This is a genomic window from Cohnella sp. GCM10012308, from assembly GCF_042649185.1.
Taxonomy (GTDB): Bacteria; Bacillota; Bacilli; order Paenibacillales; family Paenibacillaceae; genus Cohnella.
In genome coordinates, this window is the sequence record NZ_JBHRYU010000012.1 from 57,672 (window position 1) to 115,342 (window position 57,671).

At 59.9% G+C, this 57,671-nt stretch carries 42 protein-coding genes (1 of these 42 only partly in view); 36 read left to right on the top strand and 6 right to left on the bottom strand.

Going from position 1 to position 57,671, the window contains the following annotated elements; all coding sequences use genetic code 11:
* Window positions 1–1,094, bottom strand: the 5' portion of a protein-coding gene (locus ACFOTD_RS15310; RefSeq protein WP_378120173.1) for an MFS transporter. It extends 355 nt beyond the left edge of the window; 1,094 of the gene's 1,449 nt are visible here — the first part of the coding sequence; the start codon lies at window positions 1,092–1,094; the stop codon falls past the left edge of the window.
* A gap of 149 nt (window positions 1,095–1,243) precedes the next feature.
* Here ACFOTD_RS15310 and ACFOTD_RS15315 point away from each other — a divergent pair, with 149 nt between their 5' ends.
* The 4 genes from ACFOTD_RS15315 to mnmH all read left to right on the top strand — a co-directional run bounded on the left by ACFOTD_RS15315 (window position 1,244) and on the right by mnmH (window position 4,862).
* Window positions 1,244–1,696, top strand: a complete 453-nt coding sequence (locus ACFOTD_RS15315) for a MarR family winged helix-turn-helix transcriptional regulator (protein WP_378120175.1) — start codon at window positions 1,244–1,246, stop codon at window positions 1,694–1,696.
* A gap of 92 nt (window positions 1,697–1,788) precedes the next feature.
* The gene (gene rnz / locus ACFOTD_RS15320; protein ID WP_378120177.1) at window positions 1,789–2,706 is read left to right on the top strand and encodes a ribonuclease Z; all 918 of its coding nucleotides are present in this window, start codon (window positions 1,789–1,791) and stop codon (window positions 2,704–2,706) included.
* Window positions 2,707–2,736: 30 nt separating this feature from the next.
* Window positions 2,737–3,786, top strand: a complete 1,050-nt coding sequence (gene selD / locus ACFOTD_RS15325; RefSeq protein WP_378120179.1) for a selenide, water dikinase SelD — start codon at window positions 2,737–2,739, stop codon at window positions 3,784–3,786.
* A 17-nt stretch (window positions 3,787–3,803) separates the two neighbouring features.
* On the top strand, window positions 3,804–4,862 hold the full coding sequence (gene mnmH, locus ACFOTD_RS15330) for a tRNA 2-selenouridine(34) synthase MnmH (protein ID WP_378120181.1): 1,059 nt from the start codon (window positions 3,804–3,806) through the stop codon (window positions 4,860–4,862).
* A 111-nt stretch (window positions 4,863–4,973) separates the two neighbouring features.
* Here the strand turns inward: mnmH and ACFOTD_RS15335 are convergent, their stop codons facing one another.
* A complete protein-coding gene (locus ACFOTD_RS15335) occupies window positions 4,974–5,735 on the bottom strand; it encodes a glucose 1-dehydrogenase (RefSeq protein WP_378120183.1) in 762 nt (253 codons plus the stop codon).
* Between the two features lie 169 nt (window positions 5,736–5,904).
* Here ACFOTD_RS15335 and ACFOTD_RS15340 point away from each other — a divergent pair, with 169 nt between their 5' ends.
* From ACFOTD_RS15340 to ACFOTD_RS15350, 3 genes are all read left to right on the top strand, one after another.
* The gene (locus ACFOTD_RS15340) at window positions 5,905–6,510 is read left to right on the top strand and encodes a TetR/AcrR family transcriptional regulator (RefSeq protein WP_378120185.1); all 606 of its coding nucleotides are present in this window, start codon (window positions 5,905–5,907) and stop codon (window positions 6,508–6,510) included.
* A 146-nt stretch (window positions 6,511–6,656) separates the two neighbouring features.
* Window positions 6,657–7,451, top strand: a complete 795-nt coding sequence (locus ACFOTD_RS15345; protein ID WP_378120187.1) for a Nif3-like dinuclear metal center hexameric protein — start codon at window positions 6,657–6,659, stop codon at window positions 7,449–7,451.
* A 47-nt stretch (window positions 7,452–7,498) separates the two neighbouring features.
* Complete coding sequence (locus tag ACFOTD_RS15350) at window positions 7,499–9,046, top strand: tetratricopeptide repeat protein (RefSeq protein ID WP_378120189.1); 1,548 nt, start codon at window positions 7,499–7,501, stop codon at window positions 9,044–9,046.
* An 87-nt stretch (window positions 9,047–9,133) separates the two neighbouring features.
* Here the strand turns inward: ACFOTD_RS15350 and ACFOTD_RS15355 are convergent, their stop codons facing one another.
* Window positions 9,134–10,036 (bottom strand): helix-turn-helix domain-containing protein, encoded by a 903-nt coding sequence (locus ACFOTD_RS15355; protein ID WP_378120191.1) that lies wholly within the window; start codon window positions 10,034–10,036, stop codon window positions 9,134–9,136.
* Window positions 10,037–10,193: 157 nt separating this feature from the next.
* On the opposite strand from ACFOTD_RS15355, the gene ACFOTD_RS15360 reads away from it, so the two are divergent.
* The 11 genes from ACFOTD_RS15360 to ACFOTD_RS15410 all read left to right on the top strand — a co-directional run bounded on the left by ACFOTD_RS15360 (window position 10,194) and on the right by ACFOTD_RS15410 (window position 30,888).
* Window positions 10,194–11,507 carry a family 4 glycosyl hydrolase gene (locus ACFOTD_RS15360; RefSeq protein ID WP_378120193.1) on the top strand — a complete coding sequence of 438 codons (1,314 nt, stop codon included), beginning with the start codon at window positions 10,194–10,196 and terminating at the stop codon, window positions 11,505–11,507.
* 262 nt (window positions 11,508–11,769) lie between these two features.
* Window positions 11,770–14,331: a glycoside hydrolase family 2 protein gene (locus ACFOTD_RS15365; protein ID WP_378120195.1), complete on the top strand. Its 2,562-nt coding sequence runs from the start codon at window positions 11,770–11,772 to the stop codon at window positions 14,329–14,331.
* A gap of 92 nt (window positions 14,332–14,423) precedes the next feature.
* Complete coding sequence (locus ACFOTD_RS15370; protein ID WP_378120197.1) at window positions 14,424–16,244, top strand: sensor histidine kinase; 1,821 nt, start codon at window positions 14,424–14,426, stop codon at window positions 16,242–16,244.
* Window positions 16,222–17,889 carry a response regulator transcription factor gene (locus ACFOTD_RS15375; RefSeq protein ID WP_378120198.1) on the top strand — a complete coding sequence of 556 codons (1,668 nt, stop codon included), beginning with the start codon at window positions 16,222–16,224 and terminating at the stop codon, window positions 17,887–17,889. The genes ACFOTD_RS15370 and ACFOTD_RS15375 overlap by 23 nt, the downstream gene beginning before the upstream one ends.
* A gap of 118 nt (window positions 17,890–18,007) precedes the next feature.
* The gene (locus ACFOTD_RS15380) at window positions 18,008–19,762 is read left to right on the top strand and encodes an extracellular solute-binding protein (RefSeq protein WP_378120200.1); all 1,755 of its coding nucleotides are present in this window, start codon (window positions 18,008–18,010) and stop codon (window positions 19,760–19,762) included.
* A gap of 82 nt (window positions 19,763–19,844) precedes the next feature.
* Window positions 19,845–20,741 (top strand): ABC transporter permease, encoded by an 897-nt coding sequence (locus ACFOTD_RS15385; RefSeq protein WP_378120202.1) that lies wholly within the window; start codon window positions 19,845–19,847, stop codon window positions 20,739–20,741.
* Window positions 20,742–20,755: 14 nt separating this feature from the next.
* Window positions 20,756–21,640, top strand: coding sequence for a carbohydrate ABC transporter permease (locus ACFOTD_RS15390; protein ID WP_378120204.1), 885 nt, complete (start codon window positions 20,756–20,758; stop codon window positions 21,638–21,640).
* Between the two features lie 55 nt (window positions 21,641–21,695).
* Window positions 21,696–24,182 carry a hypothetical protein gene (locus tag ACFOTD_RS15395; protein ID WP_378120206.1) on the top strand — a complete coding sequence of 829 codons (2,487 nt, stop codon included), beginning with the start codon at window positions 21,696–21,698 and terminating at the stop codon, window positions 24,180–24,182.
* 14 nt (window positions 24,183–24,196) lie between these two features.
* Entirely contained in the window at window positions 24,197–26,350 is a 2,154-nt protein-coding gene (locus ACFOTD_RS15400) for a beta-galactosidase (RefSeq protein ID WP_378120208.1), read from the top strand.
* Window positions 26,347–28,263, top strand: coding sequence for a DUF2961 domain-containing protein (locus ACFOTD_RS15405; RefSeq protein ID WP_378120210.1), 1,917 nt, complete (start codon window positions 26,347–26,349; stop codon window positions 28,261–28,263). Before ACFOTD_RS15400 ends, ACFOTD_RS15405 begins: the two co-directional genes overlap by 4 nt.
* A gap of 12 nt (window positions 28,264–28,275) precedes the next feature.
* On the top strand, window positions 28,276–30,888 hold the full coding sequence (locus tag ACFOTD_RS15410) for a glycoside hydrolase family 2 protein (protein WP_378120212.1): 2,613 nt from the start codon (window positions 28,276–28,278) through the stop codon (window positions 30,886–30,888).
* 131 nt (window positions 30,889–31,019) lie between these two features.
* Here ACFOTD_RS15410 and ACFOTD_RS15415 read toward each other — a convergent pair whose 3' ends face one another.
* On the bottom strand, window positions 31,020–31,925 hold the full coding sequence (locus ACFOTD_RS15415; protein WP_378120214.1) for a VanZ family protein: 906 nt from the start codon (window positions 31,923–31,925) through the stop codon (window positions 31,020–31,022).
* A 282-nt stretch (window positions 31,926–32,207) separates the two neighbouring features.
* On the opposite strand from ACFOTD_RS15415, the gene ACFOTD_RS15420 reads away from it, so the two are divergent.
* A complete protein-coding gene (locus ACFOTD_RS15420; protein WP_378120216.1) occupies window positions 32,208–36,422 on the top strand; it encodes a fibronectin type III domain-containing protein in 4,215 nt (1,404 codons plus the stop codon).
* Window positions 36,423–36,526: 104 nt separating this feature from the next.
* Here the strand turns inward: ACFOTD_RS15420 and ACFOTD_RS15425 are convergent, their stop codons facing one another.
* Window positions 36,527–36,712 carry a hypothetical protein gene (locus tag ACFOTD_RS15425; RefSeq protein ID WP_378120218.1) on the bottom strand — a complete coding sequence of 62 codons (186 nt, stop codon included), beginning with the start codon at window positions 36,710–36,712 and terminating at the stop codon, window positions 36,527–36,529.
* Between the two features lie 205 nt (window positions 36,713–36,917).
* On the opposite strand from ACFOTD_RS15425, the gene ACFOTD_RS15430 reads away from it, so the two are divergent.
* From ACFOTD_RS15430 to ACFOTD_RS15505, 16 genes are all read left to right on the top strand, one after another.
* Window positions 36,918–37,907, top strand: a complete 990-nt coding sequence (locus ACFOTD_RS15430; protein WP_378120220.1) for a diaminopimelate dehydrogenase — start codon at window positions 36,918–36,920, stop codon at window positions 37,905–37,907.
* Window positions 37,908–37,986: 79 nt separating this feature from the next.
* Window positions 37,987–38,190: a hypothetical protein gene (locus tag ACFOTD_RS15435; RefSeq protein WP_378120222.1), complete on the top strand. Its 204-nt coding sequence runs from the start codon at window positions 37,987–37,989 to the stop codon at window positions 38,188–38,190.
* 139 nt (window positions 38,191–38,329) lie between these two features.
* Window positions 38,330–39,532, top strand: coding sequence for a type III polyketide synthase (locus tag ACFOTD_RS15440; RefSeq protein WP_378120224.1), 1,203 nt, complete (start codon window positions 38,330–38,332; stop codon window positions 39,530–39,532).
* Window positions 39,525–40,277, top strand: a complete 753-nt coding sequence (locus tag ACFOTD_RS15445) for a methyltransferase domain-containing protein (RefSeq protein ID WP_378120226.1) — start codon at window positions 39,525–39,527, stop codon at window positions 40,275–40,277. Before ACFOTD_RS15440 ends, ACFOTD_RS15445 begins: the two co-directional genes overlap by 8 nt.
* 5 nt (window positions 40,278–40,282) lie before the next feature.
* The gene (locus tag ACFOTD_RS15450; protein WP_378120339.1) at window positions 40,283–41,458 is read left to right on the top strand and encodes an NAD(P)/FAD-dependent oxidoreductase; all 1,176 of its coding nucleotides are present in this window, start codon (window positions 40,283–40,285) and stop codon (window positions 41,456–41,458) included.
* A gap of 834 nt (window positions 41,459–42,292) precedes the next feature.
* Complete coding sequence (locus ACFOTD_RS15455; RefSeq protein WP_378120228.1) at window positions 42,293–42,859, top strand: glycerol-3-phosphate responsive antiterminator; 567 nt, start codon at window positions 42,293–42,295, stop codon at window positions 42,857–42,859.
* Between the two features lie 11 nt (window positions 42,860–42,870).
* Window positions 42,871–44,364, top strand: coding sequence for a glycerol kinase GlpK (glpK, locus tag ACFOTD_RS15460; protein WP_378120230.1), 1,494 nt, complete (start codon window positions 42,871–42,873; stop codon window positions 44,362–44,364).
* Between the two features lie 121 nt (window positions 44,365–44,485).
* On the top strand, window positions 44,486–46,147 hold the full coding sequence (locus tag ACFOTD_RS15465) for a glycerol-3-phosphate dehydrogenase/oxidase (RefSeq protein WP_378120232.1): 1,662 nt from the start codon (window positions 44,486–44,488) through the stop codon (window positions 46,145–46,147).
* Window positions 46,148–46,232: 85 nt separating this feature from the next.
* Window positions 46,233–46,745, top strand: a complete 513-nt coding sequence (locus tag ACFOTD_RS15470) for a metallophosphoesterase family protein (protein ID WP_378120234.1) — start codon at window positions 46,233–46,235, stop codon at window positions 46,743–46,745.
* Between the two features lie 60 nt (window positions 46,746–46,805).
* A complete protein-coding gene (locus ACFOTD_RS15475) occupies window positions 46,806–48,275 on the top strand; it encodes a protein adenylyltransferase SelO (protein ID WP_378120235.1) in 1,470 nt (489 codons plus the stop codon).
* Between the two features lie 144 nt (window positions 48,276–48,419).
* Window positions 48,420–48,638 carry a hypothetical protein gene (locus tag ACFOTD_RS15480; protein WP_378120237.1) on the top strand — a complete coding sequence of 73 codons (219 nt, stop codon included), beginning with the start codon at window positions 48,420–48,422 and terminating at the stop codon, window positions 48,636–48,638.
* Between the two features lie 27 nt (window positions 48,639–48,665).
* Window positions 48,666–49,427: a hypothetical protein gene (locus ACFOTD_RS15485; RefSeq protein ID WP_378120239.1), complete on the top strand. Its 762-nt coding sequence runs from the start codon at window positions 48,666–48,668 to the stop codon at window positions 49,425–49,427.
* Window positions 49,424–50,620: a glutathionylspermidine synthase family protein gene (locus tag ACFOTD_RS15490; protein WP_378120241.1), complete on the top strand. Its 1,197-nt coding sequence runs from the start codon at window positions 49,424–49,426 to the stop codon at window positions 50,618–50,620. The genes ACFOTD_RS15485 and ACFOTD_RS15490 overlap by 4 nt, the downstream gene beginning before the upstream one ends.
* Window positions 50,621–50,624: 4 nt before the next feature.
* A complete protein-coding gene (locus ACFOTD_RS15495; RefSeq protein ID WP_378120242.1) occupies window positions 50,625–51,305 on the top strand; it encodes a signal peptide protein in 681 nt (226 codons plus the stop codon).
* Window positions 51,305–51,697 carry a DUF350 domain-containing protein gene (locus tag ACFOTD_RS15500; RefSeq protein ID WP_378120243.1) on the top strand — a complete coding sequence of 131 codons (393 nt, stop codon included), beginning with the start codon at window positions 51,305–51,307 and terminating at the stop codon, window positions 51,695–51,697. The genes ACFOTD_RS15495 and ACFOTD_RS15500 overlap by 1 nt, the downstream gene beginning before the upstream one ends.
* Before the next feature lie 38 nt (window positions 51,698–51,735).
* Window positions 51,736–52,776: a potassium channel family protein gene (locus ACFOTD_RS15505; RefSeq protein WP_378120245.1), complete on the top strand. Its 1,041-nt coding sequence runs from the start codon at window positions 51,736–51,738 to the stop codon at window positions 52,774–52,776.
* Between the two features lie 119 nt (window positions 52,777–52,895).
* On the opposite strand, the gene ACFOTD_RS15510 is transcribed toward ACFOTD_RS15505, so the two are convergent.
* Window positions 52,896–53,606, bottom strand: coding sequence for an MBL fold metallo-hydrolase (locus ACFOTD_RS15510; RefSeq protein ID WP_378120247.1), 711 nt, complete (start codon window positions 53,604–53,606; stop codon window positions 52,896–52,898).
* Between the two features lie 438 nt (window positions 53,607–54,044).
* Here ACFOTD_RS15510 and ACFOTD_RS15515 point away from each other — a divergent pair, with 438 nt between their 5' ends.
* Window positions 54,045–57,527 (top strand): OmpL47-type beta-barrel domain-containing protein, encoded by a 3,483-nt coding sequence (locus tag ACFOTD_RS15515; protein ID WP_378120248.1) that lies wholly within the window; start codon window positions 54,045–54,047, stop codon window positions 57,525–57,527.
* Window positions 57,528–57,671: the final 144 nt, after the last annotated feature.

Below are 57,671 nucleotides of genomic sequence, written 5' to 3' on the forward strand. Positions count from 1 at the left end.
CAAGTGCCGGCAAGCGCCACGGAGCTGACCTCGTCGAGTCTGGCCATGCCAAGCTGAGCTACAATCAATACGATCAAGCCGATAAACGTCAGTAGTTCGGAACCGATCTTGTCGGAGAGGGCGCCGCTGAGCGGCGCGACGACGACCATGACGATCGGGAACAGCATCATGAGCAATCCCGCTTGGGACGGCGTCAAGCCCAAAATGTCCTGGACGTAAAAGGGAGCGATGATGTTAAAGCAGGCATTGGCGACGAATACGAGAAAGCCGCAAATAATGCTGAGAGAGAACAGCGGGTTGCGAAACATCGACAGCTGCAGTAGCGGTGAAACGGTTCTCTTCTCGAAGCGGATGAAATAAGCGAACACAAGCACCGACGTGGCAAGCGAACCCAAGATCCACGGTTGATCGTATCCATATTGCTGCCCGAGCAGAAGCCCCGCGAATAGCAGCAAAATAAAGAAGGTAAACAACGCGCTTCCGGTTCCGTCGATCTCGACCTTGAGCTTGGTCAAATCCGGCGGGAGCTTCCGCCACCCGATCGCCAGTGCGGCCAGGCCGACAGGGACATTGACCCAAAAAATATACTCCCAGCCGAGGCCGGACAAAATCAGACCGCCCAAACTCGGTCCGGCAATAATGCCGAGAGAGACAAAGGTGCCGGTCAGCCCGAGCGCTTTTCCGCGTTCGCTGCCGGGGAAAATGTCAGTGACGATGCCCTGACTGTTCGCCATCGTCATTGATGCGCCGAGGGCTTGAACGAGTCGCGAAGCGATGATGGCCGGCAAGCTGCCGCTGAGTCCGCACAAGAGGGAACCAACCGTAAATATCATCATGCCCAGCCGGAATATTTTAATTTTTCCGATGATGTCGCCGAGCTTTCCGAAAAAAAGAATGGCTGCGCAGATCGTCATCAGATAGGCGGTGACGATCCATTCGGTCTGCGCGACGGGAAGCTGAAGCTCCTTCGAGACGACAGGGAGGGCGATATTGACGATGCTGCCATCCAACGTAGCCATGAACGTGAACAAATTGAGAATGACGAGAATGAGCCAACGGTTTTTTTGAATAATCGGATCGTCCTGGTAAGTCATAGAATGCCAACCTTCCTTTACCGCTGTGCATTGTTTGGTTGCGAGTGCAACTAATTCAGCAAACCTAGTTTAACTCAATTTAGTTGCGACAGCAACTGATTTGCGCTAAGCTAGACCTATTCGATTGCGTCGCCTAAAGGAGGGCCGGCATGAGACCGTACACGGTAGGCAAGCTCATGTCATTCATCAACCGCATCGCGCAGCGGGAGCTCGCCGATAAACTGAAACCGCACGGGATCGGAAGCGGCGGGCAGCATAGCTACTTAAAAGCGATTTTGACGACGCCGGGCATGAATCAGGACAAGCTGACGAGCGTGGTGAAGTTCGACAAAGCGACGACGACGCGCTGCATTCGGCAACTTGAGGAAGCCGGTTATGTGCGTCGAACGGTGGACGAGGACGACCGCAGGTCATATAGGCTGTACCCAACCGAGCTTGCCATCGCTTTTGAGCCGACCCTGCAAGCGATATTGGACGATTATAACCGGTTGTTGACCGATCGTTTGACGGCTGGCGAGATTGAAACGCTGCATGGTCTGCTGCACAAAATGTATGTCGGACTGGACGAGTCTTTCGTCGATTCTTCAACGGGTGATCAGTAACAGTCACAGACCGGACTGGATTTATGCCCTGATCATTTGGCATCCTAAAGTCATCCCTGCCGACCGCGGCTAAACCAAGCGAGGTGCTGTGCATGAAACTGATATTTTTGGGCACGAGCGCGGGCCGGCCGACTGCGCATCGCAACGTAACGTCGATTGCGCTAGTCTTTCCCGAGGATCAAAACCGATTCTGGCTGTTCGACGCAGGCGAGGGGACGCAGCATCAGCTGTTGAAATCGAAGCTCAAGCTTGGCAAGCTGAATCGGATATTTATCACGCATATGCATGGTGATCATTTATACGGATTGCCTGGCATTTTAAGCAGCCGAACGTATTTTGAAGGCGCGGACAAGCTCGAACTGTATGGCCCGCCCGGACTTCGCGCGTACGTCGAGAACGTGCTTCTGTATAGCGAAGCGCATTTGAATTACGAGCTCGGCATTCACGAGCTCGGAGGAGACGGCGAAGCGTTCGACGACGGACGCTTCAGGATCGAAGCCGGCGAGCTGGTGCACCGCGTTCGCAGCTTCGGTTATCGGATCGAGGAGCACCCGCGTTCCGGGCAGCTTGACTTGGCGTACCTGGCCAGCCGAGGCGTTCCGCCAGGCCCGCAGTACGGCAAGCTTAAGCGCGGGGAAGATATCGTGCTGCCCGACGGCTCCGTCATACGGGCGGCCGAGGCTGTAGGTCCTCACGTGAATGGAAGAGTCGTCACTATTTTGGGCGATACGGTCAAATGCGAACGCGCAGCCCACTTGGCCGAGAAAGCCGATTTGCTCGTACACGAAGGGACATTCGGCATCGGGCTGGAGGAGAAGGCGGCGCTGTACGGACATTCGACGTTCCTGCAGGCGGCTGAGACGGCCTCGCTTGCCGGAGCCAAGCGACTGATCGTCAGTCATATCAGCGCGCGGTACGCCGATGAGGACGTCGAAGCGCTGATTGGTCAAGCCGGCGCGATATTCCCGAACATCGAAGCTGCATATGACTTCAAGGAAGTATGCATATAAGTTCGCTAAAAGCAGGAGGAGATGGGAACGATGAGCGCCAACGACAAAATTAAATTGACCTCGCTGTCGAGCAAGGGCGGCTGCGGCTGCAAAATCGGTCCGGGCGATCTGTCCGAGGTGATCCGCAGCTTACCCGCCGGGCCAGCGGACCCTAATCTGCTCGTCGGCATCGATACGAGCGACGACGCAGGCGTGTACAAGCTAAGCGACGAGCTGGCGATCGTGCAGACCGTCGACTTTTTTACGCCGATCGTGGACGACCCTTACGCATTCGGCCAGATCGCCGCGGCCAATGCCATTAGCGACATCTACGCGATGGGCGGCAAGCCTTTAACGGCGCTGAACATCGTTGCATTCCCGATCAACACGCTCGACAAACAAATTCTTGCCGATATATTGCGCGGCGCCGGTGACAAAGTCCGCGAAGCGGGAGCGACGCTAGTCGGCGGCCACTCCATCGACGACAAGGAGCCGAAGTTCGGTCTGGCCGTGACCGGCATCATTCACCCGAACCGCGTCAAAACAAACGCAGGCGCCAAGCCCGGCAACAAATTGATTCTGACCAAGCCGATCGGCGTCGGCATCCTTACGACATCGATTAAAAACGATCGGCTGAGCGAGAGCGAGATCGCACGCGTGACGCAGGTGATGGCCACGTTGAACAAAACAGCCGCCGAAACGATGGCAGGCTATACGGTGGACGCTTGCACCGACGTTACCGGCTTCGGGCTGCTTGGGCATGCGCTCGAGATGGCCAAAGGCAGCGGCGTCGGCATCCGGATCAGACAAGCCGACGTGCCCGTGCTGCCGCGCGCCAGGGAACTCGCGGACAGCGGACTCGTACCGGGCGGCACGAAAAAGAATTTCGAGCATGTATCGCCTCACGTTAAGTTCCCCGAGGCGATGGATCAAACCGATCGCTGGGTGCTCTGCGACGCAGTCACCTCCGGCGGTCTGCTTATCGCCGCAGCGGGCGACCAAGCGGACGCGCTGCTCGAGGCGCTTGTCGCAGCAGGCGTCGAAGCGAGCATCGTCGGCGAGACGGTCGCCGCGCATCCGGGACAAATCGTCGTCGTCTGACGGAGGAGCGTGGCTGCATGTTCACTGACATTTCATGGAACGAGCTTGCCGAAAAGCGGCTTCATAAGCCCGTCACGCTGATCGACGTACGATCGCCCGGCGAATTCGGCAAGGCTACGATTATAGGCAGCATCAATATCCCCTTGTTCAACGACGAGGAACGGGCGGAGGTCGGCACGATCTACACGCAGGTCGGCACGGACGCCGCCAAGGAACGGGGACTCGAGCTTGTATCGGCCAAGCTTCCTGCATTTATCAAACAATTTTCAGCGATTCCGGGCGATAAGGTTGTATTCTGCTGGCGGGGCGGCATGCGCAGCAAGACGACGGCAACCGTACTGTCGCTTATGGGAATCTACAGCCAGCGCCTCGCGGGCGGGTACCGCGCCTATCGTCAATGGGTGACCGGGCAGCTCGAGACGCTTGTTTTTCCGCCGACGCCGATCGTGCTGCAAGGCTCGACAGGATCGGGGAAAACGGAAATTTTAAAGCGTCTTAAGCAAGAGGGCCGGCCCGTTATCGATCTGGAGGGGATGGCGGGCCACCGCGGTTCGATCTTCGGCGGCATCGGCCTGCGGCCGAACAATCAAAAGACGTTCGAATCGCTGCTTCTCGACGCGCTGATCGCTTACCGCGACGAGCCCTTCGTTTTCTTCGAAGCCGAGAGCAAGCGCATCGGCAAAATCGTCGTGCCCGACGTATTGTACGGTTCTCGTTCGCGCGGCTACCAGATCACGCTTGAGCTTCCCGTTGAGGTCCGCGCCGCGCAAATTTTGCGCGACTATGAGCCTTGGAAGCATGAGCAGGCCTGTATCGTCGCGTTCTCCGGCATCCGCGAGCGCATCCATACGCCGATCGCGGCAGAGATCGACGGCTGCCTTAGAAGCGGGCGTTATGCGCCGGCGGTCGAGCTGCTGCTGACGTATTATTACGATCCGCTGTATGCGCATTCGTCGGCGTCCGCGCTCGAACCCGGCGTCCGCAATGTGACGGTCCAAGCCGATTCGGCCGAAGCGGCCTATGCGGCGACGAAACGGGCGATCGAGTCGATCATGAACGATACGTCAGGGAGCTAAGGAAGTTCTTTTACTGGAAACGTTTTAAAAAACGGAAAGACGCTTTCTTCCCGCTTCGGCGGAAAGAAAGCGTCTTTTTATGCAATGATCGATTCCAAACCGGTCAAGCTATTAGTAAGCCGACCAGCCGCCGTCCGCCGTCACGACGGTGCCGTTGACGAACGCCGAGTCGTCGGAGGCGAGGAACAGCGCGACCGAAGCGATCGCCGCCGGATCGCCGACGTCCGTGCGCTGCAGCGCCATGCCGGTCATCGCTTGCTCGAGACCGAACGGATCGGGCTGGGTGCCGCCGATGCCGATGTTGGTCGCTACCGCGCCGGGCGCGATCGCGTTGCAGCGGATACCGAGCTTGCCGTATTGAAAGCCGACGTTTTTGGTAAGGCCGATGACCGCATGCTTGGAAGCCGTGTATGCCGCGCCCGCGCGGGAGCCGAACAGTCCGCCGACGGATGCGGTATTGACGATAACGCCTTTTCCTTGCGCCTTCATGATCGGCAGCGCTTTGCGGATCGCCCGCATCGGTCCGGTCACGTTGATGTCCATGACGCGCGTCCACATCTCGTCGGTAACCGCTTCGGCGGACATCATGCCATCCATAATGCCCGCGTTGTTGACGAGGACGTCAAGGCTTCCGAAGCTCTCGACAGCCGTATCGATCATGCGGGAAACGTCTTCTTCCTTGGAAACGTTGGCTACGACGCCCTTGGCTTGTCCGCCTGCCGCAGCGATCTCTGCGACGACCGCGTCGACGGCTGCGCCGTTGATGTCGGCGACGATGACCTTTGCGCCTTCTTGCGCGAAAAGCAAGGCCATCGCTTTGCCCATGCCCGACGCGGCGCCTGTAATAACGACGGATTTGTCCTGCAGCTTCATTCGAATCATCCTCCGGAAAGTGTAATGTTGGCTGTGTTGTTTGGCGACATCGTGTCGCCTATAATAATAACGAACGGGAAGGGCTCCCGGCGTACACTTTGCCCGAATGTGTAGTCTAACCATAAAATAAGGGAACATCGCAATCGCGCGAAAGGGGAAATCGAAACGGATGCCGCGTGCGCACGAGTCCGATACGAGAGTCGTCCGGTCCCGCAAAGCGCTGAAGTCGGCGCTGCTGCAGCTGCTGTCGGAGAAGCCGTTCAGCCTTATCAAGACAAACGAAATCGCGAGGTCGGCGGGTATCAACCGGGTGACGTTTTACGATCACTTTTCCACAAAGGAAGAGCTGTTGGACGAGATCGTCGATGACGTGCTTTCCGAATACGGAGAAATTATAGAAGCTAGCCCGGGAGACGCGAAGGCGCTTGCTTCCTCCGACGAACTTTACCATACGATTCGCAGCTCGGTTCGGCATATCAAGAAGCACGCCGAATTTTACCGGATCATGCTGCTGACCAACGGCGTTCCCGACCTGTCCAACCGGCTTCACGACCAGATGAGCGCCTCGCTTCATAAAACGTTCCGCAAAGCCGGCGCGCTCTCGCCCGCCATCGAATACGACCTGTACATCGATTGGATTATCGGAGGGGCGATCGGCATTTACAAGCATTGGCTGCAAAACGGGCTTCGGCAAACCGAGGAAGAGATCGCGAAGCAGATGCTGATCATCACTGCAGCCTCGAGCCGCGGACTCGATCAGCCGCGCAGACGTTAGTCTCGACAAGCGCAAGCCGCATGTTTAAAGTTATTATTCGATCGTCGCAAGTTTCGGCTTGGTGACCGCGGCAAGCGTATGGTACGATGCCTAGTAGCATATGTAGATGCGGAATCGATATGGAAAGTTAAGGGAGGGGAGCACGCATGACGGTTACTGTGGGGCAAGTGCTGGACACACTGATATCGCCGGTCGGTAAGCTGACTGAGACGGTCGATACGCTGAAGAGCGGCAATCCGGATGAAGAGGTGCGCGGCATTGCAGTCGTATTCATGGCCACCTATGACGTTATCCGCCGTGCGGTCGCATCCGGGGCCAACCTGATTATTACGCATGAACCGACCTACTACAATCACCTGGATGAAACCGACTGGCTGCGCGGCGACCCGGTATACGAGCGCAAGCAATCCTTGATCGCGTCGTCCGGCGTTACGATTTTCCGGCTGCACGATTATATCCATAGATACAAGCCCGACGGAATCATTGACGGCATGCTGCACGCGCTAGGTTGGGGAGCTTACGCCGATCCCGACCAACCATGGCTGCTGACCCTGCCAAACGAAGCGGCGCACACCGTCCGGTCTATCGCGGAAGAGGTTAAAAGCAAGCTGGGCATCGATAGCGTGCAGGTCGCCGGCGATCCAGAGCTTCCCGTAACGCGCTTCGCCTTCGCGGTCGGGGCACCCGGCGGAAGTAGGCAGATGGCGCTTCTAAAGGAACCGGACGTCGAATTGTTGATTGCCGGCGAGACCAATGAATGGGAGACCAACGAATACGTAAGGGATGCTGCGGACATGGGCTTGAACAAGGCATTGATCATCCTGGGTCACCAAAAGAGCGAGGAGCTCGGCATGCGCACGGTCGTCAAGCTGTTGCGCGACGCCTTCCCGGCATTGCCGGTCGAACACTTGGAATTGCCTTTGGCATTGCAGAGAATCTAAACGCGGAAATTAGACATAAAAAATAGACGGAAGCAGGTTACTTCGGCATGGCAGCGACGGACAGTCAGAAATACCGGTTCAGCGAAGCTCCGCTTTGGGAGCTGCAGCGCGCTTATTACGAGCAGTTGGGCTTGAAGGCCTGGAACAACGACCAGGTCCCGCAATATATTACGAGCAATCCGATGATCGGAGCGGCTTACGCGGAAATGATCTTCGGCTTTTTGCAGGACAGGGCGGCGCAAGGAGAGACGGAGGAGACGGTAACGCTCGTCGAGCTGGGCGCAGGCGCAGGACGCCTGGCCTACCATGTGCTGCATGAGCTATCCCTTCTGCAGGCATACGCGGATATCGATTTGCCGCCATTCAGGTACGTCATGACCGATCTCGCGCTTAAAAACGTGGAAGGCTGGCGCGGGCATCCGGCGCTGGCGACTTTTATCGAGCAAGGGATACTCGATGTCGCGACCTTTGACGCCGAGCGCGATACGGAGCTCAAGCTGCTCGTCTCCGGCGAGACGATCGCGCCGGGACAGCTTCGCCAGCCTTTGCTTGTGGTCGCGAATTACTTTTTCGACGCGATTCCGCAGGAGCTTATCTATATCGGGGAAGGTCTCGTATACGATTGCGACGTCTCCGTCGGCCAGTCCGATCCCGAACCGGGACTGACGTTGTCGGAGCAGCTCAAGCGGACGACGCTGACGTACGAGTACCGGCGGGCGCCGCGGTACGAGGAAGACCAATACCCTTACCGCGACGTGATCGCGCTGTATCAGCGCGAGCTAGAAGATTCGCACGTGCTTTTTCCGGAGATCGGCTTGCGGTGTCTGGAGCGGCTGGGGCGCCTGTCGCGCGCCGGCTTCGCCATGATCACTGCGGATAAGGGCGACCATCGGCTCGACAACTGGCGCTTCGCGGAACCGCCGCAGCTCGTCCATCACGGGAGCATCTCGCTGACGGCGAATTATCACGCGATCCAGCATGTATTCGAGAGCCGGGGAGCGGAAGCGCTTTTCACGGACCATCATTACATTAACATCAACGTGGCGTGTATTCTCGTGCTGGAATCGCCCAAGCGTTACGTGAATACCAGGCTTGCGTATCGCAAAAGCGTCGCGCGTTTCGGGCCCGACGATTTCTTCAGCTTGAAGCTGTTGGCCGATCGCGAGATCGAGACGCTGCGGCTTCAGCAGATTCTCGCGTTCTGGCGCCTCGGCGGCTTCGATGCGGAATGGTTCATTCAGACCGCCAAGCGTATCTCCAGCCTGCTTGCGGACGCGAACGACGAAGAAAAGCTGGACTTGCGCGCGGGCATTTTCCGGATGTGGACGTCTTTCTACATCATGCCGCAGCGTTACGACCTTGCGCTCGACGCCGGCTTGATCCTTTTTGAGATGGACATGTACGAGGACGCCAAAACGCTGCTGGATGCTTCGGCGCAGTCCGACGAAGATCCGGTATCGACCGTATATTTTTGCCTTGCGATCTGCAGCCTGGAGCTGGGACAGGAGGACGAAGCGCGGACGTATCTGCAGCGGGCGCTGGCGCTTGAGCCCGATCACGAGGAAGCGCTCGAGCTGCTAGCGGCGCTGGGCTAAGGACTTAGCTTGGAGCGATTGAATATGCAAGCGCAGTTTAATGATGCAAAGACCTCTTCCCGTCGCATTCGGGGAGAGGTCTTTGTATTAGGCCAGCTCGATCGGCGTCAAGTAAGAGAGCTCTTCGCTCTTTTCTTTGCGGAAGCGGCCGGGCGTCATGCCCGTCCATTTGGAGAACTGGCGTATTAAACTTTGCGCGTTGTCGTAACCGATCCGGTGCGCGATCTCTTCGAGCGATAACCGGGTGTTCGCGAGAAGATGCATCGCCTCTTGCTGCCGCAGCACGAACAAGTACTCGCGGGGAGACATCCGGTAAGCTTCGCTGAACGCTCTGGTGCAATGCCTCCGGCTATAGCCAAGCCGGACCGCGATCGCTTCCATCCAGTTGTCCTGCAGTGCGGAATCTTCACCGAAGGCTTCCGCTTCGGGGCGCGAGGCGATGGATTCGATTTCTCTGGCGATGAGCAGCGGCAACACATCCGGCTCGCTTGCGTTAGCGCCGACGCGCGCTTTTGCCTCGTCTTCCAGCATTTCAAGCAATGCGTATACGAGACGGTAGGTACCGAGCTTAGAATCTCCGCGTTCGAGCCGCTTTCTTATATCGGAGAGGGTCTCAAAAAGCTTCGGCGTCAAAGCCCGATCTTGCCCAAGCAGCATCACGCCGGCTTCGCCGATCCGTCCCATGAATACGGGATCGTCGACCTGAACGTGGAATACGAAGTAGCGCATCGCCGTTTCCGCGCGAAACGCATGAAGCAGCTTGGGCGGCACGACCAGCAGCTCTCCTGCGGACTGCGCGATGCGGGAGCCTCCGACATCCCCGCCCTGCGTGCCTTCGAGCACGAAATTGATTTCCAGCATCCGATGATGCAAATGCCTGGCGCAATGCCAGTCCGCCGGCACGGAAGCGATATGCGCTCCGTATAAATACGCTTCGGCTTTGCTGTTCGGATACGATTTGAAAGGCACGTTGCCTCCGATGAGCGCCATGTCAAACCTCGTTCCCGGCACGATGTCCGATTTGGTGCATCGCTAGCCTCAATTACGGCCCATTTCAACCTAACATTCCTCGAATAAGCCATCTATACTACGGGTAACGATATCACGATTCGTTCGGGATACGCAATTCGAAGGGGGATGGAAACGCATGAAGCTCGTATTGATCGGAGGCGGCAGCTTTGTATTCGCGCCGACCGTGCTGCAGGACCTTATCGTCAAACATCGGCTCGAAGGCTCGCTGGTGTTGGTGGATCCGAATCTGGAGGCGGCGGAGGCGCTCGCATCCGCCGGGAGAAGGATCGCCGGCGAATTGAACGTGCCGCTTCGGATCGAGGCGGTATCGGATCGCCGGGAAGCGTTATCAGGCGCGGACTTCGTCATCGTGTCCGCTTCTCCGCAGGGTGCAAGACGCTGGCGGATGGACTACGATATCCTCTCGGCGGCAGGGATGGCCGATCAAGCCAGAGAATGCGGCGGCCTCGGAGGATTGCTGAATTCGCTGCGTTCGATCTCGCTCGTGCTCGACGTCTGCGCTGATATGGAGGAGATCTGTCCGACGGCGATGCTGCTGGACGTCACCAACCCGATGCCGCGCGTCGTCACAGCGATCGACCGTTTTACCCGTATCCGGTCAGCCGGGTTTTGCAATATAGCCTATCGTGGCAGCGAAGGGTACGAGCTATTGGCAAGGCTGCTGGACAGGGATCGCGAACGTCTGGACGTCGTAACCGGCGGGCTTAATCATTTTGCCTGGGTGCTGTCCATTAGAGACAAATCGACGGGCGAGGACTTAATGCCCCCATTGAAGCGGTTGATCGAGAGCGGCGACTGGAGCCGGTTCGACGATTGGCTTCAACGTGAGCTGGCCGTTATGCGCCGCTGGCTTGGCGAGTACGGCGGCATCGCTGCGGGAGCCGTTGATCACCACGGGGAATACCTGCCCAAGCAGGAAAACATCCATTATCCGGAAACGCCTCCCTATCATGGCACGGAGGCGGAGCGGACGGCGCGGCTGCGAGAAATTTGGGAGATCGCGGAGGGCAAGCGAGACTGGAGCGAGCTGTTCGGCGATCCGAGCTGGGAGCATCCCGTAGATCTGGCCGTACTGCTCCGCGGCGGGAGCGCCGAAGGCGTCGATATTTTGAACGTACGCAATGAAGGAGCGATCCCGCAGCTCCCGTCCGATCGAATCGTCGAGGCGCCCGTCGTTGTGTCGGAAGGACGTTTGAAGCCGGTCGTGCTGCCGCCGTTTCCCGACAAGCTGGCGGAGCTGATCAGAACCGTGTCCGACGTGCACGAACTGGTCGCCGAAGCCGCAGCGACCGGAAGCCGCGACGCGGCGAGGCGCGCGATCGAGATCGATCCTGCGATTGCGACCGCTGACAAAGACCAAGCGCTCGTCGCGCTCGATCGGATGCTTGAGGCGCATGCCGACCTGCTGCCGCGCTTTGCAGCGCAATGAACGATCTTTTCATCTTTCACCGCATAATACATTAAGCATGCCGGGCCCTTGCGCTGCAAGGGCTTTTTTCTGGCGATTTCCCCCTGACGGTTACTTAATGTCTCGCACCTCAACAAAGGGCAAACCATCGCAAAAATGTCTTCTATCGACGCTTCCGGGGGGCGACTATACTAAAAGCGATTTTTAATTATAAGACAGCCGCGTACAGCCGTAGGGCCGCCTTCGGCGGTCCGGCAGCCGCGCCGAAGGAGCAAGCATGCCAATGGAAGCCAAGTCCGCACAGTCAACGAAAATCAAAAGCATGGACCAGATTGACCGGGAACGATTCGCGCCTGCGAGCACGCCGCTCGAAGGCGAAGCGATCGTCGTCGAGCTGAGTCAAGGGGATAGGAAACATAGCGGCCGCGCCGAGAAGCTGTCTCTGGACGGCGCATGGGAGCTCGCCATGGAGGGAACGGAGGCGGAGCGACTTCATCGGGCATGGGCGGACGCCATCGCCGCCGAAGTGCCCGGGAGCGTGCATACGGCGCTGTTGGATGCCGGGGTCATCCCGGATCCTTATGTCGGCCAGAACGACAAGATCGCCAAAAGCTACAGCTTCAAGACATGGTGGCTAAGGAAGACCTTTGAATGGAACGAGGCGGGCGAGAGAGCGCGTCTCTCGTTCGGCGGCGTCTGCGACTCTTGCGCCGTATGGCTGAACGGGAAGCATTTAGGCGGTCATAAAGGGATGTTCGGCGGTCCCGACTTCGACGTGGGAGACTTGCTCCGGACGGGCGTCAACGAACTCGTCGTCCGCCTCGATCCGGCGCCCTATTTGGAACGCACGACGGAGATGAACGACTTCTTCAACGGCATGAACGTCGGCTGGTTGACGACGGCCGTCTTTAACAACGTCTACGGCTGGCATTACATCGACCTGCCCGCGCTGGGCATCTGGCGCTCGGTGACCGTCCGGCGGATCCCGGATATTGAAGTCGCGAATCCCTTTATCGGCACGCTTGACGCGAGCAGAGGACGCATGCGGCTAAAAATCGACCTCAAAAGCGAGAAGCTGCCGATTCAAGGCAAGCTGTCCGTGACGATCGCGCCAGACAATTTCGCAGGCGAGACATACAACTTTGCATATGCGGTCAGCGAATACGACACCGAAACCGCGCTGCTGTTCGAATTCGACATCCCGGCGCCCCGGCTCTGGTGGCCGAACGGGCTCGGCGAGCACCCGTTATACAGACTTGACGTGTCTTTCTCGCCTGCATCCGGCAGCGGCATCGAAGCGGGAACTTCAAGCAGCGTTTTCGGCATCCGCACGATCGAGATGCGCCCTACGGCCGAAGGCCCTCGCGAGGACTGGTACAACTGGGTCTTTGTCGTCAACGGCAAGCCGCTGTTCGTCAAAGGCGCCAACTGGTGCACCCTCGACGCGCTCATGCGGTTCGAACGGGAACGCTACGATCGTTTCCTGACGCTGGCCGAGGAGTCCCATATCCAGCTCCTGCGCGCGTGGGGGAGCGGCATGCCGGAGACGGACGACTTTTACGAGCTCGCCGATCGGAAAGGAATCATGGTCATCCAGGAATGGCCGACTGCGTGGGACAGCGATCGCGTGCAGCCTTACGATATTCTCGAAGAAACAGCCGTCCGCAATACGCTGCGCCTGCGCAATCATCCGTCGCTCGTCATGTGGGGCGGAGGCAACGAATCGGCGGATCCGACCGGCCCGGTCATCGACATGTTCGGCAGGCTGAGCTGGGAGTTGGACGGCACGCGGCCGTTCCATCGCGGCGAGGCTTGGGGGGGCAGCAGGCACAACTACGAGGTGTATTGGGGCAAAAAGCCGCTGGACCGAAACCTGTCGCTCGCCTGGCCGTTCATCGGCGAATTCGGACTGGCGTCCATGCCCAATATGGAGACGGTTATGCGATACTTGCCGGAAAACGAGCGGGACTTCTGGCCCGCGCCGGAGGACGGCACGCTCATCCATCGCACGCCCGTCTTTAACCTGAAGTGGTGCATGGACAAACTGCTGTTCTATTCCTCCGCGTTCACCGGAAACGAATCGATCGAAGCGTTCGTGACCGGCACGCAGCTGGCGCAGGCTACCGGCGTTCGGCATACGCTCGAGCTGGCGCGCTCCAGGTGGCCCGAGTCGACCGGCATCGCCTTCTACAAGCTGAACGACAACAATCCCGCCGCCTCTTGGTCGACGGTCGACTGGCACGGCATCCCGAAGCTGGCTTATTACTTTATCAAGGACGCTTACGAGCCGCTCCACGCCGCAGTTCTCTTCGAGACGTTCTCTCCTGGCGGAGACGGCTTGTCCGTGCCGGTCTATCTGTTCGACGATGCGGGCGCCTTGAGGGACGCGGCTTGGGAGGTCACGATCCGTGCATTTAATAATCAGCTTGCAGAGATTGCCAGATCGGTATACAAAGAGAGTAACGCGTCCGAAGCCGTCCAGCGCGTCGGAACATTCGAGCTGTCGGGCGAGCAGACGGATACTTGTCCGCTGCTGATCGTCACGGAGCTGCGGACGCCCGGTTCGCCTGCCAAGCGCTCGTTCAGCTGGCTGAACTTCGAGCAGGACAACGGCTGCCTGTTCAAGCTGCCGGAGGCGCGACTGACGTGGCGGGTCGACGGCGATCGCGTCGAGATCGTTAATGCCTCAGAAGTGCCGGCCGTAGCCGTAAGGCTGGCCTTCGGTGACGACGAGGAGAAATTCAGTCCCGCGGAGCAGTACTTCTGGCTGGACGGCGGCGAGAAGAAGTCGGTCTGGATCGGCGATGCGGCTTTTCAAGGCGCGACCGCTTGGAATACGCGTTAACGAAGGAGGCGGAGAGCCACGCAACAGTGCGGCTGCCGCCTCTCTTCAAGCGCTTCGGACCATACGCTTGACAAGAGAAGAGAGGAATCGGCATGGGCAGCGGCAAGAGGCAGGTATCCATACTGGTCAAGCTGATCGTTACGTTTTTGATCGTCATCGCGCCGATGTACGGCATTGGCGCGGCGATCAACAGTTGGGGCGGGGAGCGCGTGCGTTCGGAGGTGTATCACTCCCTGCAGTCCCAGGAATCTTTTTACCTCATGTCGTTCGAAAACGAAATTAAGCGCATGGAGAATCTGCTCCGGGAGTACGTGAACGACGAAGACCTGGTGTCGCTCGGCATCCTGCCGGACAGCCTGACGGAGTTCCAGAAGCTTGGCGCGTTCAAGCGGCTTCAGCAGCGGCTTATCTTTCTGAAGGAGTCGAGTATATACATTTCCCGGGTAAGCGTCTATATCCCGCCGATCGGCAAGACAGTCAGCAATGAATCGCTGGCGGAAGAGCTGACCCTGGACCGGCTTGGCGCGTTGAAGTCGGATCTGCTCCAGCAGCCGAAGCCGTTATTCTACCGAAATGAAGACCGCTATTTTTTGCGCGAGTATTACCCCAATTCCTTGCACGACGACAAACGGGATCCGATGTTCGTCCTCGAGCTCGAGCTCTCTCTGCCGGAGCTGCAGCGCTATCTGGCCAGCGTGTCCAACTACGCCGGCGCCGGCGGCGCCATCCTGCAAGGCGAGTCGGCGCTCGTTCATACGGGTGACGAAGAGGCCTATGCCGAGATCGGCGCGAGCGTTCGCCGCAGGCTTGCATCTGCTGTCCAGTCATCGCCGACCGCGGACTATTCCTTCACCGAGACGATGCGGTCCGGCGGAGAGCGCTATCTCACCGTTTCCTCATATTCGGCCGCGCTCAAGATGACGCTGCTGTCTTTCATTCCCGAGCGCGCCGTGCTCGGCACGCTGGACCGGTACCGTATCTATCTGTGGCTGATCTCAGCGGTGGCGCTCGTCGTCATCGTCGTGTTTTCCTATTACATGTACAGACTGATCCATAGACCGCTAAGCAAACTCGTCCGCGCCTTCGGAAAGGTCGAATCCGGCGATCTTCAGGTGGCGTTCGTATCCAACCGGAGCGACGAATTCCAATATTTGTTCGACAGGTTCAACGGGATGGTCGCACGTCTCAACACGCTCATCTACGAAGTGTACGAGCAGAAGATTTCCGCGCAGACATCCGAGCTGAAGCAGCTCCAGTCCCAGATCAATCCCCACTTTTTGTACAACAGCTTCTACTTGCTATACCGAATGACAAGAGCGCACGACTTCGATAATTCCACGCGCTTCACGAAGTACTTAGGCGATTATTTCCAATATATGACCCGGACCGGCAGCCAGGAGGTGACGCTCGCCAATGAGCTGAGCCATGCGCGCGTGTTCGCGGACATACAGTCGATCCGCTTTCGCGACCGCATTGTGTTTCACATGGAGGAGCTGCCGGCAGCGCTCGCCGACATCGTCGTGCCGCGGCTTATCTTGCAGCCGTTCGTGGAGAACGTCTACCAGCACGGCTTCTCCGAAGGGCATGAAGGCCGGTTTCTATCCATCCTTTTCGAGGAGAAGTCGACGGGGACCGGCAGGAGAGCGCTCGACATCGTGTTCGAAGACAACGGGAAAGGAATGGACGACGAGACGTTGGACAAGTGGCAAGCCTGGCTCGATGGAACGGAGAGTCCGGACGAGTCCACCGGCATGTACAATGTGCACCGGCGGCTGAACCTCCGGTTCGGAGCGGACGCCGGCGTCGCGATCTACAGACGAGAAGGCGGCGGCTTGCGCGTAGCCGTGCGGATACCTATCGACAGGGAGCCCGGGGAGGGAGAGCGAGAATATGACGACGTTGATGCTCGTTGACGACGAACCGATCGCCATCGATTATTTGGCGGACTTGATCGGCGAACAAACGGATGTGGAAGCTGAAGTCATGAAGGCGTACTCGGGTGCGGAAGCCTGCCGCCGGATGGAGGACGTCCGCATCGACGTGCTGGTGACCGATATTCGAATGCCCGGCATGAGCGGCATTGAGCTTGCGGAACGCGTGCGGGAACGGTGGCCGAGATGCCGCGTCGTTTTTCTGACGGGGCACGGCGACTTCGGATATGCACAAACGGCCATCCGCCAGGGAGGCACCGATTATGTGCTGAAAACGGAAGGCGACGAGACGATTTTCGCCGCGATCCGCAAGGCGCTGCGGGATCTGGCGCAGGAGATCGACCGCGAGGCGATTCTCTCCCGCGCGCGCGGCCAACTGCAGGAGGCGCTTCCGGTGCTGAGACGGGATTATTTGCTTCAGCTCGCCGAAGGATCCGCAGGATCCGCAGATGCGGAAGACGCGCGTACGCGCCGCTTTGAGGAGCTGGCGATCCCGTTGGATGCGGCCGGTTCCGTGACGCTTGCTTTCGGCCGGATCGACGATTGGGGACCGTTCGCTTCCGCTTCGGCCAAAGCGCTGCTGCCGTTCGCGATCCATAATATCGCCGAAGAGTATTTGTCGCCTTCGCTTCGCGTCGTGACGCTGTCGGTCTCACGCGACCGGTTCCTCTGGCTCGCGCAAGCGCGCAGCCAGACAGGACAACAGGCTGCGGACGAGCGGACGCCGCGCACGCTGGCGAGCGAGGCGGAGCATGTCCAGCAGTCCTGCGCCCGTCTGCTTAAGGCGTCGATCTCGCTGGCGGTCGCATCGCGTCCCGTGCCCTGGACCGAGCTGCCGGACAGGCTCGAACGGCTGAAGCTTCAGCTCGCGGGAAGAGTCGGCAACGCGGCGCAGATGCTGATGCTGGCACAGGACGAGGAGGAGCCCGTACATTCTCGCACGAGCCGCGATTACTCGGCCGAGAACGAGCTTCGCGCAGAGCTGCGCAAGCTGGACCTGCTGGAGTCGTATTTGGACAACGGGGAAAAGGAAGCCACCGTTAAACTGTTCAAGTCGCTGACGGACGCGGCCGCTTCATTGACGGGCGGCGCGAGGGGGGAGCGGATCCGCTGCGAGCTGTTCGCGCAGCTGTCCGCGTTTTTGCTCGGCTATGCGAACAAGCGGCAGCTGTCCGCCCCTGCGGGCGAACCTTTCCCGACGGACCTCGTCGCGAATCTCGGCGCGCATCCGGACACGGTTAGCGGCATCCGGTATTTGTCCAAGATCGGCGAATCGCTCGCCGAATACAACGGCAAAAAACAAATGGAGCGCGCTAGCGACCTGATCGGCATCCTGCACGGCTATATCCATGAATTTATCGGCGAGGAACTTTCCTTGACCCGGCTCTCCGGAATCGTGCATCTCAGTTCTTTCTATCTGTCCCGCGTGTACAAGCAAATGACGGGCCAGGGCTTGCTTGAATATATCACGGAGGTACGCATTCAGCGGGCCAAGCTTTTGCTTAAGACGACGGACCTGAAGGTTCACGAGATCGCCGCGCTGATCGGCCTCGAATCGCCTGCGTATTTCACCCGATTGTTCAAAAAGGAGACGTCGTCGACGCCCCAAGAGTATCGCGAATCTTAGAGAACGGAACAAGCAAAATCGGGCAACGGAGCGCAAAAACGTCCCGTATCGCCGCGAAAACGCCCGGATTTATAATGAAAACGTAAACAAGAACGAACTTGCCGAGAGGGGATAAGCAATGAACCAGCTTACCAAAAAGAGAATTCGGAAAAGCACGGCAACGGTCACGGTCCTCACGCTGACCGCACTTCTTGCAAGCGCTTGCGGAAACAACGATAACAACGGCAATGCTTCGCCGTCGGCTTCTGCAACGTCTTCGGGCAGTGCGTCGGCAACGTCATCGGCTGCAACGACGACATCGGCAGCGCCTAGCGCTTCTGACGAAGGCGGAGACGCATTCGCCAAGTACGATCCGCCGATCGAAGTCACGACCGTGCGCTCGACGGACGCGACGATCAAGTTTGCGGACGGCGACTCGCTGGATTCGAACATTTGGACCCAATTGTTCGAACAGGGTTATGGCATCAAGGTTAAAAATAATTGGGTCGTCGACGCTACGCAGTACCATCAGAAACTGAACGTAACGATCGCGTCCGGCGACCTGCCCGACTTCGTGGAAGTCAACCGGGAAGAGCTAAAAAGGCTCGTCGATGCGGACATGCTCGAAGATTTGACGGATGTCTATAACAAGTACGCTTCCGAACGGCTAAAAGATATGCTGTCCCAGGATGGCGGCGTGGGGATCAAAGCGGCGACATTCGGCGGCAAGCAATACGCCATTCCGCGGACGTTCGCAAACGGAGGCAGCAGCACGGCAGAGATGATCTACGTCCGCACGGATTGGCTTAAAAACCTGAATCTGCCCGAGCCGAAGACGATGGACGACCTGATCAAGACCGCCAAAGCGTTCGCCACGCAAGATCCGGACAAGAACGGCAAACAGGATACGTTCGGACTCGGCGTAGACAATGACTTCTTTAACTACGGTCAAGGCTCGCTTCGCGGCTTCATGAACGGCTTCCACGCCTACCCGGATATTTGGGTGAAGGACGCTTCCGGCAATCTCGCCTTCGGTTCGACGCAGCCTCAGATCAAGACGGCGCTCGCCGCGCTGCAGGACCTGTACAAGTCCGGCGCGATCGACAAGGAATTCGGCGTCAAGCCTTCCTCCAAGATCGCCGAAGAAATCGGTGCAGGGAAGATCGGCCTTGCTTACGGCTTCGTGGCGGATGTATACATTCACAATGTAAGCCACACCAACGATCCCAAAGCCCAGTGGAAAGTACTACCGATCGTTTCTTCCGACGACGAAAAAGCCGTTCCTCAGCTGTTCGATACGGCGAACTCCTTTTATGTCGTCAAGAAGGGGGCCAAAAATCCGGAAGTTGCAGTGAAACTGGCGAACATTTACGTGAAGGAACGCTACGAGACGGATTATACGGTCAAGAAAGATCCCTATTCGACCGACCCGGCGACTAAGATCATGGCTGCAAAATTCGCACCGATAATTACCGATCCGATGAATCAGAACTTGGACAACTATCGCTCCACGCAAGAACTGCTGAAGACCGGCGACGATAGCAAGGCGACTACGGCCGCCAAACTGACAGCGGAAAATCTGAAAAAGTTCAAGGATGGCGACGATACGCAATGGCAGCTTAATCTGATCGTCGGCGAGGGCGGCAGCTACAGCGTCGTCGACTACTACGATCAGAACGGCGGCGGGCAATACGACCAATTCCAGCTGTCGGCGACGCCTACGATGGCGGATAAGCTGCCGACGCTGAAGAAGAAAGAGATGGAGACATTCACCAAGATCATCATGGGCGATGCCTCCGTGGAAGAGTTCGACAAGTTTGTCGCGGACTTTAACAAGCTCGGCGGAGACACGATTACAAAAGAAATCAACGATGTCGTTAGTGCCGCTAAATAATGAAAAGGTGGGGGGCGGGGCTCTGGCTCCGTCCCTTTCCATTGCCTCTTACAGAGATTCGGCGGAGAAGGAGTTGGAAGAAATGATGCGAAACTGGCGGACGCAGTGGCCTTTTCATCTGATGGTCGTTCCCGGCCTCGTCGGCGTACTGATTTTTTGTTACTACCCGATGACCGGCATCGTCATCGCTTTTCAGAATTACATGCCGAACAGAGGTTTGTTTCATTCTCCCTGGATCGGCTGGGACAATTTTCGCTATGTGCTCGATACGCCCGACGTGTATCGCGTGCTCTGGAATACGGTCTATATCGCCGTCATGAAAATCATCGTCGGCCTGATCGTACCGATCACCGTCGCCTTGCTGCTTAACGAGATTCGCAAGGAGATATGGAAGCGCTGGATTCAGACGCTCATTTATTTGCCGCACTTTTTGTCATGGGTCATTTTAAGCGGCATTCTTATCGATATTTTGTCTCCGAGCGAAGGGCTCGTCAATGCGGCGATCAAAGGGCTGGGATTGCCTGCGGTCTTTTTCCTCGGGGACAACCATTGGTTCCCGTTCACGCTGGTATTATCGAACGAGTGGAAGGAGTTCGGCTTCAGCACGATCGTCTATCTGGCCGCCATCACGGGCATCAACCCTTCCTTGTACGAGGCTGCCACGGTGGACGGCGCGAACAGATGGCAGCAGACCCGCAACATCACGCTGCCCGGCATGGCGCCCATCATCGTCCTGATGGCAACCCTAAGCATCGGCAACGTTCTGAATGCCGGGTTCGACCAGGTATTCAATCTATATAGTCCGCTCGTATATGAGAGCGGCGACATCCTCGACACCTTCGTCTACCGGATCGGCATGATCGACGCGCAATATGGCGTAGCGACGGCCGTCGGCTTGTTCAAATCCGTCGTTTCCCTCGTACTGATATCCATATCCTATACGCTTGCCTACCGTTTCGCTAATTATAGAATCTTTTAACCGGAGGGATCGTTATGCCGGAATATGCAGCCTGGCCAAGAAAAGTATTTAATGCCGCGAATTATACGCTGCTGATCGTTCTGGCCGTGATGTGCATACTGCCGCTCATCCAACTGCTGGCCATGTCGCTTAGTTCCAACGCGGCCGTCTCGGCCGGCAATGTAACGCTATGGCCGGTCGGTTTCAACTGGGAATCGTATCATTTTATTTTGAGCAAGCCCGAGTTTCTCCGTTCGTTTGGCGTGTCCGTGAAGCGCATGGTGCTTGGCGTTGTCGTTAACATGGCGATCACGATTCTGGTCGCTTATCCGCTGTCCAAGGAAGCCTCGGCGTTCAAGGGAAGAGCCGTATATGTGTGGATATTCGTATTCACGATGCTGTTCGGCGGCGGCATCATCCCGCTGTATATGACCGTCCGGTCTCTCGGTTTGATCGATTCGATCTGGGCACTCGTACTCGTGCCGGCAGTCAATGTGTTCAACATTGTCATCCTGCTCAACTTTTTCAGAGGTCTGCCCAAGGAGCTCGAGGAAGCCGCCGTCGTGGACGGCGCCGGCCAATGGCTCATCCTGTGGCGGATCTATGTGCCGCTGTCGACGCCGTCGCTCGCGACGCTGACGCTCTTCTGCCTCGTCAATCACTGGAACTCCTGGTTCGACGGCATTCTGTTCATGAACTCGCCTATGCACTATCCGCTCCAGAGCTATCTGTATACGATCATCGTCGGACTCGATACGCTCGTGAAGTCCAACACGGATGTCGAGACACTCAAGCTCATATCCGACCGCACGGCCAGAGCCGCCCAGATTTTCCTCGGCGCGCTGCCGATCCTGTGCGTCTATCCGTTTCTGCAGCGTTACTTCACCAAGGGCATCGTGCTAGGCAGCGTCAAGGAATAAACGAAGCGGATGAATTAATTGCAACGCGCTTCAAGTACAAGGAGGCTATGGCTTCATGACCCAAGATAAAACCCCGGCGGGAGGGAAGCGTCTCCGTCGCGTCACGCTGGAGATGAGTCTCAAGCCGTTCAAGCGGTTGGACGAGGCGTCCGTCGAAGAGACCTGCGCGGAGGCACTGCGGCAATGGGCGCCGCTGCTGCAAATGGCAGACGCGGCGTCGGTGCTGTTGTGGGCGTCTGACGGCAGCGAGATATTGGAATGGAGAGGCGAGCTGTCGGATCGCTTCGAATGGGGCAAGTACGTCGGCTTCGCCAATCCGGAGCAGTTCACCCACGCGCAGGACAAGACCGCGCCGCATATCGCGAAGCCCTATATCGGAGAGCCGGCCGAACTGACGTATGCGGATCTGCGGCGGATCGTGGCTGCGTTCAAGCGCGTCTGCGCAGCGCGTTACGGCTTGCCGATGGAGGTCGGCGCGACGTTCGACGCGGGGCCGGAATTCGCCTACTCCGACTTTAAATACAGCCGGCATCCCGAGATCAATCTCGCCGAGCTGGGAGGCGAGACGCTCTCGCTGAATGCGCATTATACGGTCGTATGCGCCTGGTCGCGTCTGCTGGCGGATCGGCACGCCTACGCTGCCTATCCGGACGGCATTCCGGAAGGTACGCCGTTCGGCAGCTTCTTGGGCAAGCAGTGCGCGTCCTACCTGCCGACGATCGGCTTCGACTACATCTGGTTTTCCAACGGGTTCGGGATTTCCTACTTTCCCTGGACCTATCTTGGCGCTCATTACGACGGCACGACGTTCGGCAAAGCCGATCCTGCCGAGCTGTCGGGGAAGGCGCTGTCCTTCTGGGAGGCATTCAAGGCCGAGTGTCCGTTCGTACGCACTGAAGTCCGGGGCACGAATTATGGAACGGGAATGGATCTGGCAAAAGATTGTATCCCGCTGAAGCAGCTTTACGAGGAGGGTTACCTTGCTTATCCGCCGCCGAACTCGCCGTGGGGCGCGCTTAATTACGATTTCGGACTCGAGCTGACGGGCTTCCTGTCCCGCATCGCGGAGCTGCCGGGCGACACGTATCCGTTCCGCTTCTATGCGAACGATCCGTGGTTTTGGCAAAATCCGTGGCGGGATTACTACGATCGCCAGCCGCACGACATCTATATCCCGCTGTCCGCCGCGCGCATCGGACGAAGTGGAGAGATGGAGTCCGCGGGCATCGTCGAGATTCTGACGGTCGACACGGAGCGCGGCGAGCTTCGGGAGGAGGATCCTGCGGAGATCATCCCGCATATTCGCAGGGCTTATGAAGCGGCGCCGGACCGGCCGGGCCTGGCGACCTGGCTCTACCCGTTCAGCGAGCTGAACGCGCTTGCCGCGGACAGGGCGGAGGCGTCCCGCGTCTTTTTCCACGACTGGTTTATCCGCAATGCCATTAACCGGGGATTCCCGCTGAACGCCGTGCTTGGCACCGATACGCTGGCAGGGATGGACGGAGCCGCGCTCGACAAGCTCGCTGACACGGTGCTCGTGACGTCGACGGTTTGGCTGGACGAAGCGGGGACCGCGAGGGTGCGCGGCTTGCTGGAGCAAGGCGCGAAGCTGCTGCTTTACGGCGACGTCCGCGAGCCGAGCCTGTTGGCGCTGCTTAATCTGCAATTGGACCGGCCGCTTGAAGGCGACTTCGCGCTGACGCACGTATTCGCGGCGGACGAATGGCGCGGCATGGACGGAACTGCTGCGGAGCCTCCCGGACGGCTGCGGCACCGCGCCGAAGTCGGCGACGGCGGCCTGGCCCAGTCGCTGCTGGACGCATCGGATACGCATACGCAAGTGTGCGCGGAGACGAACGGCGAGGGCGGCCGGCGCATATTCGCGCTGCGCCGTACGCTGCCGGAGTGGGGCGGAGGCGCGGTCGCCTGGGTGCGCGGTTCGCTGCCGTTCGAGGCGGCAGGTGTGACGCATGTGCCCAAGCGGCAGGAGACCGAATGGGCGGACGCTTCGGTGCTGATGCGGTACATGCTGCAAACGTTCGGCTACATGCTGCTTCAGGAGAAGCAGGATCCGGCATCTCGCGAAGCGCTCCTGCTCGTGTCTCGCAAGGACGGCGGATATTGGTTCTCCGGCTGCAATCAGGACACGACCGTGCGACTCAAGCTTCGCTTCCCCGAAGGCGTGCCGATCCCGGTCGGACATACGGTCGTCGCGGGTCCGGGTCCCGGCGAATTCGCGGGCTATCGCGGCTTCCGTGACGAATGCCGCATCTTCGTCGCGCAGTCCGAGCGTTCGCGCGTCTGGTGCAGGGAAAACCAGCCGGCGCCCAGCCGGATGATGATCGCGAAGCGGACGCTTACCGTCGCGGGACTGAGGGATGCCAAGGTCGCCGTCTGCCCGCCGCCGGATGCGCTCGCGAGCGGTCGCATCGAGGTGAAGCTGAACGGCGAGTTGACGGAGATCGGAGAGGCGATTGCGTCGGCGCGCGGCGGCGTGCTGCGCCTTGGCGGGTTAAGCGGCACGCTCGACGTGTCATGGTAGAGAGGAGCGCTAGCATGGAATCGTTCAATCCTGCAGTAACGCGCGAGGCGGGGGGCGGCATTGACGGTCTGCCCGGCGGCGCTGTTGTCCTTGGCAGCCAGTTGTTCATCAACTCGTCGGATACGGCGGACGAGATTCGGGGCTGGGTCCGGCAGATGGCCGACCATGGGCTGAAGCTGATTCGACTATTCATGATCTGGGAGCAGTTGGAGCCCGCGAAGGATCAGTGGCGGTTCGACGTCTACGATGCCTGCTTCGACGAGGCTTCCGTGCGCGGTCTGGGCGTCGTTCCGACGCTGATGGCCGTGAGTCCGCCGGGCTGGCAGCGCGTTACCGACGGTCCGCAGGGCATCGCGAACCTGGACGAAGCAACGCTTCGAGAGCGAATCGGCGGATACATCGGTCAAGTCGCGCGGCGGTATGCGCACCATCCGGCGTTTCATTCCTGGATTCTGTGGAACGAGCCGTCGCGTAAAATCCGCAGAGGTCCGCACGGCATGAACGCGTACGCCGAATACGCGCAAAGAACGTACGGTACGATCGAGGCGTACAACCGGATCTCCTACTGGAAATTCGCCGGCTTCGAGCAATTGGCGGCGCAGGGCGCCGGACCCGAAGGGCAGGAGCTGCCGTTCGTCTCCTTCGCGGAGCGGACCGACTGGGCGCGCTTTTCCGTTGATAATCTGAATGAAAAACTGCGGTATATCCGGGATGAAGTCCGCAAATGGGACCCCGTTCATCCCGTACACGTCAATCCGCACAACCTGCAGGGGGAAATGCAGGCCGCCGGCCAGTCCTTATGGGCGGAGAGCGAGTCGGTCGATTTTCTCGGCTGCTCCGCGCATCCGGCCTGGCACTCGCTGCGGTTCCCGGAGCGGCGGTGGAGCCAGTCGATCGCTTTTTTCTCCGACTTGACGCGGTGCGCGACGGGGCGTCCGGACGGCCTGTTCTGGGTGACCGAGCTGCAGGGCGGGCCGACGCTTTACTCGGCGGGCACCGCCCATTGCCCGACCTATGAAGAGATCCGGCAGTGGATCTGGGAAGGTATAGGAGCCGGCGCGCGAGCGGTCGTCTTCTGGTGCTTCAACGCCCGCAAGGGCGGCTACGAGGCGGCGGAGTGGTCGCTGCTCAACCAGCTCGGCGAGCCTTCGCCGCGCCTGGAAGCCGTGCGCGACGCAGCCGCGGTCCTCGAGCGGGAAGCCGGTTTGCTCGCAGCCGTCAAAGCGGCGTCGCCGCGCGTCTGCGTGTTGTACTCGGAAGCGTCGTGCGCGCTCGGACAAGCCGAAGGCTCGGGCAACGATCCGGCCGATCCGCGCAACGGCAACATGTACCTTGACGCAATAGCGGGGGCGTACCTGATGCTGTCGGATTTGTCGGTGCAAGCCGGCTTCATCAATGAAAAGCGGTTGCGCGAGAACGGCGTTCCGGCCGGTACGCGGGCAGTTCTCGTGCCGAACGCAATCGTACTCGGCGCCGAGGAAGCCGCCGAGCTCGAAGCCTTTGTCCGCGGCGGCGGTCTCGTCGTAGGCGATGGGCTCATCGGCATGAAGGATGCGAACGGCAACGTAGACCGAGAGACGCAAAGCCAGGCCGATGCGCTGTTCGGCGCGAAGGTGCTGGAGCTGGAGACGGCGCAGAATCGCTTCGACATCCGGTTCGAGGCGGACGGAACCGGAGTCGAAGGCTGGTTTTACCGGCTCCCGCTCAAGGCAGAAAATGCCGAGATTATCGGCCGCTTCGATGACGGCGGCGCTGCGGCCGCGACCGTACGCCGGGTCGGCGCAGGCGCAGCCCTGCGGATCGGGACGCTGCTGTTTCAGCGCTATTTTGCCCGTCCGTCCGCGGACGTTCTTGCGCTGCTCGCCGCATGGCTTGGCGACCGAGTCGACGAGCCGGTACGGCTTGCGAACGGCGACCGCCGCCTGCGGCTGCGCCGGTTGACGCATTCGCAGGGAGAGCTGCTCGTCCTCCTGAACGAAGGGGATAAGGTTGAAGCGGAGCTCGTATTCGCCGAGCCGGGCAGGCTGCGTTCATTCATTTCGTCAGACCCGTCCGATTTGCATACGGACGAGAACGGCACAGCACGGGCACGCGTACGCGTAGCTGCCCGCGGAATCGAAGTGCTTGCCTACGAAAAATACGATCCGCATACGATTGGGAGGTCATGACATTGACGAGTATGGCGCAGCCGCCTATCGGGTTGGCCAATCTGGAGCGCTTCGATCTGCTGCCCCTGTTGAGGGACGGCGTTCAGGTGCATTATGAAGGCAGCATCGATAAAAAGGGCTTTAATTGGGATTGGGACTGGATGCTATATAAGGAGGGGGAGGAATACGTCATTTTCGACGTGGACGGTCCCGGATGCATCTACAACTTCGTTCAGCACCGGTATCCGGACAGCCCGGAGCCGACCTTCCGCTTTTACTTCGACGGAGAGCGCGAGCCTCGCTTTGCGATCAAGCACTCGGAGTTCGGACGCAAGCATCCGTTCATCGTGCCGCTTGCCGACGCTTATATGGGGCCGGAGGACGAAGGGCGGGGTCCGATCCGCGTCGTTCGCAGCTATGTGCCGATGCCTTATGCGCGTTCGTGCAGGATCACGTCCGACTTGCAGCTGAAGGGCTCCGCGAAAGGAGAGGGCGGCTGGGGACATGTCGTCTACCATTCGTACGCGACTGCGGAAGGCGTCAAGACCTATACGGGCAAAGAGTCGCTGGATCAGGTTCTCGAGATCTGGAACCGTGTCGGGGAGGACCCGAAGCCGCAGGTCGCTTCCGAGCGTGCGATCACGCAGGATTTGACGCTAGAACCCGGCCAGTCTTCGTTGCTGCTGGATGTCACGGGGCAAGGCAGCATCGTCTCTATTATGGCCGAGACGCCCGCGCCGACCGACGCCGATCGACCGGACTGGCTTCGCGACGTCTGGATCAAGGCAGTCTGGGACGGCCACGACACGCCCGACGTCGAGAGTCCGCTGGGCGCCTTTTTCGGCAACGAGCTTGGGTACAACGCGACAGGCGTGCTCTCGCACGGCACGCGGCCGGACGGGGAGATGTACAACTACTTTCCAATGCCCTATTGGCGCAGCGCGCGTCTCGAACTCGTCAACAAAGGAGACCGGACGGTCTCGTTCGCGCGTTGGGAGATTCGCCATACGGCGGCGAATAACGGCTTGTATGCCGAAGGGGGCACCGGCTACTTCCGCTCGTCGGGCTACCGCGCTTCCAAGGCGACCCATCTGGCGGACAGCGTCATCGGCCGCATCGAAGGCAAAGGCCATTTGGTAGCGGCGATCGTCACCGCGCACGCGTGGAGGCAGGGCATCATCAGCTGCGAGGGCGACGTGCGCGTCCATATCGACGGCATCAAGACACCACAGGTAGAGAGCGACGGCTCAGAGAGCTATGTTTGCTACGGCTGGGGCTTCCCGACGCCGCCTGAAGCCAATCCGTCGAGCGCTTACGACGGGCTGAAGGACAGTCCTTGGTCGATGGTCCGGCTTTGCGCCGGCGACTTTTATCCGTTCCGCAGCGAACTCGTCTTCGGCATCGAAGCCGGAGGCGCGAACAACCAGTATCTTAAACATTCCGGCATACTTTTTTATTATGGCGTGGACGCGCCGGGCATGGCGCTGACGGACGAGGTCGACGTCGGCAATCACGATTCGGAAACGTACCACGGTTACGGCATGAAAGGCGGCGCCGGCAGCTACGAGCTGGAGAGCGGCTACGAGGACGGCGCCCGAAGCGCGCTTCGGGACCGGGGCAACGAATTCAACGGATACTCCGAATTCAGGGTCGCCGTCGAGCCGGCCAACATCGGCGTCAGGCTGCGGAGAAGATCCGACCAGATCACGGGGCGGCAAAGGGCGAACGTATACGTCGACGGCGTCCGCGTCGAAGAGCGCAGCTGGTACTTCGCGGACCGGAACCCTTACAAGCGGTGGCTCGAAGACGAGTTCGAGATTCCGGCTAAATATACGGCAGGCAAGACCGACCTCGGCATTCGCATCGAATTCGTGCAGGAGGGCGAGTCGCGCGCCTGGAATGAATTTTATTACTGGGTTTATTCATTGGTATAAGGGCGGATGAGCATGCGTACGACATCGAACATGAACGGCATTATTGGCGAAGAGGCATCCGCCAGTCTGGATGTGGTCGAACGGCTGCGGTTCGCGGCGGGAGGTTCGCCGTTCGATAGAGCCGCCCGGCAGGTCGCCCTTCTAACGGCGGCACAGAGGCCGGCGATGCCCGCGCCGCCGCCCGCCATTCTGCTGGACGGCTTGTGGGAACTGGCGGAGGAAGGCGATTCGGCGATGCGACTGTCCGGCGCCTGGCCGGACGCGATTCCGGCGCGCGTCCCCGGCAGCATCCATGCCGCGCTCGTGGAAGCGGGGCTGCTGCCCGATCCTGCCTTCGGCGAAAATGCGGCTATCGCCAAAGCGTACAGCCACAAAACCTGGTGGTATAGGCGCAAGTTCGACGCGCCGGGATGGACGGGACTAAGCGCGTCGCCGGCGCTTACGTTCGACGGGGTGACGCCGGGCTGCGAGGCTTGGCTGAACGGCGTCCGGCTTGGCGACCACAACGGCGCCTTCGGCGGCCCGAGCTTTCAAGGCTTCGCGCTGAAGGAAGCGGGCAACGAGCTGATCGTCAAGGTGCTGCCCGCGCCGCTCGGCAATGAATGGACGGCCTGGCATTCCACCGTCGTTTTTAACTGCAACTACGGGTGGCATTACGTGGATTTGCCCGCGGTAGGCATCTGGCGTTCGGTTCGTATTGACGCCAAGCCGGAGGTGTCGATCGGCCGACCGTTCGTCGCGGTGACATCTGCGGAGCGCGCGTTTGCCGGACGCGTCGATATCGCGGTCGACTTCGCATGCGATCGGCCGGTCTGGTCTGGCACGCTGCGCGGCGAGATCGCGCCCGACAACTTCCCGGGAGAGCCGCTTGCTTTTGCGATTCGCGTCGACGCCGCTGAGGCTGCCGGCGGGCTGCGTCTGGAAGTCGAGGTGCCTCGGCCGCGGCTGTGGTGGCCAGTCGACATGGGCGAGCAGCCCTTATACAAGCTGGCGCTTTCGTTTTCGCCTCAAGGAGACGGCCTGCCGGACCGCAAAGAGACGACGTTCGGCATCCGCTCGCTCGAGATGGGCCCGCTGCCTGGCGGAGAGCGGCGTGACGTTTACAATTGGACGTTTATCGTCAACGGCAAACCGATGTTCGCCAAAGGCACCGGCTGGTGCACGATGGATGCGCTCATGGATTTCTCGCGGGAGCGGTATGCGCACTTCCTGTCGCTGGCCGCGGCGCAGCACGTTCAATTGCTCCGCGCCTGGGGCGGCGGGATGCCGGAGACCGACGACTTTTACGACCTGTGCGATCGGAAGGGCTTGATGGTCATGCAGGAGTGGCCGACCTGTTGGGGCAGCCACGACCAACAGCCTGCGGACGTGCTGGAAGCGACGGTCCGGACCAACACCGTAAGGCTGCGCAATCATCCGTCGCTCGTCATGTGGGCTGGCGGCAACGAGATCGGCAAGGGACTGGACAGCCCGGTTATGGATATGATGGGCAGGCTTGCAGCCGAACTGGACGGAACCCGTCCGTTTCATCTGACCGATCCCTGGGGCGGGAGCATGCACAGCCATATCGTTTGGAAAGGATGGAGCCCGGCTTACGGCTTCGATTATTACGCGAATCTGGACAGCGTAATAATCGGAGAATTCGGGCTCGCCTCCGCGCCCAATATGACTTCGATGCGGCGTTTCATGCCGGAAGACGAGCTGAAGCAGTGGCCGCAGCCTCCCGGCAGGAGCTTTTATCGGCATCTGCCCGCATTCGACACGCGGGACGATTGCCGCATCCTGACCGAATACGCAGACGCGTTCGTCGCCTGCGACGGTGTCGAAGCGTTCGTCTTCGGAACGCAGCTCGCGCAGGTAACGTCGCTTAGGCACAAGATCGAGCATGCGCGCAGCCGCTGGCCGCACGAGATCGGCGTCATTACCTACAAGCTGAACGACGTCTATATCGGCATGTCCTGGGCGACGGTCGACTGGTACGGCGCACCGAAGATGTCGCATTATTTCACCCAGGATGCGTTTGCGCCGACGATGGCGAGCGTCCTGTTTTCAAAGCTGAACAGCCCCTCGGAACCGCAGAAGCTGCCCGTTTTCGTCTTCGACGATAGCGGCAGGCTGGACGGGGAATGGCAGGCGAACGTTCGCGTATACGGGCCGTCGCTTGAGCCGATGTCTACCGATGCCTTCGCAGGCGAAGGTCCGGTCGATCGCGTGAAGCAGATGGGCTACGTCGCGCTCGCCGGGCGTCGAGAGAAGGAGGCGCCGCTACTTGTCGTCTCGGAGCTGTACGCTGCCGACGGGCTGCTGCACCGGACGTTTTACTGGTTCAACTTCGATGCGCGGCAGGGCGCGCTCGCGCATCTGCCGCGCACGGCGCTTCAGGCGAAGATACGCGGACAGAACCAGGTCGCCGTAAAAAATATCGGCAGGCTGCCGGCTGTCGGCGTCGAGCTGTATCGGATGGGTGACGATGGGTCTGACGACGCGCCGGATCCGGCACATCTGATTTGCGACGACAACTTTTTCTGGCTCGACGCCGGGGAGACGCGCCTTATCGTCGTGAACGATACGTACGGCATTTCCGTTCGGGCATGGAATGCCGATCCAGCAGCGGAAGACATATAAGCAAAAGCAAAACCGTCAGGGGAGGCCGGAATTCGCCCTGACGGTCTATTTTTTAGGTTGACTCCTATCCGAAAAATATCGATGCTCGACAGCAAATACTCGGCCTCGATCTACGGCGTTCCTCGAACCGGTTACTCCCACCAATGCTCCATTTTGCGATAACCGACGTCCCAGAGCACGGCGTTCCCTTCAACGACGATCCGAAGCTCGTCGATTCGCTTGAGAGGGACGACGATCGTTTCGATGCCGGATATGTATTCGGCACTGAATTCGGCGAACAGCTCGCCGTCCGCGTAGATGGAGACGCGCCCTTCATGCGCCGATCGATCCGGAATCCCGTAACTGGCGTAGAAACGCACGTTTTTCAAGTGCCCCGGCTTAATCGTATAGCTCGGAACAGAGCTGGCGACGTAAGCATTGTACTGAGGCGCTACGGACTCTCCGCCTACAGTAAAGGAGGACAAGCTGCCGGCTGCGGGGACATCGGATGTTTCAGGGACGTTCAAGGCTTGAAACGTGCCCTCTTTCTTTTTGATCGCCGCATCCCATCCTTCCGATACGAGTATGAGGCCGACGAGCAGCGCTACCGAGCTTAGGATCGCTGCCGCCCATCTGCGTGCCGGGCGCCCGGATGCGAAGCCGATCCGCCAGGCGGCATACCCGATGCAGGCGCCCAAAGTGTTGGAGATGATATCGTCCACGTCGAACGATCCGAGTCGCGTCAGCGCCTGGAGCGTCTCCAGAAGCGTGATCGCCGCAATAAAGCTAACGACGAATCTCCTAAAGGACCATCGGAATAAATAAGGAATCATTACGCCGAAGGGAATAAACGCGGCGACGTTTCCAAAGCTGAACAGCCACATAAAAGTCGGTTCGGGAAACCGCAAAGGTACCGTCTCCGGCACGAACATAAACGTATAATCCCAATCGCCGCCCGCGCGGCCCGTCCTGTTAAAAGCGATAAACATAAAATACAAAATGATCACGGCGTACAGCGCTGCAGCTGCGGCAACGATTTTCTTGCTGTTCTTCTTCAATGGCGATCTCCTTAAAAAATCAATTTAAACATATATTGGATAATGCAGCCTTGCAAAATAGATACGTACCGATACGATATCAAAATTGAGCAATGACAGCAAAAATGTCTCCTATAAAAGGGACCGGCGCGTCTCCTATACTGTAATCGATTCCACCCCCGAATAGAAGGAGGCGGTAGGACGCTTATCGAGGCGCGAAGGACGGGGCGCGCCCCGGCACGGTTCTTCGCGCGACACCAAGCCACACGAAGGGCATCACCATTCGAAAAGGAGAGGTGAATCATGATTTTGAACCGAAAGGCGATGGACAAACGTTGGGCTGCTTTTATTGTGCTAGCCATGCTCGTGTCGTTGCTTGCGCCGCTTGGCCGCTACGTTGCGCATGCGACGGCGCCTAACGACAATTTGCTGGTGGATCCAGGCTTCGAGAGCGGCAATTGGTTTAATTGGGGCTTTTTCAACAACAGCTTTTCGTCCGTCTCGGTACAGTCGACGGTCAAGAGAAGCGGCAACTACGCGTTTAAAGCCGTCTTGAACGGCAACGCGGAGCTGCAGTATTTCAACAACAACGCGCCGGCCGTCGTGCCGGGTACGAATTATTATTTCGAGGTCTGGATGAAGACGGACAGCTTGACGCCGTCGGGACAGCCGGGCACGTACTATCCCGGCATGAAGATCTCGGCGTACAACAACAATACGTTCGTCTCGCAGCCGGGCGGCATCCAGTACGGAACGTCCAGTCAGGACTGGACGAAACTGAGCGGCTCATTCGCTTCGCCTGCGGGCGCGAACAAGCTGCTGTTCCTCATCGGTCGCTTCAACACGGCAGGCTCAGTGGCGGGTACGGTGTATTACGACGACGCTTTCCTCGCCAAGCAGCCCGATTCGATCACGCTGACGCCATCGGATAGCGGCACGGCGCCTGGAACGCTGAATTTGTCCACGATCGCGGCAGCAGCCGTTTATAGCGGCAGTCCGACGGCCGTCGCAGCCAGCGATCCGCACCTGGAATGGAGCGTGCAAAGCGGATCGGCGACGATCGGCGGCGGCCAGGTCGCGTATACGGGTACGGCGTACGGCGGCCAGGTGACGCTAAAAGCATCTTATCTGGGCAGGGACGCGACCGTAAACGTTACATTCAATCCGAACGACAGCACGGCGCCGACCTGGACGAGCGGCGCGATCGCCGAAACTTATCCGACGCCGTCTACGCTTCATCTCTCATGGAGCGGCGCAACCGACAACATCGCCGTCACGAACTATAAAGTATACGTGAACGGCCGCCTCGAGCAGACCGTGCAGACGGCTTCGGCAGACCTCACCGTAACGCCGGGCACGTCGTACCGGATCAAGATCGAGGCCGGCGATCAGGCGAACCAATGGAGCACGAACGGGCCCTCCAAGGATCTGGCGGCGCCGACGGTGCCCAGCGTTTGGACCGTAGACAAAGGGATGTCGGGCAGCAGCACGGACGCCGGCGTCGTTCTGAATTGGAGCGCGGCCGCCGTGCCGGCCGATGTCACGCAGTACAAAATCTATCAGAACGGCACGCAGGTCACCACGGCCCCAAATACACGGACGTTTGCGCTGTTAAACGGCCTGGCGCCGTCAACGACTTATGTGTATAAGGTCGAGGCGACGACCGCTGCCGGCACATCCACGGACGGTCCGTCCGTGACGATCAAGACCCGCTCGCCCGCCGATAATATGTCCAACAATGGCGGTATGGACTACGACGGCAGCTGGAACCGCAACTTGGGATCGATCGCGGTGTCCGCGCAGTCTCAAGTAAAGCACGGCGGCACCGGCGCCTTCAAATTCTCCTTTACGGGTACGGACGCCTTCCTGGGCTACGATCAATATTTGCCGGTGAATCCGGGCGACACGTATTACTACGATTTTTGGGTCAAGACGGACCAACTGACGGATCAGAATACATCCGCGAGCAACAAGCCGAACGTCTCGCTGCAGCAATTCATCACGGGACAGCAATATCCGGTCATTACGCAGGTCGCCTCGAACTTGCCTGCGACGCAGGATTGGACGCAGTATAAAGGCACGCTCGCGATCAACCCGAACGCCTACGAGGTGCGGGTGCTCATCGAGCGTCGCACGCTCGGCACGGGGACGGTATCCGGCACGCTCTACGTCGACGACTTCACGTTCACGAGAGCGCCGACCGCGATCGCGCTGACGCCAAGCGCCAGCACGTATCCGGTCGGTCAGACGGTTTCCCTTGCGGACGCGCTGACCGTCGGCGCGTCCTATGCCGGCTCGCTGTCGGGCACGGTCCCATCGGCCGGCCCGATCGCCTGGCAAGTGACTTCCGGCAGCGCGACCGTCACGAACGGCAAGCTCGCCTACACAGGCGCGGCAACCGGCGGCACTGTCACGGTCCAGGCCACGTACGGCTTGAAAACCGCGACGGCAAACGTTCAATTCCAGCCGGAGAGCGTCGCGCCGACATGGCCCGCAGGGGCCGCGATCAAGACCGACGCCAAAGGCACGGGCACGTTGAAGCTCAGCTGGCCGGCGGCGGCGGACAACGTAAGCGGCATTACTTACGAAGTCAAGGTGAACGGGATCTCGCAGGGGCTTCAAACGGGAACAAGCGCCGCATTATCGGGACTTACGACGGGGACGACCTACGCGATTACGGTGCGGGCGAAGGATGCCAGCGGCAATTATACGTCGTCCGATCTGACCGCTTCGATCGCGACTTCCTCCGCGCAGGATCCGATCTGGAGCACCTCGGGCGAGCTGCACGTCGTCTCGGGCACCGTAACGAGCGGCGGCGCCACGCTTGCTTGGAGCGGCGCGATCGACGACGCCGCCGTCACGCAATATAAAATTACCGGCACGAGCGCGTCGGGTCAGACCGTCACGTTCACGACCGGCGCGGTCAGTTCTTATGCGGTAACCGGTCTCCAATACAATACCGGTTATACGTTCAAGATCGAAGCCGGCGATGCGGGCGGGCGCTGGACGATCGGCGGTCCGGCGGCTTCTCTAACTACGGCGAAGCCCGCGACTCTCGCCGCCAGCCTGGCCGTACATGAGACCCAGACGATCCGGGCGGCTACGAACCAGCTCCTCGGCTACAATACCGATTGGCTGTCCTCGCAGGATATGTTGATCGATTCGACCGCTTCCACGACGGTCAAGCAAGCTTTTTACGATTTGATGCAGGATGTGCCTGCCGGACTCATGCGCGTCGCCGGAACCGATTCCATGGCGATGCGGTGGAAGTATACGATCGGCACGCTCGAGGAACGTACCGCGTTTCCGAGCGTATACGGAGGCAACACCGGCAAGCAGCGTTACGGCATCATGGAATGGCTGAACTCGACCAAGACGCTCGATGCGAACCGCAAGATAACCTGGACGTTTAATATGCTCAAGGAAACCGCGGCGGACCAGGCCGATCTCGCCGAATTCCTGACCGGCGACGGCGTTCACGACCCGAACGGCGGTAAGAACTGGGCGCAGAAGCGCATCGATCTTGGACACCCGGACCCGGTTCAGGTCGCGACCTACGAGCTGGGCAACGAGCTCGATCAGAGCTCCCGTTTTCCGATCGATACGTATATACAGAAGAGCAAGGACATCATCCGCGAGGTGAAGCGCGTCGATCCGAACGCGAAGTTCGCGGCGCTGGCGGTCACGGGACCCTGGAGCGCGAAGTACGGCGGACCGACCGGCACCTGGCGCGATTGGCACAACGCGATTCTCGAGCAAATGGGCAACGATATCGATTATATTACGTTCCACCCGTACTATTACGGATTGACGCCAAGCGATATCGAGAAATACTTGAATTCGCTGCGCGACGATATCGCGGCATGGGAGGCCAGTCCGGCGAACCTGAACCCGGCGCACCATATTCAGATCTACATCTCCGAACACGGCGTTTGGCCGCTCAATGACGGCGAGCCCGCCAACTATTCGACTTATGCGTACCGTACGCACGATCTGAAGGGGACGCTAGGCGTCGCCGAGTTTATCAACCGGATGTACAAGAGGCCCGAGGTTGGGCTGATGGCGCTGCACGTCCTGGTCGGCAGCCCCTGGGGCGTGTTGAACGAGGCGACGGGCGATACGCTTTATGCGACGGGTCTGCGCGATCTGATGAAAGTCGAAGGCGAGTCGCTGGGCGCGAACGTCGTCAAGACGGATATCTCGGGCGATCTGACGAATCCGGCGGACGGCGCGTCGATTATCACCGCGAATGCGATGACGACTGCAGCCGGCGGGCTGAACCTGATCTTCGTGAACCGCGATCCGGATATCGACAGGCCGGTCAGCCTGTCGTTCGACGGCGGCAGCTACAAGCTCGTCAAAAAAACGATACTGACGGCCGATACGTTGGAGTCGACCGACACCGCGACCGGCCGGCCCATCACCGTGACGACGACCGCCGAGACGGGAACGTCCGCAATCGCGAGCTACACTGTGCCGAAGAAGAGCATGGTCGTGCTCTACCTCCAGCACTTGTAAAAGTACGCATAAATAGAAAACAGCCTTGGAGCGGAAATCGCCCAAGGCTGTCGTTCGTATCGGTCGGACGCTCGGCGCAGCATGTTAAGCGTCCGTGTCCGAGATTATTTTGTTTTGTACACGATAAGGATCGAAGCCCGCTGATGGACGACGCCTTGCGTCTGGGACTTGGCATACGAACCGTACAAAACGTTCACGACTTGTTCTTCTTCCAAGCCGGCCAAAAATTCATTGGCTCTTTTTTCCGCGAGCGAATATTCGGTATCGAGGAATTCCTTTAGTTGGATCAAGCTTGATCTCTCCTATTCAAGTTGTGTTGAGGGATCTTCGTCTCATCATAGCACAAAATTGTCGCTTGTCCACAATCGCGCGGCAATCGAATTGACGAAGTCATGAAAGAATGATGTCAGCGTCCAAGGTTGGAAAATCAATCTTTGCAAGTTACATTGCATGTGAGTTATAATTTTGTCGATATTCGCTAAGGGGGAAACGATTATGTCGTCCAAAATCAGGATCGGAATCGTCGGCTACGGTAATCTGGGCCGCGGCGTACATAAGGCAATCGGTCAAAACGAGGATATGGAGCTCATCGCGATTTTCACGCGGCGCGACGCGGCCCGGATGAGCGCGGAAACGAACGTGAATGCGCGATTCGAATCGATCTCGGATATTGAACGCTTCCGGGGAGAGGTCGACGTCATGATTCTGTGCGGAGGCTCGGCGACGGATCTGCCGGAGCAGACGCCGCTGGTAGCCGCCCATTTCAATACGGTAGACAGCTTCGACACGCATGCGAAAATTCCCGAATTTTACCGCGCGGTCGACGAAGCGGCGCGTCAGGGCGGCAATGTCAGCGTCATTTCGACCGGTTGGGATCCTGGGCTGTTCTCGATGAACCGCCTGCTGGCGGAGTCGATCCTGCCGCAGGGCAAGGAATATACGTTCTGGGGTAAAGGCGTGAGCCAAGGCCACTCGGATGCGATCAGGCGCGTAGCCGGCGTCAAAGCGGGCGTCCAGTACACGATTCCGGTCGAACGCGCGATCGCCAGCGTACGCAGCGGAGAGAACCCGGAGCTGACGACGCGCGAAAAGCACGAACGTCTGTGCTACGTCGTCGCCGAGCAGGGCGCGGACACAGCCGCCATCGAGCGTGAGATCAAAGAGATGCCGAACTATTTTTCGGACTACGATACGACGGTCGAGTTTATTACCGAAGAGCAGTTGCAGGCGGAGCATAGCGGCATGCCGCACGGCGGCTTTGTCCTTCGCAGCGGCGTGACGGGAGAAGGCACGCAGCAGTTGATCGAATTCGGCCTCAAGCTGGGCAGCAATCCCGAGTTCACCGCCAGCGTGCTGGTCGCCTACGCACGGGCGGCGGTACGGCTGTCGCAAGAAGGCGCGACCGGCGCGAAAACCGTCTTCGACATTCCGCTCGGACATCTGTCCCCGCATTCGGCCGAAGCGCTGCGCGAACGCTTGCTTTAATAAGGCGGTTTCGTCTGCTTAGCGGGAAGAGGCCGAATTTGCTATAATGATGGCAACTTGCGAATAATGGAGAGCGGATATGATACTACCGATTATTCTGGTTGTCGTCGTGATGGTCGTCGGCTTTGCGGCGACGATCGCGATCGGACAATCGAGGACGAATAGAGAAGGCAACCCGGCCTATTTCCAGCAGACGGGCAAGAAATGGGCGAACCTGAGCTGGATCTACGTTGTATGTACGATCGTGATCGTTGCCGTGCTGATCTATGCGTTGAACCGATAAACCTTGTTCGTTCTGGCCGCGCTTTGCGCGGCCTTTTTGCGCTGCACGGCTTGCTCACATATTCGGACGCCACCCGGAATAAAGTGAAGGATAGCAGCTTGTCTCGCGATATCCGAACGAAAAGGGGTTGAAGCGTAAAATGCGAACCATAGAGCCGTCGATCGCAATGGTCGGCATCGGGACTGCGGTACCGGCGCACAAGCTGGACCAGCTGGACACGGCCCAGCGCCTGGCCGATGCGCTCCGGGACACGCCCGATGCGGCCCGCTGGGCGAGGCGCCTGTTCAAGCAATGCGGCGTGCAAACCCGCTACACCTGCGAGCCTGCGCTTCTCGAGCCTGCGGCAAGCAACCGGTATTTCGCACAGCTGTCGGGACTCCCGGTACCCGTTACTTCGGAACGAATGGCGGCCTACAAGCAGGCGTCGGTGCCGCTCGCGCTACACGCCGCGTCCGCCGCGCTCGCCGACGCTGGCGTATCGCCGTCGACGCTGACGCATTTGCTGACGGTCAGCTGCACCGGTCAATTTCTGCCGGGGCTCGACACCGTGCTGGCCAAGCAGCTGGGGTTAAAGGATACGGTAAACCGGATCCCGCTGACTTTTCTCGGATGCGCGGCCGGACTTAAGGCGATCGGCATGGCCCGCGATATCGTGAGCGGACAGCCCGGGGCATCCGTGCTTATCGTTTGCGTCGAGCTGTGCACGCTCCACATTCAACCGTCCGCCGGGAAGGAGGCGCTCTTCGGCGCTTCGTTTTTTGGAGATGGCGCATCCGCCTGCGTAATCGGTACCTCAGAAGACGTCGCCAAGGAAAGGTTCGAGCTCGGAAAGCCCGTCAGCGCGCTGCTTCCGGAAGGCGAAGGAGAGATGGTGTGGGAAGTCGGCGATCATGGCTTCGATCTCTATCTGTCCTCCCGCATTCCCTCGCTGATCGGCCGTTACGTGCCTGATCGTTTGTCTTCGATGCTGGGCGAAGAGGATTCGTTGCCCGATATATGGGCGGTTCATCCGGGCGGCAAGGGCATTCTCGACACGCTCGAAGCGGAGCTCGGATTAACGGACAAGCATACCGGATACAGCAGAAGCATATTGCGCGACTATGGCAATATGTCGTCCGCGACGCTGCTGTTCGTGCTGGATGCCATCCGGCAGGCCAAACGCGAGGAAGGCGCGCCTCGATCGGAAGGCGTCTGCCTTGCTTTCGGGCCCGGGCTTTCCTGCGAGCTGCTGCCGATCGCCTATCGGCCGGGCGAGCAGTCTGCGGTGCGTTCGGGCGTGGATCATGACGCCGAGAACGGGCGCGAACCGAGCGGCGAAGCGCGGTTGGCCTCGCATGTTTAGAAGGTGGGAGGCTCGCGCGGAGGCGCCCGAACTGATGGACGATCTCGCGCAGGGCGGAGCCGAGCTGCGCGAAGCGCTTCGGCATTTGCGCAGGCTGAACCGTCTGTTCGCCGCATCAGGAAGGACGCTGTACGGCGTCGCCCGGCTCTGGGAGCGGGCGGGACGTCCGGATCGCCTGACGGTGCTGGACATCGGGGCAGGCTCGGGAGACGTCAATGCGGCGCTGCTCCGCTGGGCAGACGCGCGGGGCGTCGCGATCGGCATCACGCTTGCCGACCGGACGGAGGAAGCGTGCGCCGAGGCGCGGGCATTTTACGCCGGCGAACCGCGGGTGACCGTCGTTCGTCGCGACCTGTTCGCGCTGGAAGAAGCGTCCGCGGACATTGTGACGGCGTCCCAGTTCGTTCACCATTTTGGAGACGAAGAGCTGCCCGACGTCATTAGTGCGATGCTGAAGGCGTCCAAAGTGGGAGTGGTTATTCAGGATATCCACCGCCATTGGCTGGCGTGGACGGCCGTGTGGCTGGCGGCGAGAATCGTCTCGGGCAACCGCTTTGTCGTGAACGACGGTCCGTTGTCGGTCGCGAAGGGCTTTCGGGCTGCGGATTGGGAGCGGCTTCGGCTTCGCTTGGACGCGAGCGGAATGGCTTACAGCTGGCGCCCTTTATTTAGGTATGTCGTAACGGTGCCGAAGACGGTCGCCGCAAAGACGACCCTGGACGGAAAAGGAGGCGGGCCCGCTTGAACGAGGTGAAAGATAGCGCCGCTTTGGTTTCCGAGACGACGGACGCGGTGGTGATCGGCGCCGGCATAGCGGGCAGCAGTCTCGCCAAGGCGCTTGCGGATCGCGGGCGGAGGGTGCTGCTGATCGACCGGAAAGGGTTTCCCAGGCACAAAGTATGCGGGGAGTTTCTGTCGCCGGAATCGATCGGCATTTTGTCCGAGCTGGGCTTCGCTTCCGCGCTCAGGTCGCTCGAGCCGGCAGACATCCGCGCGACGCGGATCCATGCCTTCGGCAGCGCGCCCCTGCGCATACCGCTGCCCGGCGCGGCATGGGGACTCAGCCGCTATGCCCTCGACGAGGCGCTTCACCGCGAAGTCCGTCTTGCCGGCGCCGAGATCGCGACGGGAACGACCGTCGCGTCGATGGCGCGCGAAGCGGACGGCTATACGCTGAAGCTCGTGAGCGGCGGCGTCGCGCGTACCGTGCAGGCGCGCGCGGTCATCGGCGCATGGGGAGGCGGAGGCCGCCTGTCTGTATTAACCGGCGCGAAGCGAAGGAACAAGCCGGCAAGCTCGCCCTACCTTGGCGTCAAAATGCATTTTACAGGTATAGATGCCAGGGACGAAGTAGAGCTTTACTTCTTTGAAGGAGGCTATCTGGGCTTATCCCCGGCGGGCAGCGGCATCGTGAACGCCGCCGCGCTGCTCGACAGGCGCGCGGTCCGGGAAGCGCCGACCGCCGTGCAAGGCTGGCTCGAGCTCGCGCAGGCTCGCAGCCCCTCGCTCGATCGGCGGTTGGCCGGCGCGAAGCCCGTTCCGGGCACGCAAGCCGCAATCGCGCCCGTGCGTTTGTATGCGCGGCCGATTCCTTGGGACGGCATCCCGCTCGTCGGCGACGCGTGCGCGACGATACCGCCGCTGTGCGGGGACGGCATGTCGATGGCGCTGCGCGCCGCGCAGCTATGCGCGCTGTCCGCGGAGCGCTATCTCGGCGGCGAGCTGTCCCTCTGCGAGTGGGAGGAGGACTACGCCCGCGCGATTCGCGGCGCGTTCGCCGGCCCGCTGCGATGGGGCAACCTGCTGCAGCGGGCCGCCGGCCGTCCGCTTCTGGCGCGTACCGCGCTGACCGCGGTACGCTGCATGCCGGCGCTCGGCCGCAAGCTCGTGCGGGCGACCCGGCTGCGGCCGATATCGCAGTCGTGATCGCGCTTTATGCCGCTATCGCCCCAAGTGTGGCGCTTGCACGGCCCGGTAGCGGAATGCCGCTAAGCCCCCGCGAGCTGCGGTGAAGCGTAACGATAGCGGCACGCAATGCCGCTAAGCCCCCGCGAGCTGCGGTGAAGCGTAACGATAGCGGCACGCAATGCCGCTAAGCCCCCGCGAGCTGCTTTGGAGAGTAACGATAGTGGCATGCAATGCCGCTAAGCCTCCGCGCGCTGCGTTGGAGCGGAAGCATAGCGGCGCGCAATGCCGCTAAGCCACCGCCAGCTGCGGCGAAGCGGAAGCATAGCGGCACGCAATGCCACTAAGCCACCGCCAACTGCGGCGCAGCGGAACCATAGCGGCGCGCAATGCCGCTAAGCCCCCGCGAGCTGCGTTGGAGCGAAACCATAGCGGCACGCAACGCCGCTAAGCCCCCGCCAACTGCGTCGCAGCGGAACGATAGCGGCACGCAATGCCACTAAGCCACCGCCAACTGCGTCGCAGCGGAACCATAGCGGCACGCAATGCCGCTAAGCCCCCGCCAGCTGCGTCGCAGCGGAACGATAGCGGCACGCAATGCCGCTCAGCCATCGCGAGCTGCGGCGCAGCGGGACCATCCCGGCATAAATATGCATCTTGGCTGCATGGCCAGGGAGCGAGCCTCGGAGCAACGCCAAACCTCGGGGTAGACGCCGCATAGATCCTGTAATATAATCGTGTCAAGTTCATATGCGCGGCGGAGAAAAGGAGAGCACGCGACTCAGGTCCCCCAGGGGACGAGTTCGTGATTTCCTTTTTTTCTTTTTTTACAAGACCGAACGGAGGGAGCTCCCTATGCCATTCAGCCGACAGCAGATACTCCCCGCGGCGCGCAAGGTCAAGGATCTGGAGAAGCTGATCAAGCTCCCGTACGAGTATATCGTGCTGCTAGACATGCATGTCGCGCAGCTGCAGCCGATCGTGCAGCTCGCGAAGTCGAACGGCAAAAAGCCGATCGTGCACGCGGACCTGATCGAAGGGCTCAAAAACGACGAATACGCAGCTGAATTCATCTGCCAGATCGCGCGGCCCGCGGGCATCGTCTCGACCCGGGCGAGCGTGATTGCCAAGACCAAGCAGAACAAGCTGCTTGCCATCCAGCGTCTGTTCCTGCTCGACACCAATGCGCTCGAGAAGAGCTATGCCATGTTCGAACGGACGAAGCCCGACTATATCGAGGTGCTGCCGGGCGTCATTCCGCATATGATCGCCGAGGTGCACGAACGCACGGGCATTCCCGTCTTCGCCGGCGGCCTCATCCGCACGGCGAATGACGTGGAGCAAGCGCTTGCTGCTGGCGCCTCCGCGGTGACGACTTCCAACAAGGAGCTATGGAAGCATTACGAAAACGGGATACGATAGGGGGAGCGTACATGGAAAATCGCTATATTTTAGCGCTCGATCAAGGGACGACGAGCTCCCGCGCGATCCTTTTCGACAAAAGCGGCCGCGCCGTCGCCGTCGCGCAGCAAGAGATCAAGCAATACTTTCCCAAGCCGGGCTGGGTCGAACACGATGCCAACGAGATATGGCTGTCCGTACTCGGCGTTATTGCGCGCGTCCTGTCCGAAGGGGATATTCGGCCGGAGCAGATCGAGGCCATCGGCATCACCAACCAGCGTGAGACGACGGTCGTGTGGGACCGCCATACGGGCCGCCCGATCCATCGCGCGATCGTATGGCAGTCCCGGCAGACCAACGATATTTGCGAGACGCTGAGGCAGCAAGGACTGGACGATCTGTTCAGGCGTAAGACGGGCTTGCTGATCGATGCCTATTTTTCCGGAACGAAGGTGAAGTGGCTGCTCGATCATGTGGAAGGCGCACGCGAGATGGCGGCGCGCGGCGACCTGCTGTTCGGCACGATCGATACGTGGCTCGTATGGAAAATGAGCGGAGGCGCCGCGCACGTTACCGACTTCTCCAACGCCTCCCGCACGCTGCTCTACAACATACACACACTTGACTGGGACGACGAGCTGCTGAAGGTGCTGGACGTGCCTCGCGCCATGCTGCCCGAGGTGCGTTCGTCCTCCGAAGTTTACACGCACACGGTGGATCATCACTTCTTTGGCCGCAACATTCCGATCGCGGGGATCGCGGGCGACCAGCAGGCCGCATTGTTCGGGCAGGCCTGCTTCGAGAAGGGGATGGTTAAAAATACGTACGGAACCGGCTGCTTCATGCTCATGAATACGGGCGCGGACGCGGTCGCCTCCAAACACGGGCTGCTGACGACGATCGCCTGGGGGCTCGAAGGCAAAGTGGAATACGCGCTCGAGGGCAGCGTTTTTGTCGCGGGCTCGGCGCTCCAATGGCTGAGGGACGGACTGCGCATGCTGAAGACTTCGGCCGACAGCGAGACGTACGCGGCGAGGGTGGAATCATCCGAAGGTGTCTACGTCGTGCCGGCCTTCGTCGGAATGGGGACGCCTTATTGGGACAGCGACGTGCGGGGCGCGATCTTCGGACTGACGCGGGGAACGACCAAAGAGCACTTTATACGCGCGACGCTCGAATCGCTCGCCTATCAGAGCAGGGACGTGCTGGACGCGATGATCGAGGATTCGGGCCTGCCGCTGCAGCGGCTGCGGGTCGACGGCGGAGCCGTCGCCAACAATTTGCTCATGCAATTCCAGAGCGACCTGCTCGGCGCGGAGGTCGAGCGTCCTTCCGTCGGCGAGACGACGGCGCTCGGCGCCGCTTATCTGGCGGGGCTGGCGGTCGGCTATTGGCAGAGCAAGCAGGACATTGCCGACAGCTGGAGACTCGATCGCTCGTTCAATCCCGTCATGCAGGACGCGGAGCGGCAGCGATTGTACGCGGGCTGGCAGAAGGCGGTCAGGGCCGCCATGGCTTTTAAATAAAAGACAAGTTCATATCCGGTAGGAGATCAGGAGAAACCACGATATCGGCCGCGCCAGCCTGGCGCGGTCTGCATCATCGTGGTTTTATTGCATTCGAAACGACAGAAAGAAGGGCATCGACATGAAGAGCGCATTCGCCGGAACGAACCGGTCAGCCAAACTTGAAGAGATGGAAAAGGACATGTATGACGTGCTGGTCGTCGGCGGCGGGATTACCGGGGCGGGGATCGCACTGGACGCGCAGCGAAGAGGAATGAAAACGGCGCTGATTGAAATGCAGGACTTCGCGGCTGGAACTTCAAGCCGATCGACGAAGCTGGTGCACGGCGGTCTGCGATACTTGAAGCAGTTCGAGGTCAAGATGGTCGCCGAGGTCGGCAAGGAACGGGCGATCGTTTACGAGAACGGCCCGCACGTCACGACGCCGGAGCGGATGCTGCTGCCTTTGTACAAGGGCGGTACGTTCGGCAGGCTGAGCACCTCGTTCGGGCTGAGGCTGTATGATTTCCTGGCCGGCGTGAAGCGGGACGAACGGCGACGCATGCTGAGTCCAGAGAACACGCTGGCGCTGGAGCCGCTTTTGAAAAAGGAAGGCATGAGAGGCGGCGGCTCTTACGTAGAATACCGGACGGACGATGCGCGGCTGACGATCGAGGTGCTTAAAAAGGCGGCCGAATCAGGCGCGAACGCCGTCAATTATACGAAGGCCGAGCAGTTCCTCTACGATGAAAAGGGACGGACGACAGGCGTGCGGGCACGCGATCTTATCGGAGGGGGCGAGTACCGGATCCAGGCCCGGCATATCGTCAATGCTGCAGGACCGTGGGTCGACACGCTGCGGGAGCTGGACCGTTCCAGGCACGGCAAGACGCTGCGGCTGACCAAGGGCGTCCATCTTGTATTCGACAGCGACAGGTTCCCGCTTCGTCAAGCGATCTATTTCGATACGCCGGACGGCCGCATGGTGTTCGCGATTCCGCGCGACGGCAAGACGTACGTCGGCACGACGGATACCGATTATGCCGGCGATACGGCGCAGCCGCGGGCGACGAAGGAGGATAGGGACTACCTGCTGGCCGCCTGCAACGGCATGTTCCCGGAGTTGCGTCTTGGCGAGCGGGACGTCGAATCGAGCTGGGCGGGCCTGCGGCCGCTTATTTATGAAGAAGGCAAGTCGCCCTCCGAAGTGTCGCGGCGCGACGAGATCTTCGTGTCGCCGTCCGGCCTGATCACGATCGCGGGCGGCAAGCTCACCGGCTATCGCAAGATGGCCGAGACGGTCGTCGATCGGCTGGCTGCCGCGCTGCGTGCCGAAGGCAAAGGTCCATTCGGCCCCTGCACGACCAAAGAGCTCCCGATATCAGGCGGCGACGTCGGCGGCTCCGTACGTTACGCGCAGTATGCAAAAAAGGCGGCGACTGCCGGAGAAGCTGCGGGTCTGTCGGCCGAGACGGCGCTGCAGATCGCGAGCCGATACGGTTCGAACGCGGATGACGTGTTCAAACGCATACTGAGGCGGCGGCAGGGAAGCGCCGGCGGTGCGGGCCTTTCCGACGAGACTTATGGCATGCTTGCGTATGCGATCGAGGCGGAGATGGCGGTAAAGCCCGCCGATTTTCTAGTCAGGCGCACGGGCGCCCTGTTTTTCGATATCGGCTGGGCGCGGCGGAACCTTGCGGCTGTCCTCGACTATATGGCCGTAGTCCTCGAATATAGCGACGCTCAGCGAACCGAGTACGAAGCGGAGATGAAGCGCGAGTTTGCCGCGGCGGCGGAAATTTAGAATTTCCAAAAATCGCTTCATGAACGGACGCGGCTAGGGTAAGATTAAATGGAAAAGAGTCTGCAGCCAAAGCGAGGAATCGCGCATGAAGATCGTGGTCGTATCGGATACGCATATGCCGAGAATGAGCAAGCGCCTTCCGGCGGCGCTTCAGCGCGAGCTGACGGACGCGGCGGCGATTATCCATGCCGGAGACTGGACGCGCCTTAGCGTATTCGACGCATTGTCCGCGTACGCCCCGGTGTACGGCGTCGTCGGGAACAACGACGGGCCGGAGATTGCGGCCCGCTTCGGTATGCGGCTGCTGCTGAACATGGGCGGCTGCCGGATCGGGGTCGTACACGGGCATGGGGCTGCGTTGCGGACGAAGACGGAAGCGCACGCGGTTGCGGCATTTAAGGAAGAAAAGCCGGACGCGATCGTTTATGGACATTCGCATATTCCCGTATTGCGGCGCGACCCGAAGAGCGATATGCTGATCTTTAATCCCGGCTCGCCGACCGACAAGCGGAGGCAAGCGCAATTTTCATTCGGCATCCTGGATGCCGAGGACGGCCGCTTAAGCGCGCGGCATGTATTTTATGCGGATAAAAGCTAGGCTCTGCACATACGTACAAGATAAACGCTTCATACAAGAAAAGCTGCGAAAGGAGACGCTATGACGCATCTTGATTCCACGACGACGGCCGGCTGGCGCTTCGACAACAGCTATGCGCGTCTACCGTCTTTTTTTTACTCGAGAATACCGCTGAATCCGGTCGAAGCGCCGAAGCTCGCCGTACTGAACGCCCGATTGGCCGAGTCGCTCGGCTTGAACGAAGAAGCGCTGCGCAGTCAAGCCGGCTTGGCCGTCCTGTCGGGCAGTGCGTCGCCCGAAGGCGGCGAGCTCCTGGCGCAAGCGTACGCGGGCCATCAGTTCGGTCATCTGACCATGCTGGGCGACGGACGCGCGCTGCTGCTGGGCGAGCATGTCGCTCCTGACGGACAGCGCCTGGACATCCAGCTCAAAGGCTCGGGACGCACGCCTTATTCGCGCGGCGGCGACGGCCGTGCGGCGCTCGGACCGATGCTGCGCGAGTACGTGATCAGCGAGGCGATGCACGGCCTCGGCATTCCGACGACGCGCAGCCTGGCGGTCGTGGCTACCGGCGAACCGGTGTTTCGCGAGGACGAGCTGCCTGGCGCCGTGCTGACCCGCGTCGCGGCGAGCCACATTCGGGTCGGCACGTTCCAGTACGCCGCAGGCGCCGGAGGCGCGGAGCAGGTTCGCGAGCTCGCCGATTATACGATGCAAAGGCACTATCCGGAGGTCGATGCCGGAGATTACTTATCGTTCCTCAGAGCGGTCGTCCGCCGGCAGGCCTCACTGATCGCGAAGTGGCAGCTGGTAGGTTTCGTTCATGGCGTAATGAATACCGACAATATGGCGATCAGCGGACAAACGATCGATTACGGTCCCTGCGCATTCCTCGACGCGTACGATCCGTCGACGGTGTTCAGCTCGATCGACGCGCAAGGCCGCTACGCCTATAACCAGCAGCCGCGGATCGCCGCCTGGAACCTGGCGCGATTCGCCGAGACGCTGCTGCCGCTGCTCGCCGAGGACGAAGCGCAGGCGGTCGCGTTGGCGGAGCGGGAAATAACGGCATTTCCGGAGCTGTTCGAGGCCGAGTGGCTCGCGGGCATGCGGGCCAAGCTCGGATTGCCCGGCGAAGCGCCGGATGACGAAACTCTCATTTATGACCTGCTCAATCTGATGGAAGCGCACAAGGCCGATTATACGAATACGTTCGCGAGCCTGTCGACGGGCGCGACGCAAGAAGGGGAGCTGTTCGCGTCCGAAGCGTACGCGGGCTGGTACGGAAGATGGCGGACCAGAATCGGCGATACGAACGACGCGGCAGCCGTCTCGCAGCGGTTGATGAAGCGCAGCAATCCAGCGGCGATCGCGCGCAACCATCGCGTCGAGGAGGCGCTCGAGGCAGCAGTCGGGCGTGGCGATTACGGCGACCTTGACCGTCTGGTCGAGGCGCTGCGCGATCCGTACGCCTACACGTCCGCGCAAACCGCGTATGCGGCGCTGCCGGATCCGTCGTGCGGCCGTTACCGGACCTTCTGCGGGACTTGACCTTGCGACGGCTTCCGACAGGAATTCAAGCTTGCCCATTTGCGGCAGGCTTGTTTTTTTTTCCAAAATAGCAATTGACACTCGATTCTATCATCGTTTACTGTAATTCAGTGCAAAGATTCCAAATTCGGAAGGGTGTAGGGGTTGGATAACGGGATTGCCGTCTATCTGATGGTGAAAAACGAAGCGGGAGAGCTCAAGTTTCTCGACGAGCGCACATGGACGTTAAACATGGTCGCGGCGCTGGAGCACGTCAACTATATAACGGTCGGCGGCTCCGAATACGAGACGGTCGAAGGCAGGCTTAATCTGGATTCCGGCAAGCTGGAAATTCTTGTCGTCCGCACGGGCAGCGAGCCCTGAGACAGGACGCAGCGGGAGGTACGCATCGTGAAAAGACAAGATAACTCGGACGATTCGGCAAGGTTCAAGCTCTTCGGCAAGGACGGCGCGCCGCTCAAGACGCTGTCAACCTCGCTCGGAATCGCGCTGCTCGCCAACGCGGCTCTGGGCTCCGCATCGTTCGCGGCGGAAGCGACGCCTTCCGGGACGGCGGCGGCCGCCCAGCCCAAGCTGGTCGAATGGTCGTCGGAGGACGTAAAGGCGTTTTACGACCCGGCAGTCGACTGGAACCTGCCGCTGGCGGGCGACGGGGAGGAATGCAAGGACGGCGAAGAGATCGTTCCCTGTCCGCCCGCTTCCGGCAGCGGGACCGGATCGGGCACCGGTTCGTCGGGTACGGGGACCGCGGGACAAACGGTCATCGTAAACAACGGCTATCACTCGGGCTTCGGCTGGGACGATCTTCTCCTGTACCATTTGATTTTCAACAACGGTTCTTCCTATTCGTCGGCGGCTTGGGCGAATTCCCATACGACCTATTATGCGGGAACGACGAGGCCTTACAAATCGAAATCGTACGATAGCGAAGCTTTCCGCAGCAAGCCGGTCGTGGGCTCCTCGGTTCGTCCCAAGACTAGCGAAAAAAGCGGATCGGTCACCCGCCGCTCCTCGTCGTCCAAGCCGGGCGGCATCGGAGGCAACTCCAGCGGGTTCAGCGGGTCGTCGTCCGGGAGCTCGAAGTCCAAAAGCGTATTCGGTTCTTCGGGCTCGAGCGGTCGTTCGAGCTCCTCAGGCGGGTTCGGGGGATGAGCGGCGGCGTATTCGAGCTTCGTGGCATGCCGCATCCAGACAGGGCCGGTCGGGTCGCCAAGCTTGCGGAGCTCGGTTTTGCCTGGGCGGATCTGGAGGAGGAAGCCTACTGGCTCGATCAAATTCTGGTCATGCCCAAGGCGCTGTACGAAGAGCTCGAGACCGCGTCTGCCGCGCTTTGGGGCGTGCTCGACAAGACCGCCCGTTACGTATTCGGCAAACGGGAGCTATATGCGCTGCTCGGCATCCCGGAGATTTTATGGGATACGCTCGACCTGCTTCCTCCGCCGCCGGCGGGGCTGATCAGCCGGTATGCAAGGTTCGATTTTGCCGTCTCGGCGGACGGCGCGATCAAGCTGCTGGAGCTGAACGCGGACACGCCGACGGGCTACGTCGAAGCCGCGGTCGCGACGCCATGGTTGTGCGCGGAGGCCGGCATCGAATCGCCTAACGCCAACATGGCGGACCTGGTCGCCGCGGCCTGGGCGGCAGAGCGCCCGGAGGCGGCCGCTTGCATGGACTATGGAAGTCATCTGGAGGATTCGGGCACGATCGAAGCGCTCGCGAAGCACGGCCGGCTGCCGGTTCGATTCGTCGATTGCCTTGAGCTATGGGTGGACGAAGGCGTGCTGAAGGACGGCGAAGGCAGGCCGATCGGACGGCTGTTCGCGCTGTACCCCAAGGAGTGGCTTGCCTACGACGAAGGGGGCGACGCCCTTTTGTATGCGGTGGATACGGGCAATCTCGCGTTGTTCAATTCGCCGCACAGCATCATTTTGCAATCCAAGGGATTGCAGGCGGCCGCTTGGGGCTTGTACGAGCTCGGATTGTTGTTTGACCAGAACGAGCGCGCCGCGATTGCCAGGTATATGCTTCCGACTTACGACAAGCCCGTTCTCGACGCCGACTTCGTGTCCAAGTCCATGTTCGGCAGAGAGGGCGGCTCGGTCAAGCTGTACGACAAGAGCGGCGCGCTTGAAGCGGAGGACCGCGACGGCTTCGATACGAGCGCGATGTTTCCTAGCGTTTACCAGCAGCGTGCGGAGCTTGCTCCCATACTTACAGCTGAGGGCGAATTCCGCCTGCTCACCGGCATGTTCGTGATCAACGGCAAGCCGTGCGGGCTGCTCGGCCGGGCAGGCGGCCTCATTACCGGCAACACGAGTCATTTTATCCCGTTGGGAGTGAAGTAAGCGAATGTTGAAACAAAGGTTGGACGGCGATGCCGCTTGCGCGCCGCCTCGGACTGCCGCAAAGATCGGAAACGCTTTGCGCCTTGCGGTTGCATTTTTGCTTGTCGCATGCCTGCTCGGCGCGTGCGCCAACGAAAACTCGGTGTTCTCCAAGTCTGCGAGCCGGTCGGATGCCGGGGCGTCCGGGACGAGCGTACCGTGGGACTATCGGATCGTGGCGGGTACGGTCGGAGATATCGTCGGCAGCGATATGACCGTGCTGCCCGACAATGCGCTGCTGCCCAACGACGGCAACTACGCCACCGGAGACAAGATCTGGACGCTGCAATACATGAGCGCGGACATGAAAGAGGGCGAAGGCGGACGCAGCGAGGTAAGATTGTCCGGCTGGACGCCGATCAAATCCTTTCCGGATGAAGCCAAAGCCAAGGCCGACATTGCCGAACTGAAAATTTCCGTTCAAACCAACGTCGAGCTGGTTGGCGTCTACATGACCGAATATAACGGCCAACAGCGCCGCTTCGCGATTGTTACGCTGCCGTCGGGCAACCGTATCAAGCAGCCGATCGACCAGGAAAGGTACGCCAAGATGAAAGGCTTAAAGAAAGTGCCCATTCTGGTGGAGGAAGTCCACGATTACGGACAATACGATCTGTCTTACGCAAAATTCAGGGGGTGGGCTTGATGGTCGTCGTCACCAATATCGTCGCCAGCGTTATCGTCATCATCGTTTTGCAGTTGATCGGGATGCTCGTATTCAGCTGGATGACGCCGTTCAAAGACATGGAGGAGCTTCGCAAAGGCAACGTTGCAGTGGGACTTGCGTTCGGCGGGAAGTTCATCTCGACCGCCGTCATTATCGGCGTCGCGGCGTATACGAACACGTCGATCTGGCACATGATGCTATGGTTCGCGGTCGGCTATGTATGCCTGATCGCCTCCTACTGGATTTTCGAGCTCGCCACGCCTGGCCTCAAAGTTTCCGAGCATCTGCAAAAAGGAAACGTAGCGATCGGCATTTTGCTTTGCGCCGTTTTTCTCGGCACGAGCTTCGCCGTCAGCAGCCTGATCGTATAAGACTCGAGCCATAGGCCGGAAAAGGATGACGAACGCGCATGCATTTTTTTCTTAGGCTTCTGATCCGGACGATGCATTTTAAAAACGCGTCGATCGTCACGGCGGCGCTGGGTTTTATTCTGATCAGCGCTACGTTGGCGTTCGCCATCGAGCCGGACACGTACCGCAATTGGTTCAACGCCTTATATTGGGTGCTCACGACGATGTCTACGGTCGGCTACGGCGATTATTACGCCAAGACGGCTGCCGGCAAGCTGCTCACTATCTTTTTGTATATCTTCGGCATCGGCCTTCTCAGCATACTGATCGGCAAGGTCATCGATTCCGTCGCGTCCATCCAAAGGCAAAGGGAGGCCGGTCAATTGAGCTATCCCGGCAAGGATCATTTTATCGTCGTCAACTGGAGCAAGAAGGCGCAATATGCGGTTGACGAAATTTTGGCCGCGCTCCCCGACGCTGAGATCGTTCTCGTCGACGAAACCGACCGTCATCCGCAGCAGCATCGCCGCAACGTGCATTTTGTAAGCGGCGATCCTTCGGCGGAAGAGACGCTTGAGCAAGCCAATCTGCGGTCGGCGCGCGCCGCGATCATTTTTGCCGACTCGCGAATCGACGAGGCGGCGCTTGCCGACGGTAAGTCTCTGCTGATCGCCTCGAGCATCGAACGGCTGGCGCCGGCCGTCCACACGACGGTCGAAATCGTGCAGGAGAAAAACATACAAAACTTCCGTTATATCAACGTTAACGAGTTTGTGCTCTCTTATGACGCGATCTCGCGATTGGCCGTACGGGCTGCGCTGCAGGAGGGCAATGCGGAGATATTCAGCCAATTGCTGAGTCGCGAGCACGGGGACGAGATCTACGAGGTTCCCGTCGAACGCGCGTGGCGCACTTACGGCGACGCATTTCAAGCGCTGCTGTCCCGCGGCGCGACGCTCATATCCGACCGGGGGGACCTGGGCGTGAACCGGAAGCTGGACCAGCCGATTCCGCCGGAAGCGAGACTTTATATTTTGGCGGACGAAGCCACTTTTCGAGCGCTTAAAGAGACTGTAAGCAAAAATGGAACGCCTAAGTAATGAACGCCTAAGTAATGAACGCCTAAGTAATGAACGCTTAAGCAAAGAAAAAGGCTGTATGTTCGGCAAAAATCGTTCCCGTTTGGGGAACTTGCCGGCATGCAGCCTTTTTGGGTTGCTTAAGATGGATTGCCTTGCGAGAGGGCGGCAAGACGCGAACGGGCATCGCCCTGAACCCAGCCGCCGTGGTAACAAATCACGCTTTGGATATCGAACGCATCCAGCTTCCCGAGCGATGCCAGCGCGGTGTCCATATCGGGCGTCACGGGCGGATTCGGACCGGCCAGCTCGCCGTCCCGGGCAACCGAGGCGTCACCGGCGATCAGCGTCTTCGTTGCGGGATGGTACAGGCATACGTGACCGGGCGTATGTCCCGGCGTATGGATGACGGTTAATCCGCCGCCGAATGGAAGCGAATCCCCGTCCGCGTAAAGACGATCTACGTTCGGGCGGACGGGGTGGAGATAGGTCCGTTCGAACTGCGTCCGGATGTCCTCCGGCGCCTGCTGCAGGAAGCCCGAGAGACGCTCCGGCGTCATTTTGAGAAACGGTTCGGTCCCGTTGATCGCGCCGGCATCTCCGGGATGGGCATATACGGTCGCGCTGCCCCCGGTCGCCTCAAGCACGCCCGGCAAGCCGCCGATATGATCCAGGTCCTGATGCGTCAACAAGATCGCCTTGAGCGGCCGATCCCCGACTCCCGCTTGCTGAGCGAGCTCGAGAATCGCAGGCGCTGAGCCCGGCATGCCCGTGTCGACCAGCGTCCACGAGTCTTCTTCGATGAGGATCGTCGGGTGAACGGTCATCGTGCCAAGCTTTAATTCCAGCATTTCGATTCCTTCGGCGATTCGCATGTTCGCGCCGGGCCGTCTTCGTCCTGCGGATCGGACGGCGGCTTCCGGCTCCCTCCCTGATCGGTATAATAAAAATCAATGAGTCCAATATAAAACCGGCGAGATCCAAAGTCAAAATTCGAAAATGATCAACAAAAGGCAACGACCGCAAAAAGGACTCGTATCGCCAAGACTGAATGCAACCCTAAAATTGAAAGCGGTTACCAAAATCGATCCCGGAAAGAGAGCGAGCGCGTTAGGGAGCGGCTAGCCAAAAGCCAATCATATTGTGGGCTACGATGATGGGAGGGAATTTCATGTCAATCCGCAAAAAAAACGCTGTCCGTCACGCTTGCGCTGTCCCTGCTCGCAGCATCGTTGCTCCCCTCGGGCGGAGTGCCGCTTGCCCAGGCTGCTGAAAATGTAGGAAATGTGTTGTCAAACGGCGGATTTGAAACGGGGAACCGAAGCGGCTGGGGGGCCTATAGCGGGTCCAACGTAATCGTTGCCGTCCAGTCGGCGGACAAGCATAGCGGGAATTATGCTTGGTCCGCCGAATTTACGGGCAATACGAGCCTTCAGCAATATCAAGACGCGGCGGCGGTGCCGGGTAAGGCGTATTACTACGAAGCATGGGTAAAAATCGCCGGCATCGCGCCGGCGGGACAGTCGAACGGTTTTTATCCGATGATTCAGATCAGCGCATATAACGGAACGGCGTTCAAGGGCAATATGGCGATCCCGCCGCAGTTCAAAGCGGATCAAGACTGGACGAAGGTAAGCGGCTCGTTCGTATTCCCGGCGGATGCCGCGACCTTGAAGTTCAACTTCGGCCGGTATGGCACAAGCGGGACAATCGGCGGCAAGATGCTCGTCGACGATTTGTTCGTGGCCCGCAAGCCCGACTCGCTGCAACTGTCTGCGAACGCGCCGGGTTATGCGTCCGGATCGCCGCTCGATCTGGCATCGGCGCTCTCGCTCGCCGGCGATTATGGCGGCAGCGCGATAGCGGTACCGCCTTCGGAAGCGATCGTGTGGGAAGTGGCCGGGGGGAACGCGGTCATCGAGAACGGTGCGCTTGTCTTTAAGGGCGGACCGGTCGGCGGGGATGTGTCGGTGAAGGCTTCGTACGCCGGCGCTTCGGCGACAGTCACGGTCCACTTTAATGCGGACACACAGGCGCCGTCGTGGAAAGGGAATTCGGAGCTCACCGCCAGGATGAGCCGGGATACGGCAGATTTATCTTGGTCTGCGGCGACCGACGATACAGGCGTCGTCCGTTATCATATTTATCGAAATCAAGCGGAGATCGCCACGGTGACGGGAACGGTCTACCAGGTTGCGGACCTTGCGTCGGATACGAATTATCGCTTCGAGATCGAGGCCGAGGACGGCGCCGGCAACCGCTCCGCCAAGCTTGCCGCAGACGCGGCGACGCGATCCGCTGCCGAACCCTACTGGACGGACGGGGGACTGACGGCTTCCGACATCCAGTATGCTTCCGTGAAGCTGCATTGGAATGGTGCTGTCGACGATGTAGGCGTCGACGGCTACAAGATTTTCCGCGACGGCACGGAGATCGCGACGGTGCCTGCCGCTGAAGAATATACGGTGTCGGGACTGCAGCAGCATACGAAGTACACGTTTCGCGTGGAGGCGGTCGATGGGGACGGACATCGGTCCGTGGGCGGACCCGAGCTGGCGGTCGAGACGACTTATCGCACGAGCGCGCCGGCCGCCGTGGATGTTACGGAATCCGAAGTCCTGCGTCCGGCGGACAAGGAGCTCCTCGGCTACAACAACGATTGGAACGAGAGCCAGCGAGTGATCATGCAGCCTATGCCGAGTCTGGCGTTCAACGATCAATACTTGCCGCTCATGCAAGACGTCGAGCTTCCGCTGAGCCGGATGGCAGGCACCGATTCGCAGGCTTTCATGTGGAAAAAGACGCTTGGCCCCTATGCCGGCCGCACGGGGTTTCCGAACCAGTGGTACCCGGTCGTGCCGATGAACATGGGCATCGTCGAATGGTTGAAATCCGTGCTTGCGGTCACGCCGGACAGCGAGATTACATGGACTCTGAATATGAGACAGGCCGACTACGCGACGGATGCGGCGGATCTGGCCGAATTTCTGACGAGTCCGGGAGACGGCAGCGTGAATCCGAACGGAGGCACGGATTGGGGCGCGTTGCGGCGCCAATACGGAATTCAGGATCCGGTTCGCGTCATCTTCGAGCTGGGCAACGAGCTGGATCAGAGCAAGAGCTTCCCCGCACCCGTCTATATTCAGATGAGCAAAGAGATTATCACGGCTATCCGCGCGGTCGACCCTGACGCGAAGTTTGCCGCCGGAGCGAAGACCGGTCCGTGGAGCAGCGATATCGCGGGCGGAGGGACGAACGACGGCACGCCGACGGGCACGTGGCGCGACTGGCACAAGGCGGTGCTTGCAGGCATCGGCAACGATATCGATTATCTCGTGCTGCATCCCTATTATTTCGGAGAAACGCCTGCTTACGTCGAGCAGTTCATGGATTCGATCACCGGCGACATCCGCGATTGGGAGAACGGAGGCGGCAGAGCCGATCCTTCTCATCACATCCGCCTATATTTATCCGAACACGGCATCTGGCCGCTGCGCGGCGAGCCTTTCGACCAGATCAACAAATACAGCTTCCGGACGCACGATCTGGAAGGCACGCTTGGGACAGCCGAGTTCATCAACCGCATTTTTAACCGTCCCGACGTTGCCATGGCCGCGCTTCACGCCTTCTCGTCGGGACCGTGGTTCGCCTTCGACAAAGGCACGAACGGTCTCTTCCGGACCGGGATCGCCGAGATGATGATTGTCATGAACCAGGCGCTCGGCAAAGACGTCGTCCGTTCCGCGGTCACCGGAGACTATACGGACAAAACGAAGGACGACGCATCGTTCACGGTCAACGCCATGTCTACCGACTCGGGCGGACTAAATATCGTGATGGTCAATCGCGAAGACAAGATGCGGCGCGAGGTCGGCTTCACGTTCGAACACGGTTACCGGCTCGTCAAAAAGACGGTGCTGACCGGGCCCGATATGTTGTCGGACAATTTAAACGGCAGTCATCCGATTACCGTGCAGACTGAAGCAATAGACGGCGCGGAGCCGCTCGCGTCCTATGTCGTGCCGGATAAGAGCATCGTCGTACTCTACCTGGAGCGTATCGACGACACCGCGCCGGTTACGACAAGCAACGCGTCTGACAGTTGGGCAAAGGGACCGGTGAACGTAACGTTGACTGCATCGGACGAGGGGAGCGGCGTAGATACGACTTACTATAAGCTCGACGGCGGCGCGGTCCAGTCCGGCAATGAGGTAGCCGTCGATACGGAAGGCAAGCACACGCTCGCGTTCTGGAGCGTCGACCGGGCCGGCAATGCCGAGTCGCAGCACCAGGTCGTCGTTCGTATCGACCTGACGGCGCCGACGATCGTCTGGAGCGGCAACGCCGGCACTTACAGGGTAGATCAGCGTGTCGTATTGGCTTGCAAGGCCAATGACGCATTGTCCGGCATCGCTGCGCAAAGCTGCAAAAACGTCGATGCGGACGCGTATATTATCGGCGTCGGCAGCCATGCGGTTTCGGCGACGGCGACCGATACCGCCGGTAACGCGGGTACGGGCTCCGCCAGTTATACGGTCAAGGTCGATTACGCCAGCCTCGGCCGACTTACGACGCGATTTTCTTCGAAACCGGCCGTCGCCAAGCTGCTCGCGCTCGAACTGGCGCTTGCCGAAAAAGCGGACAAGGCCGGATGGCTTCAAGTGAAAGCGCTGAAGATCGCTGCTTACGTGTTGGGCGTGAAGGCGGAGAGCGGCAAGGCATTTACCAAGACGGAAGCTGATCTGCTGGTACAGCTCGCCAAAAAGCTTTGATTCCAACTTTTCCAAGTTTGCCGAACTGAAAAAACAACGCAAAGCACCGCAAAGCTCGCAGCGCCCCGCGCTCCGCTTTGCGGTTTTTCTTCTGTCTGAATAGAACGCCCAAATGATAGAATACCGTATAAAATGAACCGAATT

Coding starts and splice junctions, on each gene's coding strand:
- ACFOTD_RS15340 (WP_378120185.1), top strand. CDS start 5,905: ATGCCGCGTGCGCACGAGTCCGATACGAGAGTCGTCCGGTCCCGCAAA.
- ACFOTD_RS15430 (WP_378120220.1), top strand. CDS start 36,918: ATGTCGTCCAAAATCAGGATCGGAATCGTCGGCTACGGTAATCTGGGC.
- ACFOTD_RS15490 (WP_378120241.1), top strand. CDS start 49,424: ATGAGCGGCGGCGTATTCGAGCTTCGTGGCATGCCGCATCCAGACAGG.
- ACFOTD_RS15505 (WP_378120245.1), top strand. CDS start 51,736: ATGCATTTTTTTCTTAGGCTTCTGATCCGGACGATGCATTTTAAAAAC.
- ACFOTD_RS15390 (WP_378120204.1), top strand. CDS start 20,756: ATGCCGGAATATGCAGCCTGGCCAAGAAAAGTATTTAATGCCGCGAAT.
- ACFOTD_RS15410 (WP_378120212.1), top strand. CDS start 28,276: ATGCGTACGACATCGAACATGAACGGCATTATTGGCGAAGAGGCATCC.
- ACFOTD_RS15475 (WP_378120235.1), top strand. CDS start 46,806: ATGACGCATCTTGATTCCACGACGACGGCCGGCTGGCGCTTCGACAAC.
- ACFOTD_RS15380 (WP_378120200.1), top strand. CDS start 18,008: ATGAACCAGCTTACCAAAAAGAGAATTCGGAAAAGCACGGCAACGGTC.
- selD (WP_378120179.1), top strand. CDS start 2,737: ATGAGCGCCAACGACAAAATTAAATTGACCTCGCTGTCGAGCAAGGGC.
- ACFOTD_RS15345 (WP_378120187.1), top strand. CDS start 6,657: ATGACGGTTACTGTGGGGCAAGTGCTGGACACACTGATATCGCCGGTC.
- ACFOTD_RS15435 (WP_378120222.1), top strand. CDS start 37,987: ATGATACTACCGATTATTCTGGTTGTCGTCGTGATGGTCGTCGGCTTT.
- ACFOTD_RS15445 (WP_378120226.1), top strand. CDS start 39,525: ATGTTTAGAAGGTGGGAGGCTCGCGCGGAGGCGCCCGAACTGATGGAC.
- rnz (WP_378120177.1), top strand. CDS start 1,789: ATGAAACTGATATTTTTGGGCACGAGCGCGGGCCGGCCGACTGCGCAT.
- ACFOTD_RS15355 (WP_378120191.1), bottom strand. CDS start 10,036: ATGGCGCTCATCGGAGGCAACGTGCCTTTCAAATCGTATCCGAACAGC.
- ACFOTD_RS15335 (WP_378120183.1), bottom strand. CDS start 5,735: ATGAAGCTGCAGGACAAATCCGTCGTTATTACAGGCGCCGCGTCGGGC.
- glpK (WP_378120230.1), top strand. CDS start 42,871: ATGGAAAATCGCTATATTTTAGCGCTCGATCAAGGGACGACGAGCTCC.
- ACFOTD_RS15315 (WP_378120175.1), top strand. CDS start 1,244: ATGAGACCGTACACGGTAGGCAAGCTCATGTCATTCATCAACCGCATC.
- ACFOTD_RS15395 (WP_378120206.1), top strand. CDS start 21,696: ATGACCCAAGATAAAACCCCGGCGGGAGGGAAGCGTCTCCGTCGCGTC.
- ACFOTD_RS15465 (WP_378120232.1), top strand. CDS start 44,486: ATGAAGAGCGCATTCGCCGGAACGAACCGGTCAGCCAAACTTGAAGAG.
- ACFOTD_RS15375 (WP_378120198.1), top strand. CDS start 16,222: ATGACGACGTTGATGCTCGTTGACGACGAACCGATCGCCATCGATTAT.
- ACFOTD_RS15470 (WP_378120234.1), top strand. CDS start 46,233: ATGAAGATCGTGGTCGTATCGGATACGCATATGCCGAGAATGAGCAAG.
- ACFOTD_RS15495 (WP_378120242.1), top strand. CDS start 50,625: ATGTTGAAACAAAGGTTGGACGGCGATGCCGCTTGCGCGCCGCCTCGG.
- ACFOTD_RS15440 (WP_378120224.1), top strand. CDS start 38,330: ATGCGAACCATAGAGCCGTCGATCGCAATGGTCGGCATCGGGACTGCG.
- ACFOTD_RS15385 (WP_378120202.1), top strand. CDS start 19,845: ATGATGCGAAACTGGCGGACGCAGTGGCCTTTTCATCTGATGGTCGTT.
- ACFOTD_RS15365 (WP_378120195.1), top strand. CDS start 11,770: ATGGAAGCCAAGTCCGCACAGTCAACGAAAATCAAAAGCATGGACCAG.
- ACFOTD_RS15405 (WP_378120210.1), top strand. CDS start 26,347: ATGACATTGACGAGTATGGCGCAGCCGCCTATCGGGTTGGCCAATCTG.
- mnmH (WP_378120181.1), top strand. CDS start 3,804: ATGTTCACTGACATTTCATGGAACGAGCTTGCCGAAAAGCGGCTTCAT.
- ACFOTD_RS15510 (WP_378120247.1), bottom strand. CDS start 53,606: ATGCTGGAATTAAAGCTTGGCACGATGACCGTTCACCCGACGATCCTC.
- ACFOTD_RS15455 (WP_378120228.1), top strand. CDS start 42,293: ATGCCATTCAGCCGACAGCAGATACTCCCCGCGGCGCGCAAGGTCAAG.
- ACFOTD_RS15400 (WP_378120208.1), top strand. CDS start 24,197: ATGGAATCGTTCAATCCTGCAGTAACGCGCGAGGCGGGGGGCGGCATT.
- ACFOTD_RS15350 (WP_378120189.1), top strand. CDS start 7,499: ATGGCAGCGACGGACAGTCAGAAATACCGGTTCAGCGAAGCTCCGCTT.
- ACFOTD_RS15500 (WP_378120243.1), top strand. CDS start 51,305: ATGGTCGTCGTCACCAATATCGTCGCCAGCGTTATCGTCATCATCGTT.
- ACFOTD_RS15420 (WP_378120216.1), top strand. CDS start 32,208: ATGATTTTGAACCGAAAGGCGATGGACAAACGTTGGGCTGCTTTTATT.
- ACFOTD_RS15360 (WP_378120193.1), top strand. CDS start 10,194: ATGAAGCTCGTATTGATCGGAGGCGGCAGCTTTGTATTCGCGCCGACC.
- ACFOTD_RS15370 (WP_378120197.1), top strand. CDS start 14,424: ATGGGCAGCGGCAAGAGGCAGGTATCCATACTGGTCAAGCTGATCGTT.